Genomic DNA, 55,974 nt, shown 5'->3' on the forward strand with positions numbered 1-55,974 from the left:
TGCTGCCGTTCTCGGAGATGATCGACTGGGCCGCTTCGAGGAAACGCTGCACCCGCTGTTCGGCCCGCAACCGGGTGGACTTGATCGACCGTTCCACCGCGCGTTGTTTCCAGGCGGGTTCCGCGCGCTCGCTCATAGCTGCACCAGCCGCGCGGCCGTGCCCGAGGCGCGTGCGATGGCCCCCGCCTCGCGGACCAGTTCGCGGGAACTGCCGAGCAGTCCGTCCAGGACCAGGACCCGGCGGATGTGGCGGTGCAGATCGTGTTCGGCGGTGAAGCCGATGCCGCCCAGCGTCTGCTGACAGTGCCGCGCGGTGATCAGGGCGGCCCGCCCCGCGGCGGCCTTGGCCAGCAGCGACCCCAGATCGTCGGTGGCCGCCGCAAGCGTGGCCTCGGCGCCCTCGATCGCGACGAAGGTCTCGGCGAGGCGGTGCCGGATCGCCTGGAACGAGGCCACCGGCCGCCCGAACTGCACGCGATCGACGGCGTGGGTGCGGGCCAGCGCCAGCATGGCCCGGCTCGCGCCGGTGAGCCACCAGCCCAGCGCCCGTCGGCCCTGCGCCAGTGGGATCGGCGTCCCCGCCGGGACCGCGCGGATCGGCAGATCGGCGTCCAGGGTCGGGGATCGGTCGGGGCCGGACGCGTCGTCGGCGTGGTCCCAGCGCACCCAGGTCCCCCCGGACCAGGGCAGCGCGACCGGGTCGTCGGCGGACAGTCCGCCCGCCGCCCGGACGACGTCGTTGAGCAGCGGCGCGTGCGCGCCGGTCTCGCCGAGCAACCGGAACACCAGGGGGACAGTGGCATCAGGCGCGTCGGTCAGCATCTCCTGCCAGCCCAGATCGACGAGCGCTGTGTGCAGCTGCGCGCCGGAGACGTCGCGCATGGTCTTGCGCAGCGTCTGGGCCAGCAGATCGAGTTCGGCAGCATCCACGGTTCACTCTTTCCCCAGGTCGAGCAGTCGACGCGCGATGATGTTGCGTTGGATCTCGGCGGTGCCGCCGTAGATCGTCGCGGCGCGTGAGTACAGGTATTCCGCGCGCCATGGTGAATCGGCGAGCTCGATGACGCCGGGCAGCAGATCGCGGACGGTGTCGAACAGGTGCTGTTCGGCCGTGGCGAGCAGCACCTTGTCGACGGAGGTCTCCGGGCCCAGCTTGCCGCCGGCCGCCAGACGTTCCTGCGTCGCCAGCGAGCGGCAGCGGATGGTGTGCAGGGCCAGGTGGACGGCGCCGAGTTCGGCGTCGTCGTGGCCGGCCCGGTCGTCGTGCGCGGTCTGCTCGAGCAGCTGGTCGAATCGCGTGTAGAGATAGGCGATCCGGTGCCAGAAGCAGGTGGAGCGCTCGTGTGGGAGCAGATCCATCGCGATCCGCCAGCCGTCGCCCGGTCGGCCGAGCATGCGGTCGGCGGGCACGACGACCTCGTCGAAGTACACCTCGGCGAATTCGTCGATGCCGTGCATCGTGCGCAACGGCCGCACGGTGATGCCGGGGGAGTCCATGTCGACGAAGAACGCGGTGATCCCGTCGTGGCCGATTCCGGTGCGGGTCAACAGGACACAGCGCGCCGCGTACTGGGCGAGACTGGTCCACACCTTCTGGCCGGTGATCACCCAGTGATCACCGCGCTGCTCGGCCTTGGTGCTCAGGGACGCGAGATCGCTGCCCGAGCCGGGCTCGGAGAACCCCTGGCACCACTGTTCCCGGCCGCTGAGCAGTCGCGGCACCATTTCCGCTGCCAGCTGCGGGCCGGCGTAGGAGATCATCGTGGGCGCGAGCACCTCGATCATGGAGTAGATGCCGGGCTCGGCGAGGTCGCGGGTCGCGACCTCCTCGCCGAGGATCGCCCGCAGCACCGCCGGTCCGCCGAGACCTCCCACCTCGGCGGGCCAGCCGTACCGCATCCAGTCCGCGTCGAAGAGCGCGCGCCGGACCCTGGCCAGTTGCTCGACCTGTGCGTCGAGCGAATGGTCGGGCCCCGCGGACAGGTCGTTCGCGTCGAGCCAGGACCGCAGACCGGTCCGGAAGTCGGCGCGGTTCACGCACTCGGTCGTTCGAAGGCGTGCGGACGGCCGGAATCGTGGTCGCCGTTGCGACGGATGAACGTCATGGCCCTGGTGCGCAGCCGCCAGCCCGCGTCGGTGCGCGCGTAGGTGTCGCTGTAGTAGCCGATCCGCATGTCGTGGGTCGACTGCTCGATGAAGCACAGCGGCTGGGTGCCGCTGGCGGTGTCGCCGTCGATCTCCAATGCCGGTGTGCCGGTGAGGAACAACCCCTTCGGCGCCGCGGCGACGAGATCGGGGAACTCGTCGAGCGGGTAGGTGTCGCCGAAAGCGCTGTAGTTGCCGTCGGGGGTGAACACCGCGATCAGGCCCTCGATGTCGCCCTTGGTGATGGTGACCGCGTACCGCGCGAGCAGCTGTTCCAGCTCGATCACGTCGTCAATTCTGGACAAAGACTTTTCCGCCTTTCATCACGAACCGCACCCGCTGGGTGACGGTGATGTCGGTGAGTGGGTCGCCGGGAACCGCGATGATGTCGGCGAGCAGACCCTCGGCCAGCCGGCCCCGGTCGGTGACATCGATCAGTTCGGCGGCCGTGGTGGTCGCGGCGCGCAGCACGGCCAACGGGCTCATGCCGCGGTCGACGAGCGCGACCAGCTCGTCGGCGTTGCGGCCGTGCGGGATCGCGGGGGCGTCGGTGCCCACCGCGATCTTCACCCCGGCCTTGTAGGCGGCCAGCACCGAGGTGCGGGCGCGCGGGAACATCTGTGCCGCCTTGGCCTGGAGCTCCGGCGGTGCTTTCGACACGTCCATGGCGTCGGCCAGGCGGGTGGTCGGCACCAGGTAGGTGCCCTTCTCGACCATCAGGGCGATGGCGTCGTCGTCGATCAGGAAGCCGTGTTCGATGCAGTCGATCCCCGCCTCGACCGCGGCGCGCACCGCGTCGGCGCCGTGGGTGTGGGAGGCGACCCGCAACCCGCGCCGGTGCGCCTCGTCGACGATCGCCCGCAGTTCCTCGGACGAATAGTGTTGCGCCCCAGGCGCTCCGGTGAGCGACATGACGCCGCCGGAGACACAGACCTTGATCAGCTGCGCGCCGTGCTTGATCTGGTACCGGACCGCCTTGCGCACCTCATCGACACCGTTGGCGATGCCCTCCTCGATGCTGAGTTCCAGCACGTGCGGGGCGAACGCGGCGAACATCGTCGGATCGAGATGTCCGCCGGTCGGGGTGATCGCGTGCCCGGCGGGCACGATGCGCGGACCGTCGACCCAGCCTGCGTCGATGGCCTTGCCGAGCGCGACGTCGAGCAGATACCCGCCGGTCTTGACGAACAGACCGAGGTTGCGCACGGTCGTGAAACCGGCCCGCAGCGTGCGGCGGGCATTGCCCACCGCACGCAGCATTCGCAGCGGGGGATCATCCTGAACGCTGGAGGCCAGCCCGGTCTCGCCGCGCCCGCCCATCAGGAGGTTGACCTCCATGTCCATCAGGCCGGGCAGCAGGACGGCGTCGCCGAGGTCGATGATCTCGCCCTCGGGTTCGCCGCCGAGGCCGACGATCCGATCACCCTCGATCCGGATGACTCCTGGTCGGACGATCTCGCCGGTGTCGATGTCGAGGTACCCGGCGGCCAACAGCGTCAGCATGATCAGACCACCGGCTCCCGGATGAGGTGGACCATGGCGGCGCCGGAGTCGGGCACCCGCGCCTGCTTCCAGACCTCGACGGGGAAGGACACGTTCACCAGCGACTGCATCAGATGCAGCAGCGCGCGGGCATCCTCGGGCAGGTCGTCGAGCGGGAACTTGTCGCAGTAGGTGATCGCGTCCTCCAGCCGGGGGAACGCCTTGTCGTAGAACTCCTGCATGTCGGGCATGCTCGAGGCGAGACGCTTGGTGTAGCGCTGCGGCTCGGTGGGCAGGACCCAGTCGGAGAACTGCTCCAGATCAGCGAATTCAGCGGGCAGCAGTGGCATCTCGGTACTCCTGAACCTTGTCCTTGGCGACCTTGTGCAGGTGGCGCAGCAAGATCTCCTGGTCGTTGAGGGGGAAATCGGACACGATGCGGGTGGCCAGCATCGTCTGGGTGGCTTCGAGGGTGTTCGCGTCCTGCAGCGCGTACTCCTTGAAGGTGACCGCGGCCAGCTCCTGGCCCAGGCGTTCGCGCGCGGTCTTGGGCGGCACGAAGTACAGGTTCGCCTCGAAGATGTGCTTGTTCACCGCGGTCGGCCAGTAGTGGTAGGTGAGGTACCAGCCGGGCTCCCAGAACAGCAGCGACATGTTCGGGAAGATCTCGAACTCGTCGACGCCCCAGGCCCGGTGGCGGGCGGGGTTGATGCCCTCGGGCAGCTTGTCCAGGCCCTCGATGTCGGGCTTGTCCCACGGTCCGAACAGACCGCTGCGCAGCACGCGCTCGATCGGCTTGACCATGTTGGGGTCCTTGGGCGGGGCCATGCCGCCCCACGAGGAGATCATCGAGTGCGGGCTCTGCAGCTCGTAGTGCAGCGCCTCGTAACCGGTGCCCGCCAGCTTGTCGGCCTCGTCCTTGACCGCCTGCTTCATGTGCAGGATCGGCGCGTGGTAGAACTCGGCGAACGCGTCGATGAACAGCTTCCAGTTGCTGCCGATCTCGGCGCGGTAGCTGTAGACCTCGGTGAACTCGTGGAACGGGTAGCCTTCGACGCCGGCGACGAGGGTGCCCAGGTACTCGGTGAGCGGCGGGGCGTCCTCGTCGAGGTTGACGAAGATGAAGCCCTCCCACACCTCGCAGCGCACGGACTTGAGGCCGTAGAGCTGCTTGTCGAGGTCGAAGAACTCCTTCTCCTGCTGGACGAAGTTCACCTCACCCTCGAGGCTGTAGCGCCAGGCGTGGTACTTGCAGGTGAACTGGCGGCACGTGCCCGAGGTCTCCTCGTTCGGGAAGTCGTCCCAGACCAGCTTGTTGCCGCGGTGGCGGCAGATGTTGTGGAACGCCCGCACGACCTGATCGTTGCCCTTGGCGATGATGAGCGAGGTGCCGACCGAGGGCAGTTCCCTGGTGAAGTAGCTGCCGACCTTCGGAAGTCGTTCGACGCGACCGATATTGAGCCAGGTCTTCTTGAAGATGGCGTTGCGCTCGTCCTCGTAGAAGTCGGGGTCGATGGAGTCGGTGTAGTCCACCGGCTCGGTGCCGAGCTCGGGGTAGTGCTCCGTCCAGCTACCCGCTGTCGGCTTGGTGAAGTGGGCCAAAGGATTACCTTTCCGTGTGTTCGACTTCGACGCCGAAGGTGTTGAAGGCCATGGCCAACATGCCGTAGCCGCCGACCGTGAAGACCAGATCCATGCACTGCCGCTCGTCGAGGTGCGCGCCGAGGGCGGCCCAGGTCGAATCGGACAGGTTCGCTGTGGTGTCGAGTTCGTCGGTCGCGGTGAAGATCACGCGATCGAACTCGTCGGTGGGGGGCCCGCCCTGCGCCGCCGCGATATCGGCGGCGCTCACGCCGGACTCGTGGGCCATCTCCACGTGATGGGCCCACTCGTAGGCGCAGCCGCGTCGATGGGCGACGCGCAGGATCGCCAGTTCGCGTACCCGCGCCGGCAGTGTCGACCGGAACAGCAGGTGCACACCGAGGCTCAGGTAGGCCTTCGTCAGGTCCGGATGGCGGACCAGGGTGGACAGTGCGTTTCCGGCGTCCGCCGGGTTCTGCCGGTCCCGGGGCAGCAGGCCGGACAGGGCGCGCTGAACCTGCTCGTCCCATTGGTCCGCCGGCAGCGGGGGTAGGCGCATCACTGCCTCCTCTCGATTCGGAGAATCACGTTCTCGTATTTGAACTGTAAGATTTCCACGGGTTGGGCGGATAGTCAACGGGTCATTGATTCTCGCTGAATGAGAAGCTAGTTTTCATTGAGAGAGAGCGACGTAACCTCAGGAAGGGAGATCCACCATGACCGCAGTGCCACTGCGTCCCGGTGATCAACTCGCCAGCACCGTCTGCGGTACGCGAGTGGTGGTGATCCGGGTACCGGCCAACCGCACGCCCGTGATCACCTGCGGCGCGAGCCCGATGATCCCTGCCGTCAATGCCCCCACGGTCGCCGCGAGTGGTGCGCCGAGCACGGTGATCGGCAAGCGATATGTGGATGTGGCCGAGCACGTCGAGGTGCTGTGCATCGCGGCGGGCGCGGGCTCGTTGAGCTGCGACGGCGAGCCGATGACGGTGAAGGCGGCCAAAGCGCTGCCCGCCTCGGATTGATGGGGGAAGTACGCATGGCCGGTGGGATGAGTTTCGCGCTGAGCGAGGATCAGCAGCTGATCCGCGACTCGGTCGCCGAGCTGATGAAGAAGTTCGACGACAAGTACTGGATGGAGCGCGATCAGGCCCACGAGTTCCCGGCAGCGTTCTACGACACCATCGCCGCGGGCGGCTGGCTCGGCATCACGATTCCGCCGGAGTACGGCGGGCACGGGCTGGGGATCACCGAGGCGTCGATATTGCTCGAGGAGGTCGCCCGCTCCGGCGGTGGGATGAACGCGGCCACCGCGATTCACCTGTCGATCTTCGGCATGCATCCGGTGGTGGTGCACGGATCCGAGGAACTCAAGCGCCGGACCCTGCCCCGCATAGTCAACGGTGATCTGCACGTGTGTTTCGGGGTCACCGAACCGGGCGCGGGCCTCGACACCACCCGGATCAGTACCTTCGCCCGACGCGAGGGCGACCATTACGTGGTCAACGGGCGCAAGGTGTGGATCTCCAAGGCCATGGAGTCGGAGAAGATCCTGCTGCTCACCCGCACCACCCGGTACGAGGACGTCGAGAAGAAGACCGACGGCATGACCCTGTTCCTCACCGATCTCGACCGCACCAAGGTCGACATCCGGCCGATCGCGAAAATGGGTCGCAACGCCGTCACCTCGAACGAACTGTTCATCGACGACCTGCGGATTCCGGTCGAGGACCGGGTCGGCGAAGAGGGCATGGGTTTCCGGTACCTGCTGGACGGGCTCAACCCCGAGCGGATGCTGATCGCCGCCGAAGCACTCGGCATCGGCCGGGTCGCCCTGGACCGGGCCGTGCGCTACGCCGGTGACCGCGAAGTCTTCGGCAGGCCGATCGGGATGAACCAGGCCATCCAGTTCCCGCTCGCCGACTCGCTGACCCATCTCGACGCCGCCGAGCTGGTCCTGCGCAAGGCCACCTGGCTCTACGACAACGGCCAACCGTGCGGTCGCGAGGCGAACACCGCCAAGTATCTGTGCGCGGAGGCAGGTTTCACCGCCGCCGATCGCGCGCTGCAAACCCACGGCGGGATGGGTTACGCCGAGGAGTACAACGTCGCCCGCTACTTCCGCGAGGCGCGCGTGATGAAGATCGCGCCGATCAGTCAGGAAATGATCCTGAACTACCTGGGATCGCACACGCTGGGAATGCCGAGGAGCTACTGAAATGACCGTCAACACAGCACTGTTCGATCTGACCGGACGATCGGCACTGGTCACGGGTGCGGCAGGCGGCATCGGTGCCGCTGTCGCGCGGGCACTGGCCACCGCGGGCGCCGCGGTGCTGGTCACCGATGTCGACGGCGCCGCCGCGGCCGTGGTCGCGGAGAAGATCGTGGCCGAGGGCGGCACTGCCCGCAGCGCGGCGCTCGACGTGCGCGACCGAGCGTCCGCGGACGCGGCCGTCGCCGCGGCGGCCGAGCTGGCCGACGGGGTGCTGCACATTCTGGTGAACAACGCCGGTGTGACCGCTCCGGCCATGTTCGCCGAGACCAGCGAGGAATCGGTGTCGCTGTTGCTCGACATCCACCTGCTCGGCACGTTCCGGTGCTCGCAGGCCGCGCTGGCGAAATTGGCGACCGATGGCACCGGCCGGATCATCAATGTCACCTCGTCGGCGGGCATCGTCGGCACGCTCGGCCAGGTGAACTACTCCGCGGCCAAGGCCGGCATCATCGGCGTCACGAAGTCGCTGGCGCGCGAGCTGGCCCGCAAGCAGATCCTGGTGAACGCGCTCGCCCCGCTGGCGGCGACACCGATGACCAGCACCCTGCGCACCAACGAGAAGTTCTCCGCGCAGATGCTGAACCGAATCCCGTTGCGCCGCTGGGCGGAACCGGACGAGGTGGCGGGCGCCTTCGTGTTCCTCGCCTCCGACGCGGCCTCCTTCGTCACCGGGCAGGTGCTGCCGGTCGACGGCGGCATGGTGATGTGATGGCCGCACACGCGGCGGCGGACCCCGCGCCGTTGGCCGGCGTCACAGTGGTGGCGCTGGAGCAGGCGGTGTCCGCGCCGATGTGCACGCGCACCCTGGCCGATCTCGGTGCGCGGGTGCTGAAGATCGAGAACCCGGACGGTGGCGATTTCGCCCGGTACTACGACGACGTTGTCGACGGCCTCGCGGCGCACTTCGTCTGGGTGAATCGTGGCAAGGAATCGGTGGCGCTGAACCTGAAGTCGCCGGCCGGAATGGAGGTGCTGCACCGGCTGCTCGACCATGCCGACGTGCTCGTCTCCAATCTCGCTCCCGGCGCGACCGCGCGGCTCGGCATCACCCCCGCCGACCTCGAGCACAGCCATCCCGACCTGATCGCGGTCGAGATCGACGGCTTCGGCGCGGGCGGCCCGCTATCGGGCAAACGCGCGTACGACCTACTGGCACAGGCGGAATCGGGAGTGTGCGCGGTGACCGGTGCGGCGGGCGCGCCCGCCAAGCCCGGTCCACCGGTCGCCGATGTCTGCTCCGGTCTGTACGCGGCGATCTCGATCCTGGCCATGCTGTCCGCGCGCGACCGGCGCACCCGGAAGGGGGCGGCGGTCACGGTCAGCCTGTTCGACACGATGGCCGAGGTGATGGGCTACCAGCTCACCTACACCCGGCATTCCGGCATCGATCAGCAGCCGCTCGGCATGAGTTCGCCCGCGGTGGCGCCCTACGGCGCGTACCCGACCGGTGACGGGCAGACCGTTGTGCTCGGCACCACCAATGACGGGGAATGGCAACGGCTCTCGCGTGAGTTGCTGGGACGAGCGGATCTGGCCGACGACCCACGATTCCGGAGCAATTCCGACCGGGTTCGTCATCGCGAGGTGCTCGACGCCGAGATCGGCGCGTGGTGCGCCGGCCACGACCTGGCCCACATCCAGCAGGCCGCCGACACCGCGGGCATCGGCAACGCCCGCTACAACACCCCGCGCGAAGTGCTGGATCATCCCCAGCTGACCGAGCGCGATCGCTGGCGTCGGATCGATACCCCGGTCGGGCAGATCCCGGCGCTGCTCCCGCCGCCGATCATCGCCGGGTTCGACCCGCCGATGGGGGCGGTGCCCGCGCTGGGCGAACACACGAACGCGGTGCTCGCGGAGTTCGGTCTCACCGACGACGAGATCGCCCTGCTGCGCCTGCACCGTCTCATCGCCACGGCCGTGCCCTGATGACATTGGGGGACAAAGACATCCGCGATGAACGGATCCTGCTGACCGAAGACCGCAACGGCGTGCGCACGCTGACCCTGCATCGTCCGCACCGCAAGAACGCGATCAATCGGGAACTGTGGGCGGCGCTGCGGGAGGCGCTGGACGCGGCAGGCCGCGATCGCGACGTCCGCGCGCTCGTGCTCACCGGCGCGGGTGGGGCCTTCTGCTCCGGCGCGGATATCGCCACACCCGACCCCAGCCATCCGCTGCACAAGTTGCGCGCGCTCACCGATGTCGCGCTGCTGCTGCACGAGTTGCCGATTCCCACCATCGCCAAGGTGCACGGGGTGGCGGTGGGCGCGGGCTGGAACCTGGCACTGGGCTGCGATCTGGTGGTCGCGACGCCGCAGTCGCGGTTCTCGCAGATCTTCACCCGCCGCGGGCTCTCGCTCGATCTCGGCGGGTCCTGGTTGCTGCCCAAACTCGTGGGACTGCAACAGGCCAAGCGGCTGGCGCTGCTGGCCGAGACGATCGACGCCGAGCGGGCGCACGCGCTGAACCTGGTGACGTGGGTCGTCGCCGAACCCGAGCTCGACGCCTTCGTCGTCGAGCTCGCCGAACGGCTCGCCGCCGGACCGCCGGTGGCGCTGGCCCAGACCAAGGCACTGCTGAACGAGGGCGCGGACCGCACCCTGCGCGACGCGCTGGCCAATGAGGCCCGGGCGCAGGGGGTGAACTTCGCGACCGCCGACGCACCGGAGGCCTTCGCGGCGTTCGCGGCCGCCCGGGAACCGGAGTTCACCGGCCGCTGGGCGATCGCCCGGCAGACCGAACACAACGATGACTAGTTCGAATGGAGAGCGCCATGCGTGAGGTAGTAGTGGTCGAGGCGGTGCGCACGCCGTGGGGCAAACGCAACGGCGGACTGGCGGGAACCCATCCGGCGGACCTGTCCGCGGTGGTCCTCAACGCCCTGATCGAGCGCACCGGGATCGACCCGGCCGTGATCGACGACGTGATCTGGGGCTGTGTCTCCCAGGTCGGTGACCAGTCGAGCAATATCGGGCGCTACGCGGTGCTGGCCGCCGGATGGCCGGAGAGTATTCCCGGCACGACGGTGAACCGGGCCTGCGGCTCGAGCCAGCAGGCGGTGGATTTCGCCGTGCAGGCGGTGATGTCGGGGCAGCAGGATGTGGTCGTCGCGGGTGGGGTCGAGGTGATGAGCCGGGTCCCGCTCGGCGCGGCGAAGGAGGGTGGGGCCCCCTACGGGCCGAAAGCCCGTGCGCGGTACCCGGACTTCTCGTTCAACCAGGGCATCTCCGCGGAGATGATCGCCCAGAAATGGGGTCTGGATCGCCACCGGCTCGACGAATTCGCCACGCTCTCACACGAACTGGCCGCGGCCGCCCAGGACCGCGGCGCGTTCGACGCCCAGCTCGTGCCCGTCCAGACCGAAGCGGGGACGGTGACCGCCGACGAAGGCGTGCGCCGCGGGACGACACCCCAGACCCTGGCCAAACTCAAGCCGGCCTTCCAAGCCGACGGCGTGATCCACGCGGGCAACTCCTCCCAGATCTCCGACGGTGCCGCCGCGGTGCTGGTGACGACACCGGAGCGGGCCCGCGAACTGGGGCTGACGCCGCTGGTGCGCTACCGCGCGGGCGCGGTGACCGGCGCCGACCCGGTACTCATGCTGACCGGTCCGATTCCGGCGACCGAGAAGGTCCTGCGCAAGGCCGGTCTCGATCTCGCCGAGATCGGTGTCTTCGAGGTGAACGAGGCGTTCGCGTCGGTGCCGCTGGCCTGGCTCGCCGAAACCGGCGCCGACGCACAGCTGCTCAACCCGCTCGGCGGTGCCATCGCGCTCGGTCATCCGCTCGGTGGTTCGGGGGCGGGTCTGCTCACCCGGATGGTTCATCACATGCGCGACAACGGAATTCGCTACGGCCTGCAAACGATGTGTGAGGGCGGCGGCACCGCCAACGCCGCCATCGTCGAACTGGTCGCCTGAGCAACAAGGAGACATCGGTGCGCCGAGACATCTACACCGAGGACCACGAAGCCTTCCGCGGGCTGGCCAGGGAATTCATCGACAAGGAGATCGCGCCCCACTACGCCGAGTGGGAAAAGGCCGGGCAGATGCCGCGCGAGGTCTTCGAAAAGCTCGGTGCGCTCGGCATTCTCGGCGTCGCCATCCCACCGGAGTACGGGGGAGCGGGCCTGCGGGACTACCGCTACAACGCCGTCCTGCAGGAGGAAGCGGCGCGCGCGTTGGTGACGCTGAGCACGGTGCGCACCCAGCTCGATGTCATCCTCCCGTATTTCCTGGCCTACGCCGACGAACAGCAACGTGAACGCTGGTTCCCCGGGCTGGCGAGCGGTTCGTTGCTGACCGCCATCGCGATGACCGAACCCGGCACCGGCTCCGATCTGGCCGGGATGCGCACCTACGCGGTGCGCGACGGCGACGACTATCTGCTCAGCGGCGCGAAGACGTTCATCACCGGCGGCCTGCTCGCCGATCTGGTGATCGTGGTGGCGCGGACCTCGACCGATCCGGAGAACCGGCGCGCGGGTCTGACCCTGCTGGTGGTCGAGGACGGCATGCCCGGCTTCGAGCGTGGGCGGGTGCTGGACAAGATGGGCTGCAAGGTGCAGGACACGGTCGAGTTGTCGTTCGACGCGGTCCGGGTTCCCGTGGCGAATCGGCTCGGGGCCGAAGGCGAGGCCTTCGGCTACCTCGGCAACAATCTGTCGCAGGAACGGATGACGGTCGCGGTCGGCTCGGTCGCCCAGGCGCGGGCCGCGATCACCGCCACGATCGACTACGTCAAGGAACGCAAGGCCTTCGGGAAACCGGTCGCGTCCTTCCAGAACACCAAGTTCGAACTCGCCGCGATGTCGGCCGAGGTCGAGGCGGCGCAGGCCATGGTGGATCGTGCCGTGCTGGATCTGGTCGATGGTGAACTGTCCGGCCCCGACGCGGCACGCGTGAAGCTGTTCACCACCGAAGTGCAAGGCCGCGTGGTCGATCGGTGTCTGCAGCTGTTCGGTGGTTACGGCTATATGAGCGAGTACCCGATCGCGCGGTTGTACACCGACGCGCGAGTGGCCAGGATCTACGCCGGAACCAGCGAGGTCATGAAGGTGATCATCGCCAAATCCCTCGGCCTCTGAGACACCGACGAAATCCGCCCCACGACAATCCTTGTCGTGGGGCGGATTTCGTTGATCGGCGATCTCAGCGGCGCGTGATCACGCATTCCTCGATGAACGACATCACCCGAAGGTGATAGGCGGTCGCCGAGTGTCCCATGCTCAGGTTGTGGCCCGCGTCGGCCTGCTCGTGGAGCAGCACGCGCGGCGCGGCCGTGAACAGCGCGGTGATCTCGCCCAGCGCGAGCGGGTCGGTGCGCCAAACCTTTTCGTACGCGCCCACGGTGAACTGGACGGGAACGCGGACCTTCGCGGCGGTGTGCTCGAAATCGTGCGCCACCCACTGCGGCATCATGGTGGCCTCGTACGCCGGGCCCGGCGACGCGATCGCCGCGCCACCGAAGACCTCGGCCGGGTACAGACGGCTCGGCTGCCAGAGCAGTTCGCGCAGACGTTCGCCGCGCCCCGGCCCGGCCGCTGTCAGGTTGCTGATGGCTTCGGGGTGGTGTTTCCTGCCGGTGCCGGCGAGTTCGATGCCGAGCAACTGCGCGCCACGCTCGTCGGCGGCCATCCGGACGGCCAGTTCACACCCGGCCGAATGCGCGAGGATGAACATCCCCGCTCCGCGCTCGCGCGTCCCGAGCACGCGCTCCACCAGGGCGTAGGCGAGGTCGACGCGGCGGGCGGGCGGTGCGATGTCGGCCGCGTGCGGCGCCGAACTGCCGTAGCCGGGGCGGTCGATCGCGACCACCGTGAACCCGAGCGCGGGCGCGGTGCGCAACAGCGACAGCCGGGGGTGGCCGGGGCAGTCGAAGTAGGCGGAGGTCGTCACGCCGCCGTGGACGGCGATGATGACGGCGCGCGGGTCGGCCGCCTCGGCGACCATCGCCGACATCGGGATTCCGTCGATATCGACGACGTAGGAGCTGATCGGTACCTCGTGCGGTAGCCGCACCAGATCGGAACCGGCACTGGTCATGGTGTGGAGTCGCCTTCGGAGTCGGTGGGGGTGAGGGTGAGATGGCCCGCCTCCGCGGAGACGAGCACGGCACAGGCAGCGATCGTGAGATCCGGCAGCACCGCCGTGCCGTAGTGGTAGGCGTACGCGCGCAGGCGCCCGATGACGGTGAAGCCGCCGCTGGGCAGCGGGAGAGTTGTCCCAGTCATGAGACTCCCCATTCAATTGTCGGAAAGATCCAGGGAGCGGATCGCAATGTCACCGATTCCGGCCTGTTGCTAGACTGCATTCTCTAATATGAGAATCACATTATCACCTAGGTCGGGAGAGCACGATGCCGTTGATCGCTTCGGTCGGTACCTATCTGCCGTGCTGGGGTACCGCCGAACAGCGCGTACCCGGTGACGACGAGGACGCGATCACCCTCGCCGTCGAAGCGGGCCGGGCCGCGATCGCCTCGGGGGCCGGGGTGGAGCACGTCGTGCTGGTCAGCCGGGATCTGCCGCTGCTGGAAGGCGGCAACGCCGCGGTACTACTGGCAGGCCTCGGTCTGGATTCCGAGCTCGAGGTCACCGAACGGCTCGGCGGCGCACCCGCGACCCTCGACGCCCTCGGCTCGGCGCGGCCGCGAACCCTGGTGATCGGCGTCGACCTCGATCCGGCCGGCGCGGCCGCCGCCGTCACGGGCGAACGCGGACTGCAGGTGCGCACCGCGGCGCGCGTCGCCCGGAGCCTGCCGGTCCGGACCCGCTACGCCACCGGCGTCGTGCACGACTACGGCGACCCCCGACTATTGCGCGAACGCGGACTTCTCGGGTCACTGGCCGCGTCCTGGCTCGACACCCCGGTCGCGGTGGCCGGTGTCGATCACGAACAGGCCACCGACCTGTGTATCGGTACTCCGCCGCCGCTGCCCACCTTGGGGGCGAGTTCTGGATTGTTCGCGCTGGCGGCGATGGTGGACGCGGGGCAGGCCGGCCCGCTGGTCGGGGTGGAACAGGGCAGTCTGTCCGGCGTCACGGTCGCGGCGGGCGCGGTGCCGGTGCATCGGCGCGAACCGCCGCCGCGGGAGAAACCGGTGACGAGCTTCGTGCCCGGGGCCGACATCCCGATCTCGCTGGCCGCCTATGAGCGCGCGTTCGAGGCGAAAGTGCGCTGGGCTGCCGGACGCCACGACGGCACCGACGAACTGGACTTCCCACCCCGCTATCGGGTGGACGACGACGGCACTTTGCGCACCGACTACACGCTGGTGCCGTTGCCCCGCACCGCCACCGTGTACACGTCGGTGACGGTGCACGTGCCGGTGCCCGGGCTGAAAACGCCGTATTCGCTGGTCATCGTCGAACTCGACGAGGTCGGCGTGCGCGCGCTGGTGAAAGTGACCAGCGCCGAACCGGGTTCGGTGGACATCGGCGATCGCGGCCGCATGGTGTTGCGACGCGTGGCGGTGCGCTCCGGCGTGCCGGACTACGGCTACGCCTTCGAACCGGAAACCCCCGAACGACAGGAGTCGGCAGCATGAGAAGAGTCGCCATCGTCGGCGCCGGAATGACGCCCTTCGCCGAGCATTTCGCGCTCGGTATCAAAGATCTGGTGCCGATGGCCTTCGCCGACTGCGCGCGCACCATCGACAAGGGGCTGCGCAAATCCGACATCCAGGCGGCGTGGTTCGGTGAGCTCGGCACCGCCGACGGGTTCGCCTCCGGCATTCTCGCCGACACCCTCGGGCTGCCCGACATTCCGGTGACCCGCGTCGAGAACGCCTGCGCCACCGGGCACGACGCGGTCCGCAACGGCCTGCTCGCGATCGCCTCCGGCGCCATCGACGTCGCCCTGGTTGTCGGCGCGGACAAGCTGCGCGAGTCCGCGTCCAAGGACATGCTGTGGGAGTGGGAGGCGATGACCCGTGACATGGCCTGGGACTACCCGCTCGGGCTGGTCGCGCCTGCCGGGTTCGCGCTGCACGTGGCACGGTACCTGCACGAATCACCTGCCACACGCGAACACATGGCCATGGTCGCGGTGAAGAACCATCGGCACGGTGTCCGAAACCTCAAGGCGCGGTTGCGCTTCGAGATCAGTATCGAGGAAGCCCTCGCGGCGCCGACGGTGGTCACGCCCTTCGGGCTCTACGACTGCGCGCCGCAGAGCGACGGGGCGGCGGCGCTCGTGCTGGTGGCCGAGGACGTGGTCGATCGCTACACCGACCGCCCCGTGTGGATCCGCGGGGTCGGGCTCGGCATGGATTCGGTGATGCACCAGCACAAGCGGGACATGACGACATTCCCCGCCACGGTCCGTGCCGCGCGCCAGGCGTTCGGCATGGCCGGGCTGACCCCGTCGGACATCGATGTCGCCGAGGTGCACGACTTCTTTACCGGCATCGAGTTGATGAGCTACGAGGATCTCGGGTTCGCCGATCGGTTCGAGGCCCACAAGCTCGTCGAATCGGGCGTCACCAGCGTCGGCGGCGCGCTACCGGTCAATCCGAGCGGCGGCCTGAAGTCGAAGGGACATCCGCCGGGCGCCACCGGTGTGGCGCAGTGCGTGGAGTTGTTCGAGCAGTTGCGCGGCGACGCGGTGAACCAGGTCGACCGGGCCCGAATCGGGTTGGCGCACTCCATCGGTGGTCCCACCGCGGTCGCGGCCGTGACGATCCTGGCGGGCCCCGACGCGCGAGACTCGGCTCAGTCGTAGACGAGTCCGTCGACGACGGTGGCCGCGATCGCTGAGTCGATCAGCACAGTACTGGCGGCAATGCCAGGTGATCGCATCTCGCTTCGGGTTGATGCGGTCATCAGATCGAGCCGCCGGTTCGGGCTACCCGCGGCGTGTGCCGAGTAGCCCGAACCGGCGGGGATCATCCGATTTGTTCAGCCGCGTCGAGTACTTCGGCCGAGATGGTTTCGCGTGCGCCGATCACCTCGATGCCGAGTAGCACGCCATCGACATCGAAATCCAGGACCATCTCGGCCCCGTCGAGTGGTACTGCTTGTTGCCGGACGGCTTGTCCGGGACCGATGCGATCGGCGAGGTAGATCATCGCGGCGTTTGCCGCCGAATCGTAGGTCATCCGCACAAGGACAACTCCTGTCGAGTTGGTTCCGACGTCAGTTGCCCATTGTCGTTGATTCTTGATCGGACCACGCACTAGTACTTGCGCGGGCGTCGCTGAATATGAGCGATGGGTACCAGCGTGGGCGCGTGTTCAACTTGTACTTGCTCGCGTCCAGCCTCGCGATGGAAGACCATGCGAAGCGGACCGGGTGGGTCGAAAGCGCTCGAATTGGTTGGTGGCGCGGAGTCCCGCCGAACGCACTCCTAGGTCAGTGTGAGCGCTCGGTATACGCCGACTACAGTTGCCGCACCGATGATTTCGCCACGGTCGATCATCTGCACAGCCTCATCGAGCGGCACCCACCGGATTGCCTCGGCTTCGTTGATGTCCGGGCGTGTGTCGGTGAGGTCGGCACCGCGAGCGAGGTACACCTCCTGTGGATGGTCGAGAGTGCCGATCGCGGGTTGGTAGGTCACCAAGTGTTGCATGGTGCGGGGGCGCCACCCGGTTTCTTCCTCGACTTCGCGGGCCGCTGCCGAGGCCACGTCTTCAGCGTGGTCGACGTATCCGCCGGGCAGCTCCCATACCCACTGGTCGATGATCCACCGGTGCCGGTACATCAGCAGGACCTCGCGGGAATCATTGAGCACCAGTGTCATCGCGCACCGTGGCATCCGGGCGACGTACTGAGTGAACTCCACGCCGTCCGGCAGGCGGATATCGGCGGTCGACAGCCGGATGTGCCGGCTCTCGTCGAGTACCCGCTCACCAAGGATTGTCCACTGGCTGTCGCGCATGCCGTCGACGGTAGTGGAATGCGATGGCAGAGCGGAATTGCCGAGTGCGAGGTCCGTCAGATCGGACGACTTCGATGGCCGTACCGCAGGAGGTCGTAGCCGTACCGGCCCAGCGGGCGAGTTCAGACCTGATCGCCCGGCATCATCCTTTGCTGGAAATCGAAGGTGGCCAAGCGTTCTCGAACTGCGCGCCGATGGCGTCGGTTCGACACCATCGGTCGCGCAGATTCGATCCCGTACGCGGTCGCCGCGTGGATTTCGCAGCTCTACGTCTGGGCGCGGGAGTTCAGCCGTTCATCGGTTGGCGGTCGCGATGTTTCGTCGGACGTGGAACTTCTGCACTTTGCCGCTGGCGGTTCGGGGGAAGTCCTCGACCTGGTGCAGTTCCTCGGGCCACTTCTGTTTGGCGACACCGGCTTTGTCGAAATGCGTACGCATCTCGTCGATGGTCGGCATCTCGTGGCCGGTGCGCAGCCGCACCACGGCGGCGGCGTGCTCGCCGAGGCGGGCATCCGGTGCGGCGACGACGACCGCCTCGGCGATTCCGGGCATTGTCAGCAGGACCTCCTCGACTTCGAGGGCGCTGATGTTCTCGCCGCCGCGGATGATGATGTCAGCCTTGCGGTCGGTGATCGTGAGGTAGCCGTCGGCGTCGAGTTCGCCGATGTCGCCGGTGCGGTACCAGCCGTCGGCGTCGAAGGCGGCGGCGGTGAGGGCGTCGTCGGTGTAGCCGAGGCACAATTCCGGTCCGCGACTGAGGATTTCGCCGTCGGGGGCCAGGCGGATCTCCACGCCGGGTAGGACATCGCCGTCGGTGAACAGGCGTTTGTCCGAGGCCGCGGTGATCTGTGACCCGGTGATCGACGGGTGCTCGGTGCTGCCGTAGGAGCGGAAGACCGTGATGCCGAGTTCGTCGAGCCTGCGGGTGACCGCCGCGGGCACCGACGACCCGCCCAGGCCCGCGTACCGCATCCGGGGCAGATGCGCGGCGGTGAAATCGGGGTGGTCGAGCAGGCTGGTGACGAAGTACGTCGCGCCGCCGCCCACGGTGAGTCCGTCGCTGTGCATCAGCGCGAGGACGCGCTGCGGATCCCACACATCGGCCAGGTTCACCGGCGACGCGTCCAGCACCGGGATCAGGAAGGCGTTCACCATGCCGATGAAGTGCCCGACGGGTGCGGCGGTGAGTTGTTTGCCGCGGTCGGGCGGGTACCAGGCGGACAGCTGCCGGGTTTCGTGACCGAGGGTCTCGTGGCTGTGCACGACGCCCTTGGGCGCGCTGGTGGTTCCCGAGGTGAAGGCGATCAGCGCGGGGCCGCCCGGATCGGTCGGGAGGAATCCGGGCATCGGTTCGTCGGCGAGCAGGTCGTCGAAGTCGCGTCCCACCACGCCGACGATCGGGATGTCGGCGCAGAGATCGGCCTGGAACTCGAGGCGCCCGAACCGCTCCGCTCCGATGAACACCCGTGGCGTGGTCGCCTCGAGGATGTAGGTGAGTTCCTTGCGGCCGTAGAAGTGCACGATGGGCACCACCACCGCACCGAGAAAGGCCGACGCCCAGAAGGTGGCGGCGGCCTCCATCCAGTTGGGCAGCTGGAAGGCCACGACGTCGCCGGGTCCGACGCCACGAGCGCGCAGGCCCGCGGCGAGGCGTCGGGCCCGGTGCTCGACCTCGCCGAAGGTGCCCGACCAGGGACGCTCGGCGGAGTGCACCCGGAATTCGGTGTCCGGGGCGGCGGCGAGGCCGCGCGTCAGCAGCTCGCCGATCGGTTCGCCGGTCCACCAGCCCTGCGTTCGGTAGTGCTCGACCAAGTCGGCGGGAATGCTGCGCACGTGAGACTCCAATGCCCGATCCGAAGTTCTGCGGCGATGATGTTATTCTCTGAAAACAAGAATGACAATCTCGTGATGGGAGAATCTTAGATGGTCGAGCTCGAGCTGGACGAGGGCGTCGCGGTCATCACGATCGATCGACCGCACGCGCGCAACGCCATCGCGCCCGTCACGATGGACGAGCTCGACGAGGCGCTCGACAAGGCGGCGGGTGCGCGCGCCCTCGTCGTGCGCGGCGCCGGTGAGCGCGCGTTCGTCTCCGGCGGTGACCTGAAGGAACTCAGCGCTCTGCGCACCGAGGAACAGGCCGCGGCGATGGCCTGGCGGATGCGCTCGATCTGCGACCGGCTGGCGAGTTTCCCCGCCCCCGTGATCGCCGCGCTCAACGGGCATGCGCTCGGCGGCGGCGCCGAGTTCGCGGTGGCCGCTGACATCCGCGTCGCCGCCGACGATATCAAGATCGGCTTCAACCAGTCCGCGCTGGCGATCATGCCGGCCTGGGGCGGCGCGGAACGCCTCGCCGCCCTCGTCGGCAAGAGCCGCGCGCTGCTGCTCGCCGGGTCCGGCGCGATCCTCGACGTCGTCGAGGCGCAGCGCCTCGGCCTGGTGGATCGGGTGCTGCCGCGCGCGGAGTTCGAGGACGGCTGGCGCGCGCTGGCCCGATCGCTGGCCACCCCGCAGGCCGCCGAGATCAAGCGCGTCGTCGGCGGGGTGTCGGCCGAGGAAGCCGTCGCGGCCTTCGCGCGCCTGTGGGTGGCGGATGAGCACTGGGCCGCCGCCGACGCGGTGCTCACCCGCCGCGGATAATCCGCGCCCACCTGCCCGCGCTTACTCCGGTGCGGGCAGGTACGGAACCAGCGCGGCTTCGGCCGCCACGGCGAACGAGCTCAGGGCCATGGCGAGCATCGCGTACATGCCCACGGTGAACACCACATCCATCAGCTGGTGCTCGTCGAACTCGGTCGCCAGGGCGGTCCAGGTCGGGGCGCTCACGGCCCCGTCGCCGAGCAGCTCGTCGACGGCGGCCAGCAGCGCGCCGTCGATCGCCGACCACCCCGACGCGCTCGGACCCCGTTCGATTCGGGCGATCTCCTCGGGCTCCAGGCCCGCGTCGGCGGCCAGGATCGAATGCTGGGCCCACTCGTAGCCGCAGCGCTGGACCGCCGCCACCCGCAGCACCAGCAGCTCGCGCTGCCGGGCCGAGAGCGTGGAGCCGTAGAGGAAGTGCCCGTTGAAGGTGAGGAACGGTTTGGCCAGCGCCGGGTATCTGGCCAGCGTGCCCAGCAGGTTCGCCCCGCTCTGCCGCCCGGTCGACGGCTTGTCGCCGATCGCCGCGCTGCGATACTCGGCCATGAACGTGGTCATCTCCGTGGACCATTCCGCCTTCGGCAACGGCGCGATGCGGGGCTCTTGCGCCGCCGTCACGTGTTCCGCCCGCCGTTGACGCCGATGATCTGGCCGGTGAGATAGCCGGCCTCCTCGCTCACCAGGAACGCGCAGGTGGCGGCCACGTCGGCGGGTGTGCCGATCCGGCCGACCGGGGTGCGCGCGATCTGCGCCTCGACGTCGATGAACCCCCGGTCCACGGTGTGGCGCAGCATCGGGGTGTCGATGAAGCCCGGCGGAATGGTGTTCACCGTAATGCCGCGTTTGGCGAACTCGAGCGCGAGCACCTTGGTCAGACCCACCACGCCGGATTTCGCCGCGACGTACCCGGCCAGCCCGGCCGCGCCGCTGTGCACGCTCGACGACGAGATGTTGACGATGCGTCCCCAGCCCTGCTCGATCATGTCCGGGATCACCGCCTGGCAGCAGTCGAAGGTCCCGGTGAGATTGATCGCCAGGGCCCGGTTCCAGGTCTCGGCGCTGATCTCGAGGAAGGGACCGTCCAGGGTGAGACCGGCGCTGTTCACCAGCACCGCCGGTCGGCCGAGCCGAGCGCGGACCTCGTCGACCCCGGCGTCGATCGCCGCGCGGTCGGTGACGTCGACGGGCAGGCCGATCGCCCGACCGCCGGCGTTCTCGATCGCGGCGGCGGCGTCCTTGGCCGCGTCACCGTTGAGGTCGAAGATGGCGACGGATGCCCCGTCGGCGGCGAGCCGTGCGCTGATCGCGCCGCCGATCCCCGACGCGCCGCCGGTGACGATCGCGGTGCGGGCGCTCATTTGATGGCCTCGTCGCCGGCGAGGGTGGTGCGGTGCATCCGCCGCGGTTCGCGCCGGTCGAACTCGCACGCCCGGTGGACCAGGCCCCGGTTGTCCCAGATCACCAGATCGCCCACCGACCAGGCGTGGCGCAGCACGCGCTCCGGTGCGGTGGCGCGCGCCTGGAGGTCGTCGAGCAGTGCGCGCCCCTGCTCGGGGTCCATGTCGACGATGTGGGACGTGGTCGCCCCGAAGACCAGGGAGCGCCGCCCGGTGTCGTGCTGCCACACCAGCGGATGCTCGCGTACGGTGCGCGAGGCCCATTCGGTGAGCTGCTCCTCGGTGGGGTCCGGGTAGGTCAGGCGCTGGATCGCGGCGAAGGTGTGCACCACTCGCAGGTCGGCGACGCGCTGCCGCTCGTCGTCGGAGAGGTTGTCGTAGGCCGCGTAGGTGCTGGCGAACTCGGTCTCGCCGCCCTCGGTGGCGATCACGTGCGCGCTGAGCATCGACGCCTTGGCCGGGATGGCGTCCAACGCGCCGTCGAGGTGCCAGAAATCGTTGCTCGCGAAGTACTCCGCGTTGGGATTGTCGGGGTCGAAGCTGATCTGCATGACATCGGGGTTGGCGTAGAGCGGGAACTGCACCAGCTCGCCCAACCGCCGCCCGAACGCCGCCTGCGCGTCGTCGCCGATGTGCAGTTCGCGAAACAGCAGGACGCCGTGCTCCTCGAGCGCCGCCATGCACGCGGCCGGAATGTCGGGGTCGTGCAGCAGCCGGTCGGCGTCGGCGTCGAGCACCTCCACGCCGACGGCGTCGCTCAGTTTCTTCGTGGCCAGGGTAGGCATCGGTCGCCTCTCATTCTTCCGGCGGCGCGTAACCGAGCACGCCCTTGATCTCGAGGTAGTCGTGGAAGCCGAAATCGCCCCACTCGCGGCCGTTGCCGCTCTTCTTGTAACCGCCGAAGGGCGTGTGGAAATCGAACCCGTCGTTGATCGCGATCGACCCCGCCCTGATCCGGCGGGCGACCGCGCGCGCCTGCGCCAGGTCGGTGCCGGCGACGAAGCCGGCCAGGCCGTACTCGGTGTCGTTGGCGATCTCGACGGCGTGGTCGAGATCGTCGTAACCCAGGATCGTCAGGACCGGCCCGAAGATCTCCTCGCGGGCGATGGTCATGTCATTGGTGACCTCGGCGAAGACGGTGGGCCGCACGTAGTAGCCGATGCTCAGACCGTCCGGTTTGCCGGGCCCGCCTGCCACCAGTGTGGCCCCCTCGCCGATGCCCTTGGCGATCAGTGTCTGGATCTTGTCGAACTGGTTGGCCGAGACCACCGGGCCGATGGCGAACTCGCCGTGCGGATCGCCGACGGTGACCCCCTCGGCCGCACCGCGGGCGACCTCGATCGCCTCGGCCATCCGCGAGGCGGGCACCAGCATGCGCGAGGGCGCGCTACAGGTCTGGCCCGAGTTGAGCATCATGCTCACCACGCCCTTGCCGACGTTCTCGGCGAAGGCGTCGTCATCGAGGATGATGTTGGGGTTCTTGCCGCCGAGCTCCTGGGTGACCCGCTTGACCCCGGCCGCCGCGTTGCGCGCGATCTCGATGCCCGCCCTGGCCGAGCCGGTGAACGAGACCAGGTCGACGTCGGGATGACTCGCCAACGGCACGCCGACCGCGAGGCCGTCGCCCTGCACCAGGTTGAACACCCCGGCCGGAACACCGGCGGCATCGAGGATCTCGGCGAAGATCTGTCCGGAGAACGGCGCGAGTTCGGAGGGCTTGAGCACCATGGTGCAGCCGGTGGCCAGCGCGGGGAAGACCTTCACCGCGATCTGGTTCAGCGGCCAGTTCCAGGGGGTGATCAGGGCGCAGACCCCGATCGGCTCCTTCACGATCAGTGACGCGCCGCGCTGTTCCTCGAAGCGGAATCCCTCGAGGACCTCGATCGTGGTGCTGAGGTGGCCCGTCCCCAGGTCCACCTGGAAGCCGTTGGCCAGGGCGGCCGGTGCCCCCAGCTCCTCGATCAGCGCCGCCCCGAGATCGGGGGCGCGTTTCTGATATTCGGCGAGAACCGCGCGCAGCAGCGCGAGCCGTTGCGCGGGCTCGGTGCTCGACCACCCGTCGAACGCGGCGCGCGCGGCGGCGACCGCGCGGTCCACGTCCGCCGCCGTGCCGACGGCCACCGTGCCGCACACCTGCTCGGTGGCCGGATTCACCACGTCGATGGTGTGGGGCTCGGCGGGGTCGGTCCACTGCCCGTCGATGTAGAGCTTCAGATATTCACGCATGATTTCCTCACTGAGTGCCTTCCGCGTACCAGGTGCGGAATTCGTCGTAGCTCGGCATTTCTTCCGAATTCGCCTTCGGGTCGACCGCGACGTGGATGACGCCCGGTCGCCCGCTGGCGTAGGCGCGTTTGATGGCGGGGGCGATGTCCTCGTCGCGCTCGACGTATTCGCCGTAGCAGCCGAAGCCCTCGGCGACCTTGTCCAGCCGGGTGTTCTTGCTCCAGTGCACGCCGGTCTCGAGCGAGCCCTGCCCGTAGGTGCGCTTGTAGACGCCGACCTCGAGCCCCCAGGCGTAGTCGACCGCGACCACGCAGACCAGGGGGAGGTTCAGTCGCGCGGCGGTTTCGAGTTCGGCGATGTGGAACTGGAACGAGGAGTCGCCGGTGATCAGCATCATCGGTCGTTTGCCGCCGTCGGCCACGCCCGCGCCTACCGCGTAGGGCAGGCCGGTGCCCAGATGGCCGAAGTTCTGATTCCACATGACGTCATGGGGTTTGGCCTGCGAGTAGGTCCAGCCGAAGATCGTGGTGGCGCCGCCGTCGCGCACCATGATGCCGTCGGCCGGGAACGCCTGCGTCGCCTCCACGATCAGCCGCGCCGGGTGCACCGGCGACATCCCCGACGGCGCGGTCTCGGCCAGTTCCGCGAGCTGGGCCGCGTCCTGTTCGATCCAGCCCGCGAGCTCGGGGGTGGGGGTGCGTGGGGTCTCGCGCAGCGCCTCGACCAGCTGCGGGACGATCGCGCGCAGGTCACCGACCAGCGGCACGTCCACCGATCGGTTCACCCCGATGGCCTCGGGGTCCTGCTCGACGAGGATCCACTTGCGGTTGGCCTCGTTGTCGACCCAGTGCCGTCCGCGCCCGTAGTGCACCGGTTCGCCCAGTTCGGTGCCGACGGCCAGGCACAGGTCGGATTTCACGACCGCGTCGATCGCCGCCGCCGAGAACCCGTACGGGAAGGTGCGGTCCTCGAGCCCGGGGATGAAGGAGGTGCCGCCCGAGGTCTGGATGACCGGGCAGGCCATGGCCTCGGCCAGCGCGCGGACCGACTCGCCGGCGCGCGTGGTGTGCACGCCGTGTCCCACGAGCAGCACGGGCTGGCTCGCCGCGCGGATGTAGTTCACCGCCTCGGCGATCCGGTCCGCACCGGCCGTCTGCCCGACCAGGCGATACGCCGACGGCGCCAGCGCGGGCCCGACCTCGAGTTCCTCCTGGATGACGTGCGAGGGGTACTCGATGTACACCGGGCCGGGGGTGCCCGAGAGCGCCTTGCGCAGACCCTGCCGGATGACCTCGTCGGTCTGGTCGGCGTATTCGATACTGGCGCAGTACTTCACCGACGGCTCGAACAGTTCCGCCTGCTTGACGAACTGGATGCGACCGCGCCGCACCCGCTGTTCGGTGATCCGCGCGCGCTGCCCGCCCAGGAAGATCACCGGCGAGTTCTCGACCTTGGCGCACATCATGGCCCCGGCCAGGTTGGCGACGCCGGGGCCGAGGGTGCCGATGCACACCGCGGCCTTGCCGGTCATCCGGGACACCGCCTCGGCCATGAAACCGGCCGACTCCTCGTGGTGCGGGGCCACCACCGTCCAACCGCGTTCTTCGGCGAGATGGAACATGTGCACGAAGTTGGGGTCGGGAATGCCGAACAGGGTGTTGATGCCCTCGGCTTCGAAGAGTTGCAGAATGCGTTCGTAGACTTTAACCGACATGCGTGCTGCCCTTCATAGCTGTCGCGAAGCTCTTGGTGATGTGGTCGATGTGTCCGGAGGGGACGACCGGCAGGATCCAGGGATCCTCGGTCGCCCGGATGTCGTCGATCCGCGCGCCGACCTCCTCGATCGACCAGCTCGGCTGGTACACCCCGGGGGTCTCGGCGATGAACGCCCGCGCCACGCGTCCGGCGATCGACACCAGCATCTCGCCGGTGATCGAGCAGGATTCGTGCGCGAGCCACCCCACCACCGGCGCCGCCAGTTCCGGGTCCATGGGCGGATAGGCCGAGGTGTCGATGCCCTCGGCGAGGCGGGTGAGCGCGGCGGGCACGATCACGTTGCAGCGCACGCCGTGTTCGGCGCCCTCGAGCGCGATCACGTTCGACAGTCCGATCAGCCCCGCCTTGGCGGCGCCGTAGTTGGCGACGCGGTGGTTGCCGTAGAGCCCGCCGATCGAGGAGGTGAGGACCACCCGGCCGTATCCGGCCTCGCACATCAGCGCGAACGCCGGGCGCACCACGTGGAACGCGCCGCGCAGGTGGACGTCGAGGACGGCGTCGAAGTCCTCGTAGGACATCTGCGCCAGCGGCGCGTACCGGTTGTTGCCCGCGTTGTGCACGATGATGTCGATCCGGCCGAAGGCCTCGATCGCGGTCGCCACGATCGCGCGCCCGCCCTGCGCCGTCGCCACCGAATCGGTGCTGGCCACCGCGATGCCGCCGGCGGCGGTGATCTCCTCGACCACCGCCGCTGCGACTCCGGCGTCGCCGCTGTCCCCGCTGATGGTGGCGCCGGGGTCGTTGACGACCACCTTGGCGCCCTTCGCGGCGAGCAGCAGCGCGTAGGCGCGGCCCAATCCGCGTCCGGCGCCGGTGATCACGGCGACTCTGCCCTCGAACCCGAGTTCAGACATGGTGGGCTCCGCTCGCCGCGCGCCTCATCGGGCCGGTTCGGTCGGGGTGCCCAGCGCCAGGCCGGGCAGCTCGCCGGTGTCGCGCCACGCCTGGAGCAGATCCTCGAAGGCGTAGAAGCCGGGCCAGTACGGGTCGCCGAGGTGGGAGCGGATCTGCTGTTCGCCCTCGTTGTTGTAGTAGCCGGGGGTGCACTCGCGCTGGAAGTTGCTGTTGTCGATCGCGCTCTCGCGCACGGTCGCGCACCACTGTTCCTGCGCGTCGGCGGTGGGTTCGACCGTGGTCGCGCCCCGGCTCATCGTCTGCTCGATGATGAAGGCGATGTGGCGGGCCTGCTGTTCGAACATGGCCGTCGTGCTCGCGGTCACCCCGCCCTGGACGAACCCGGTGAAGAACTGGTTCGGGAAACCGGTGGTCATCGTGCCGTGCAGGGTGCGGTAGCCCTTGGCCCAGTGGTCGTAGAGCGAGAGCTCGTCGCGGCCCACGTAGGGGGCGATGCCGAAGCGTCGGTCGAGGTCGGTGGTGATCTCGAAACCGCTGGCGAAGATGATGCAGTCCACCTCGTGTTCGACGCCGTCGGCGACGATGCCACGGGCGGTGATCCGCTCCACGCCCTTGGTACCGGACACGTCGACGAGCGTGACGTTGTCGCGGTTGAAGGTCGGCAGGTACTCGTCGTTGAAACACGGCCGCTTGCACAGGAACCGGTAGTAGGGCTTGAGCGCCTCGGCGGTCGCCGGGTCGGTGACGATCTCGTCGACCCGGTCACGCACCCGCTGCATCGCCCGATAGTCCGCCTGCTCCCGCAGTTCCATGAACTTCTCCGGCGTCAGCTCCGCCCACCCGCCGGTGCTGTCGAGGTGGTCGCGCACATTGCGGCTGACCTCGGTCCAGCCGTCGCAGACCAGATCGTCCTGACCGGGACCGTAGGCTTCGAACGCACCGGTGTGGAAGTTGCGGCGGATCTCCTCCTGCCAGCCGGGCTGCAAGCTCTCGGCCCACGCGGGGTCGGTGGGCACGTTGCCGCGCTCGTAGATGTAGGACGGGGTGCGCTGGAAGACGGTGAGATGGCGCGCCGAGCGGGCCAGGTGGGGAATGGACTGCACGCCGCTGGCGCCGGTCCCGATGATCGCCACCCGTTTGTCGGCGAGTTTGTCCAGGCCCCCGCGCATGTCGCCGCCGGTGTACTCGTAGTCCCAGCGCGCGGTGTGGAAGGTGTGTCCCGCGAAATCGCCGAGACCGGGGATGCCGGGCAGCTTGGGCCGGTTGAACGGGCCCTGACACATGACGACGAAGCGGGCGCGAATCTCGTCGCCCCGATCGGTGCCGATCCGCCAGCGCTGGATCGACTCGTCCCACGCCATCGAGCGGGTGAGCGTGCCGAAGATCGCCTTGTCGTAGAGACCGAAGTGCCTGCCGATGCGCTGGCAGTGCTCGAAGACCTCGTCGCCGTAGGAGTACTTCTGCTTCGGGACGTAGCCGACCTCCTCGAGCAACGGCAGATAGCAGTAGCAGTCGGTGTCGCACTGGATGCCGGGGTAGCGATTCCAGTACCACGCGCCGCCGAAATCGCCGGCGTGCTCGATGATCCGGAAGTCCGCCACCCCGGCCTCGCTGATCCGGGCGGCGGTGACGAGTCCGGCCAGCCCGCCGCCGAGGATCGCGACGTCGATGTCCTGGGAGATCGGCGGTCGCGGCTGGACCGGGGTGTACGGGTCGGCTTCGTGATATTCGGCGAAGTCCGCCTCGGCCGTCACGTACTGCTGCTGGCCCTCGGGGCGGATGCGCTTGTCGCGTTCGGCGAGATACTTCGCCCGGAGCGCTTCGTGATCGACCTCGGGTGTCTGCGTTGGTGCGCAGTTCTGCATGCGAATTCCTCGGTGTGGTGCGGTGTTTCGGGTGATCAGGGCACGGGACTCAGGCGAGGTCGCGCGGTGCGCCGGTGCCCATGTAGGTGGCCAGGTTGTGGTGCAGGTTCACGACGCTGCGTTCGCGGTAGGGGTTGGGCATCGGCCCGGCGAAGCCGCGCGTCTTCATGCCCTGCTGCACGGCGGCCATGTTCGAGAAGTCCTGGGGCAGCACGGTGCGCCAGGCCGGATCGTCGGCCGCGGTGTACTCCCACTCGGTCTTCGGTTCCTGGCCGGCCGGGAACAGTTCGTAGACGGCCGCCTCGAAGATGCACTTGTCGGGGTCGTAGCCGTAGGGCCGGGCGCTGTAGCAGAGCATGTTGTTGAGCGCGTGCCCGATCTGGAAGTTGGGGAAGATCTGCCACGCGGTCCCCGCCGCCGCGACGACCTGCGGGTCCACCGTCGGCCACACCACCCCGCGATCGGCGTCGTACTCGCGGGCCGATTGCAGCCAGTGCTTGAGCACCTGATCGGCCGGGGTGCCCTCGGGCAGCTCCGCGACCAGCCGATTCGCGGCGTCGACCAGGGTGCGGGTGGTGTTGGTGTTGGCGTTCTCCCAGGTGAAGTTCTGGAGTTCGGCCGTGGACATGCGGGCGTCGGGTCCGGCGCCGAGGCGCAGCTTGGCCTGGTTCTCCTCCATGCCCTTTGGCGCGTCGTAGCCGATGTTGCTGTGCTTGCCCTGGGCGCGCGACCACCCGAGGAAATTGCCGAAGTTCATGAACTCGGGGTGGGTGTAGGGCACGTGGTAGGTCTCCATGAACGCCTCCAACGCGACCTTCCAGTTGCAGTCGAAGACCAGCCAACGCCGCCACCGATAGCGCATGTTCTCCAGCTGGAACGGATCGAGCAGCCCGGCCGCGGGTTCCAGGTACTCCCGCAGCGGCTCGGCCTCTGGGGCCATGGTGATCCAGATCCAGCCGCCCCAGGTGTCGACCCGCACCTCGCCGAGCCGGGTGCGGTCCGGGGTCAGCCCGCACGGCCAGTCCTGCTGCTCGGCCGCGAAGGTATTGCGGCCCTCGAGGTCGTAGCGCCAGCCGTGGAACCCGCAGACGAACTGCTTGCGGCGGCCGTGCGCCTCCCGCGCGCCCGGGGGAGTGTCGATCAGTCGGCGGCCCCGATGCGAGCAGACGTTGTAGTAGGCGCGCAGCGTGTCGGGCGCCGAGCGCACCACGATGATCGAGTCGTCGAGGATGTCGTAGGTGAGGAAGTCGCCGACCTGGGCCAGTTCCTCGACCCGACCGACCTGCTGCCACACCTTGGTCCACAGCTTGTCGCGTTCGGCGCGGGCGTAGTCCGGCGACAGATAGGCCTCCACGCCGATCGAGCGCGGGGTCGACAGCGCCTCCTCGGTAGCGGTGAGCGCGGACTCGGTGGTGTCGGTCATGACCTCTCCTAGCGGGTGATGGCGGTGCGGAACGCGTCGTCCTCGAGGAACAGCGATGTGTGATCGGCGTCGAGATGGGTCCACTTGAGGTCGAGTCCGCCGTCGACCAGCAGCGTCTGACCCGTGATGTAGGTCGACAGGTCCGAGAGCAGGAACAGGATCGCGCCCGCCTGCTCCTCGGGCCGCGCGCGCCGACCCATGGCGATGGCGCGCCGGTCCCGGTCGGCGTCCTCGCCGACATAGGTCGCCGAAGCGGGGGTCTTGGTCACCCCGGGGGCGATGGCGTTGACCCGGATGCCGTCGGCGGCGAGTTCGACCGCCAGGGTCCGGGTCGCGGCCACCAACGCGGCTTTGGCCGTGCCGTAGCCGATGTGGAACGGCGCGGTGTTCATGCCGCTGATCGAGGAGATCGAGACGATCGAGCCGGGCCGTTGCCGCGTTTTCAATTCGGCGGCGACGGCCTGACTCATGAAGAACATCGTTTCGAGGTTCTGGGTGAACAGCGCTCGCCAATCGGCGCGACTCACCCGCAGCGCGGGCATCCACGTCGCCGGGGCCGCGCCGCCCGCCACGTTGACCAGACCGTGCAGGTCGCCCTCGGTGGCGCGGATTGTCGCGAGCACCGTGGCGATGCCGTCGTCGGTGGCGGCGTCGGCCGCCACCGGCACCACCGCGAGCCCCTGCTCGATCAGCGGGTCGATGTGGGTCGTGAGGTTGTCCTTCGAACGGCTCACCGCGATCACGGTGGCCCCGGCCCGCGCGACCATCTCCACCACCGAGGTGCCGATGCCGCCGCCCGCCGCCCCGGACACCACGACGACGCGTCCGCTCAGGTCGATCGACCCGGCCGCCACCGCCGGGTTCATGCCGTGGGGCGCAGCGCGAGCACGCTGCCCTCGGCGTCGGCCGAAAGGTAGAGGGTGCCGTCGGGTCCGGCGGTGATCCCGGCGAAGGGGCCCTGCGGACCGGAGAACGGCGGCAGCCCACGCAGCGGCTTGGGGGTGACTCCGGGCGGTGCCCCGACCGGCAGGTTCTTGGCCAGGGTGGTCCGGACCTTGGTCGCGAGATCGACGCTGATCAGCGACTTGCTGCCGACATCGACGATGTAGAGCGTGTCGCCGCGCACCAGGATGCCCTGGGGCTGCTCGAGCGCGTCGACCACCGTGTCGACCCCGGCGCTGCTCACCGACACGATGCGTCCCGCGCCGGCTTCGGCGACCAGGCAGGTCCCGCCGGTGGTGAACGCGACGCCGATCGGCTGGTTCAGGCCCGAGGCCAGTTCCTCGACCCGGCCGCCGGACCGCACGGCCAGCACCCGGCCGCGGCCGAACTCCGTGGCGACGATGTCGCCGTTGGGTCCGAGCGCCACGCCGTAGAGCTGGTCGAGTTCGTCGGCCAGCACCTCGCTCTCCTGACTCGCCGGCCGCCACCGCGTGATCTGCCCGCCCGAGGTGGTGACCACGAATTCCCCCGCGCCGACGGCGGTGACGCCCCGGATGAAGCCGGGATAGCCGGGGCTGAACAGCATGCCGACCGTTTCCGGGGCCTGTCCCCGGCGCAGCACGTAGAAGTAGGTGCCGTCGGCGACGTAGAGTTCGCCGTCGCTGCCGACGGTGAGGTCCAGCGGCCAGTTCAGGCCGCCGGGCAGGGTCGTCCTGGTCTCGCCGCCGTCGAGGATCTCGGTGATCTCACCGGTGAAGTTGGAGACGAAGAGCCGGCCGTCGACGAACGTGCAGTTGTCCAGGCCGGGGTTCAGGGTGGCCAGGACGGTGCGCTGTCCGGTTCGGGGATCGATGCGCAGGACCTCGCCGGTGCTCACCTGGGTGGAGACGATGTTGCCCGCCGCGTCGAACTTCACTGAGTCGGGCACGCCGAGATCGCCGACGACGCGTTCGGGTTCGCCGCCGCGCGGGTCGATCCGCCAGATGTCGTTGGTGCCCATCACCGGGTAGTAGAGGAGCCCGTCGGGACCGACCTCCATGGCGTTGGGCATGGCGAGGTTTTCCGCCAGGACGCGGGGCTCGCTGCCATCGGTGAACAGCTCCATCAGCCGTCCGCCGACGCGACATTCGTTGACGAACAACCGGTTCTGGTGCACGGTGATGCCGTTCGCGCTCGGCAGATCGTCGCGCAACACCCTGGTCTGGCCGTCGGCGCCGCGCATGCTGACCCGCCCGTCCATCACCTCGGTGGCGAACAGGTTGCCGTGGTCGTCGAAGGCCAGGTCGTCGGGGGCGATGATGTCGCCGCCCTTGGCGCTGATCGTCTCGAGTCCGCCGGTGGCGACGTCGAGGGCGCTGATCTGGCTGCCGGTCACCTGTGCGACGTAGATGCGGCCGTCGGGGCCGGTGCGCAGGCCGTTGGCGCCGAAGAGCCGGCTCGGCGGCGTGAGGCGTTCCAGGCTCCACCCTTCGGCGAGGCTCGTTGCTGTGGTGCTGATGTAGCGCGCCCCTTGAATCAAGGTGGGGCCTCCTCCGGGTGAGTGCGTCGGGGTCCGCGATGGGTGGCGTCGCTGTCCTGCGGATCGCCGGAGCGTGATGCGGACCACTTCATCGGTGGCTCGGAGCCTGCCAGCAAGCCGTGAGCATTGCAAGTATTGTTATCCTTGTAAGGATTAGGTAGCATGCGCGAGGAATGAGAATCACGATCTCCTATGAAGCAAGTCGTACTCTACCGTCGGTGACGTGCGGTTTTATGGGGAATCGCGTGGTGATCCGCGTACGAAGAAGCCCCGCGCTGGGTCGCGCGGGGCGGGTCGTGCGATTCGGCTCCGTCAGCGGGGGTGAACGCGGTCGCGTACTGCCGGTAGGCGCGCGGCGGTGGGATACGGCGCACGGCGAGTGAATACTGTTGCGCTCCACCGTGATTCGATCATCGGCGTAGTGCGGCCAGGCTGCGGAGAGCCGCGCGAAGTCCCGGGGGGTTCAGCCGGGCTGCAAGCGGGAGCGGTGCGCCTTGAGGAAATCGGCGAGTTCGGCGCGACTCGGCTAGAGGCGTGCGCGGTGGCCGGACTGGATCGACTGGCGCGACATGGCCGACGACGCGTTGACGACGCCGCCGTCGAAACGTTCGAGCACCACTGCCTGTGTCGCGGCCAGGTGCGCGCGCGCCAACCGCTCGGCCTCCTCGGCCTGACCCGCGGCGATCTGCTCGACGAGCCGGCGATGGAAGCGCACGGCGTCGCGCGCATCGGCCTCGGACGGGTACTCGCCCCGCCGGGTCGTCGCTTCCGCCCAAGCTTGCTCCTGTGCCGACCATAGGGCCACGAGCGTGCTGACGACGTAGCGAATGGTCACGTTCGGTGTGAACGAGACGACGAGATCGTGGAACTCGCGGGCGGATTGAGTGAAGGCCACACCGTCGCCGACCTTGGTGGCCGAGTCGTCGACGGCGGCCTCGAGGGCCGGGACGACCACCTCGGCGCGGTCTTCGCGCCGGGCACACGCGGCAGCGCACATCGGCTCGAGTGTCTGGAGTCCGGACGCGAGATCGCCCAGCGTCACGCGCGCACCCTGCAGGGCGAGCCCGAGGTGATAGGCCGCGGAGACCTCGTCGGGCCGGTGTACCTCGGCGCCGCCGACGTTGCCGCGCCGGACCGTGACCAGGCCCTCGGTCTCGAGGATGCGCAGCGCCTCCCGGATGGAGGGGTAGCTGACGCCGAAGTCCTTGACCAGCTGATCCTGGGTGGGGAGGCGGTAGTTGTCGTCGGAGAGGATGTGGTCGCGCAGTTCGGCCGCGACGGTCTCCGCGATGCGACGCTGCGGAACTCGGCCCCGTCTCGGGGTGGTCAACGAACCCGCCGATCATCCATGGCGGGAGTGTAATTGATCGCGGGTCAACCATTCAAGTATTGCTATCCTTATTATGTCAAATATTGCTATCCTTATGAGGATTAACTACAGTCCGATCATGGATTTCACGATGGGAACGGCCGCCGCGGACCTGCGGGGGGAGCTGCGTCGTCTGGTGGACGAGCACGTCCCGGCTGATTTTCTGGGGGCCTTCACCGACGACCCGGCCGATTTCGAGGCCGCCCAGCGGTTCTCCCGCCTGCTGGCCGAACGCGGCCTGCTCTGCCTGGCCTGGCCCGCCGAGTTCGGCGGACGCGACGCCTCCATCTGGGAACAGACCGTGGTGCGCGAGGAGATGTGGGCCCACCACGAACCGCGCGGTGCGCAATACATGGGCGTGAACTGGGTGGGGCCCACCATCATGCGCCACGGCACCGAGGCCCAGCAGCGGACCCATCTACCGCCGATCGCGCGGGGGGAGGTGATCTGGTGCCAGGGTTTCAGCGAACCGGACTCGGGCTCGGACCTGGCGTCATTGCGCACCGCGGCACGCCGCGACGGCGACGGCTGGCGGATCACCGGACAGAAGGTATGGACCTCCTACGCCGCGATGGCCCAGTGGTGCTTCCTGCTCGCCCGCACCTCGACCGGCGAACGCAAACAGTCCGGGCTGACGATCTTCCTCGTCCCGATGTCCAACCCGGCCATCGAGGTGCGCCCGATCCGTTCCATGATCGGCCCGCACCACCTCAACGAGGTCTTCTTCGACGACCTGCGGGTGACCGAAGCCGATGTACTCGGCCCGGTCGACGAGGGCTGGAAGGTGGTGCAGGAGGTGTTGGCCTTCGAACGGGTCGGCATCGCCCGCTACGCCCGCTGCGAACGGCTGCTGCTCGCCGCGCCGTCGGCGCTGGGCAAGCGCTGGGACGCGCTGCCCGCCGAACTGCGTGGCCGCTGGGCCCGCATGCTGACCCACTGCCGCCGCGCGCGATTACTGGCCTACCGGGTGCTGTCGCTGCAACGCCTGGGCCAGGTACGACCCAGCGACGCCGCCGCCTACCGCATCGCGGTCACCACCCTCGACCAGGACAGCGCGGAGGTACTCGTGGAACTCGCCGCCCACCTCGACCCGGCCGGCGCCGACGGGCCACATCGGTTCCGGCGCGAGGCCGAGGAACATTGGCGCTACTCCCAGGCCGCCACCGTCGCCTCGGGCAGTATCGAGATGCAGCGGATTCTGCTGGCCCGCGCGCTGCTGGCGGCGTCGTGAACATCGAGCTGAGCGCGGACGCGCTCGAATTCGGCCGACAGGCATCGCTGGCGCTGGCGGCGGCGGGCGGTGACGAGCTGGTCCAGCTCGGCGAACGCGAACCTGCGCGGCGCGAGAGCGTGTTCGCGCCGGTGCTCGCGCGGTTGGGTGCGTGGGATCTCGATCCGCGCGGCGACGCCGACGAGCTGGAGGCGGCAGCGGCCCTGTGCCGCAGCGCGGGCTACTGGGCGCTGCCCTATCCGCTGGCCGAACGGCTGGCCCGGCCCACCGATCTCGCGGTCGACGGACTGCTCGTGGTCGCCGAGACCAACCCGGCCGCGCCCGTCGCCGACCTCGCGCTGCGCTGGGCGGCGGTCACGATCACCGGTCGGCGCTCCGCCGTCGAGGTCGGGCCCACGCACGCGCCCCGCACCTCGGCGTTCGTCACCTCGCTCGCGCTGCGCCACCTCGACGACGACGGCGCCGCCGATGTGGCGCTGGGACTGGTGCTGCCGTGCTGGACGCTGCTCGGCATGCTGGACCGCGCCCTGGATCTCACCCGCGCCCACGTGCTGCTGCGCGAGCAGTTCGGCAAGCCGCTGGCCCAGTTGCAGGGCGTGCAGTTCCAGTTCACCGACGCCGAGGTGGAGCGTAGCGGCGTCGACATGCTGGCCAAGTACGCGCTGTGGAGCATCCAGGCCGGGCGGCCCGAGGCGCTCGACGACGCGCTCGCGCTGCGCTCGGCCGCGATCGAGGCCGCCGAGATCGTCTTCCGGGTCGCGCACCAGTTGCACGGCGCCATCGGCTTCTGCGACGAGTCGCCGCTGTCGTGGCTCTCGCGTTACAGCCTGCCGCTGCGGCGGCTGCCGTTGGGCCTGTCCGCGACCAGCGAGGTCCTCACCGACCGCCTCGGCCGCACCGGGCTGACCGGGCTGTTCGGCGCGGGCCGTGCCGCCGACCGCCCGGAGGTGGCGCGGTGAAATACGACTTGCCCGACGAACTGATCGTCGAATGCGACGGCCCGATCCGCACGGTGGTGATCAACCGGCCCGACGAGCTCAACGCGGTGAACAAGGCGCTGCACTGGGCGCTGGCGAATGTGTGGCGGCAGTTGGCCGCCGACCGCGAAGCCTCGGTGGTGATCCTCACCGGGGCGGGTCGCGCGTTCAGCGCGGGCGGCGATCTGGGCTGGATCACCTCCTTCCTCGACGATCCCGTCGGCCGCGACGAGAGCATCCGGGAGGGCGCGCAGATCATCGAGGAGATGCTGCGTTTCCCGCTGCCGGTGATCGCGGCGGTCAACGGGCCCGCCGTGGGGCTCGGGGCCAGCCTCGCGGTGCTCTGCGATGTGGCGCTGATCTCCGAGCGGGCGCATCTGGCCGATCCGCACGTCGCGGTCGGGCTGATCGCCGGGGACGGTGGGGCGGCGTTCTGGCCGCTGCTCACCCCGATCCTGCGCTCGCGCGAATTCCTGTTCACCGGTGACCGGATCTCGGCGGCCACCGCCGTGGAACTCGGGCTCGCCACCCGCAGCGTCGCCCCCGACGCCCTGCTCGACGAGGCTCGGACGTTGGCGCACCGGCTGGCCGCGCTGCCGCCCGAGGCCGTGCGCGGCACCAAGCGGATCGTGAACATGTATCTGTCCCAGGCTCTCGGCGGTCCGATGCAGGCCGGCTTCGCGGCCGAGGTCGCCACCATGCAGTCCGCCGCGCACCGCGATCGGCTGCTGGCCCTGCACGAGAACGCGCGCCCCCGATGACCTCGACCGCGCGGACCATCGACGACTTCCGCGCCGAGGTCAGGCAGTGGTGCCGGACGCGGATTCCCGCCGACTGGCGGCAGGCGCAGACAGGAGTCTCCGAGCGCGAGTTCGTCGATTTCCAGCAGTCCTGGTTCCAGACGTTGCGCGGGGCCGGTTTCGCGGTCCCGCACTGGCCGAAGGAATACGGCGGCGGCATGTCGGCGGCCGAGCAGGTGGTGCTCTATCAGGAGCTCGCCGCCCACGACGCGCCCCGACTGGTCCTGGCCTTCGTCTCGATCCACCACGCCGCCGCCACCCTGCTCGCCGCGGGCACCGACGAGCAACGACGCCGCCACCTGCCGGCGATCCTCGACGGCGAGATCTGGTGCCAGGGCTTCTCCGAGCCGGGCGCGGGCTCGGACCTCGCGGCGCTCGCGACCACCGCCCGCCGCGACGGCGACGCCTATGTCGTCTCCGGACAGAAGCTGTGGGCCAGCGGCGCGCGGCACGCGGACTGGTGTCTGCTGCTCGCCCGCACCGACCCCGACGCGCCCGCGCGCCACGGCATCTCGTACTTCCTGCTGGACATGCGCGCCCCCGGCGTCGAGGTGCGGCCCATCCGGCAGGCGACAGGGGAGTCGCACTTCTGCGAGATCTTCCTCGACGAGGTGGTGATCCCCGCCGATCGGCTGGTCGGCGCGGAGAACGAAGGCTGGCAGGTGGCCCAGCGCACCCTCGGCGCCGAACGCGGCATGACCATGCTCGAACTGGCCGAACGGCTGGGCGACAACGGTTTCCGCCGCCTGGTCGAGAGCTGTCCGCTCGACGATCCGCTGGTCGCCGACCGCCTCGCCGAGCTGGAGATCGAGCTCATCGGGCTGCGCGCGCTGTGCGCCGATGTCGCGGCCGCCGAGGATCAGCCCGGCCCGGCCGACGCCTCGATCGTGAAACTGTTCTACAGCGAACTGCTGCAACGGATGACCGACTTCGGCACCGAGATGGCCGGGCTGGCCACCCACACCGAGCTGCGCAAACCGCTGTCGAGCGGCTGGGAGTCCGGCGCCTGGATGCTGGACTTCCTCGGCTCGTGGGAATGGACGATTCCGGGCGGCGCCAGCGAGATCCAGCGCACCATCATCGGTGAGCGCGGCCTCGGCCTGCCTCGAGAACCCAGGGGAAAATGATGACCTCCGACGAGCACGACCTCGCCGACCTACACGACGAGGTGGCCGACGTGGCGCGTGAGCTGCTGCGCCGATCCGCCGCCGCGCCCGACTGGACGGCGATCGCGGACGCGGGCTGGCCCGGCCTCGAGATCCCCGCCGCCTTCGACGGCGCCGAGGCCACCTTCGCCGAGGTCGCCGTGGTCCTCGCCGAGATCGGCCGCGCCGCCGCGAGCGGCGCGTATCCGGCGGTCGCGGCGCTGGGCGTCGGCGCGCTCGCGCACGTCGTCGCGACGCCGCGGCGCGACCGGCTCCTGCGCGAGACCGCCGTGGGCGCGGCCGTCCCGATCCTCGTGCTCGCGGGTGAGGCGACGGGACCGACGCGGTTCCGGATCGAGCCGTCGACGCGGGGGCCGCTGCTGCACGGCACGGCCGATTTCGTCCTCGACGCACCGGCCGCCGGACAGTTGCTCGTTCCCGCGCTCGATCGGGCAGGCCGAGGGGTGCTCGTCGAGGTCGATCCCCGCGCGCGGGGGCTGCTCATCGCCGAACAGCCGGTGCTCGACGCCACCCGCCGGTTCGGCAGCGTCGTCGCCGACGGGGTGGCGGTGGCCCCGGAGTCGTTGTGGCCCTTCGCCGACGACGATGCCGTCCGGGTTCTCGATCGGCTGCGCGACCGGGCCGCCGTCGCGGTGGCCTGCGACAGTCTCGGCCTGAGCCGGGCCATGCTCGACGCCACCGTCGCCCATGTCGGTACGCGCGAACAGTTCGGTCGGCCGATCGGCTCGTTCCAGGCCGTCAAACACGCATGCGCCGACATGCTCGTGCGGGTGCGGGTCGCGGGCAAACTCGTCGAGGCGGCGGTCCGGGACCAGGCGCGTGACGCCGCCGACGCGTCGACCTCGGCGTCGATGGCCAAGTCCTACGCGTGCGCGGCGGCGGTCGAGATCGCGGGCAAGGCGATGCAGTTGCACGGGGGGATGGGCTACACCTGGGAGAGCGGCATCCACGTCTATCTCAAGCGGGCCGCGCTCAACCGTTCGCTGTTCGGTTCGCCCGCGCGCCATCGCGCCGCACTGGCCCGGCGGTATTCCGTTCAGGCGCCGCATCGCGCGGGCGCCTGAACGGAACCGGCCCGGCTACCCCCGTAGCCGGGCTTCGGCCAGTTCGCGCAGATCGCTGGACTTGATCTTGGCGCTGCCGGTGAGCGCGATATCGGCGTCGTCGAAGAACAGCACGTGGCGCGGCACCTTGTAGCTGGCGAGCTGCGCCTTGAGGAAGGCGCGGATCTCCTCGGCCGCGGGCTCCGCACCGGCGTGCGGCACGATGCACGCGACGACCACCTCGCCGAGGGTCGGATGTGCGACGCCGACCGTGCGGGTGACCTTCACGCCGGGATGGTTGTTCAGGGCCGCGTCGACCTCGAGCGGTGAGACGTTCGCCCCGCCGGTCTTGATGATGTCGGTGAGCCTGCCCTCCCAGTAGAGCCGGCCCGTGTCGTCGAGGTAGCCGCCGTCGCCGGTGTGGAAGTACCCGTCGGGGTCGAAGGTGTCCTCGCGCCGGACCCCGAGATAGCCGAGCATCAGGGTGGGGCCCTTCACGCAGATCTCCCCGCTCGCACCGCGCGCGACGATCTCGCCGGTGAGCGCGTCGGCGATCTTGATCGTCGTGCCGGGCAGGGCCAGGCCGCTGCTGCCCGCGTGCACCTCGGGCGGGGTGTCGGCGGGGAAACACGTGGCGATCGTGAAGGTTTCGGTGCAGCCGTAGGCGTGGCCGGGTTCGTACCACCTGGTCGAGACGGTGGGATGGTGGGCGATCGGGGTGTCGTAGTCCACGAACCGCATGCTGCTCAGATCGACGGTGGCCCAGTTGGGGGCGGCTTCGAGCTGGGCCCACTGGTGCGGCCAGGCGACCGGGAAGTTCACCCGCTGCGCCGCCATCAGATCCAGTGCCTCGGCGGCGTCGAAGGTCGGCTGGAGCACGAGGACCCCGCCCGCCGCGAGCGTCGATCCCAGCGCCTGACCGAAATTGCCCGACCAGAAGAACCCGTTGGCCGCCCAGCACCGCACATTGTCGGCGGGGGTGAAGGCGAACATGCGCTGGAAGCGCCACATCTGGATGGTCACCCCGGCGTGCGCGCTGAGGATGCCCTTGGGCGTGCTGGTCGAGCCGGAGGAGAAGAACAGCACCGCCGCGTCGCTGGGCCGCACCGCGGCGGCGGTGGCCTCGACCAGCGCGCGGGGGGTGTCGTGGCCCTGCGCCAGGAAGTCGGTCCAGGTCTGGATCGCAGTGCTCGGTGTCGGCTCGCCGATCATCGCGAGCCTGCGCAGAAAGGGGAATTCGGTCGAATCCAGCGCGCCGGGCTCGGCTGTGGCGATGCGGGGTTCGAGCTCGGCCAGGATCGCCGCGAAGTCCTTGCCCGCCACGGTCCGCTCGAACAGCAGCACCGAGACGCTGGACTCGCGCAGCAAAAATTCCAGTTCGGCGCGGGTGGAGAAGGTGCTCAGGGCCACGGCGACCCCGCCCGCGAGCGCGGCGCCGAACATCGCCGCGATCCATTCGGGCCGGTTGGTCATCAACACCCCGACCCGGCCGTCCTTGCCGAGGCCGGTGGCGCGCAGCGCCGTGGCGACCTCGACGGCGCGCTCCCACAGATCGGTGTAGGTCCACCGGATCTCGCCCTGTGCGGACGCGGCGATCACGGCCTCGCGATCGCCGTACTTCTGGGTCACCGTGCGCAGGAACCCGGGCAGCGTGAGCGGCCCGAGGCCGGGCTCGCTGCTCAGGTCGGGTCCCGTCACGAGCGAGACAGCCTGTGCGGATACGGTTTCGGACTCCACGCCCATCATCGGCCTCTCTCGCGGATTCGTCTCGGCGCCGCTAGAACGGCAGCTCGACCTCGGCGGTGCAGTCCACCAGCACACCGAAGTCCTGATTGGTCAGGCGCAGCTTGATCTGCACGATCGGCACGCCCCATGCCGACTCCGCGTCCTTGCCGATCACCTCGGCGTCGAAGTAGGTCACATCGCCCTCGAAAGCGGGCAGCCGGAAGTTCGCCTTGGAATGGCGAACCATGCCGTCGTAACCGGCCCAGTAGGCGAGGTAGTCGGTGCACCAGGCACCCATGGTGGCGCCGTAGCCGTAGGCGCGCGCCATCCCGACCTCGCTGGCCTTGTCGGCGTCGATGTGACCGCGCGAGGGTCCGACGTAGAGGCCGTCCCGCTTGCGCGGATCGATCTTGGCGCCCTCCTCGTCGAAGGCGAAACCCTCCACCCAGCCCGGGTCCTGATACACCCACGGGTCGGCGATGCCCGGCGGGGCGACCCAGCCGAAGGTGCCCCAGATGTTGAACAGGAACGCCCGGTACTCGGTGGTGAAGCTGGCGACCGTGTGCGGTCCGATCACGCGGCGCGGCAGGGTGTCGCCGACCTTCACCTCGTCGAAGTGGGGCGAGATTCCGTGGCGGTTGGACAGCAGCCAGTCGTTGCGCAGCGCGTCGACCGCGCCGAGTTCGGCCGGGGTCCAGCTCTTCACCGCGCCGAACTGGTTCTCGTAGAGCCCGCGTTCGGCGGCCTCGGCGGCGAGATAGCGGATCGCGGTGGACCGTTCGCGCGCCACCAGGACGCCGTGCTGGTTGGTGTGGGTGGTGTCGCCGCGCGAGAACATGGTCGGCCCGGCGAATTTCGTGTCGGCGACCTTGTAGTCGTGGAAGCGGCGCTGCTGGAACAGGGTGTCGCCGGGCCGCACCGGGCAGCCGTAGAACCACCATTCCTCGCCGCCGAAGATCAGGTGACTGCCGGGAATGTGGCCGACGCAGGCGGGCGCCGCACCGTGCCCGTAGTCCAAGGCCACGGCGATCGACTGCGGGGCGACGAGTCCGCCGAAGCGGGATTCCTTGGCGAACTCGTGATCCCAGTGCACGGGATTGGGGTAGTCCATCGCCATCACCCAGCGGCGAATGTCGGAGGTACTGCACGGGTCCCACAGTTGGCCGCCGCCGATCGGCTGACCGACCCGATGGTCGACATCGGACAGATCGAGTTGGGCGGTCGCGGGTCGGTCCGGCTTCGTGCTCACAGCTGCTCCTGAATTATCGATTGACGTCGACGACGATGCGACCGCGCACCGTGCCCGCGATGAGCCGTTCGGCGGCGGCGATGGTGTCGGCCAGCGTGATCTCCTCGACGATCGCCTCGATGGTGTCGGCGGCGAGATCGCGGGCGAGCCGGGTCCAGGCGGCGTCGCGTCGCGAGCGCGGCGCCATGACGCTGTCGATGCCGTAGAGGGTCACCCCGCGCAGAATGAACGGCGCGACCGAGGACGGGAAATCCATGCCCTGGGCCAACCCGCACGCGGCGACCGCGCCGCCGCTGCGGGTCTGGGCGCAGGCATTGGCCAGGGTGTGACTGCCGACCGAGTCGACGACGCCCGCCCAGCGTTCCTTCTGCAACGGCTTGCCGCCCGCACCCAGTTCGGCGCGGTCGAGCACCGTGGCCGCACCGAGCCGACGCAGGTAGTCGGCCTCGTCGGTTTTTCCGGTCGCGGCGGCCACGGTGAAGCCGGCCGCGGTGAGTAGGGCGATCGCGATGCCGCCGACTCCGCCGGTCGCGCCGGTGACCAGGACCTCGCCCTGCTCGGGTCGCACGCCGTGGTCGAGCAGCGCGCTCACGCACAGGCTCGCGGTGTAGCCCGCGGTGCCGATGGCCATCGCCTGACGGGCGGTGAACGCCTCGGGTAGTGGCACGAGCCAGCCGCCGTCGAGCCGGGCGCGCTGGGCGAGGCCACCCCAGTGGGTCTCCCCGACACCCCAGCCGTTGAGTACGACACGGTCGCCCTTGGCCCAGTCCGGGTGCGCGCTGTCGGTGACGATGCCGGCGAGGTCGATGCCGGGCACCATCGGGAAGCTGCGCACCACGGGGGAGGCGCCGGTGATCGCCAGGGCGTCCTTGTAATTCAGCGTCGAGTACTCGACCTCGATGTCGACGGTGCCGTCCGGGAGTGCGGACTCGGCCACGCTGGTCAGCGCGACTCTTCGTCCCGCATCGTCTTTTTCGATCAGTACCGCGGAGAACTTCGCCGTCGTCGTGTCGTCCATGGCGAGCACATTACGTCAATCCTATTAAGGATAGCAATGCTTGACTGTTCAATGCGTCAGCGGGTGGTCCAGCCGCCGTCGACCACGATCGTCTGGCCGGTGACGTAGCTGCCCGCGTCGCCCGCCAGCCAGAGCACGGCCCCGACGATGTCCTGCGCGGTTCCTTCCTTCGGCAGTGGCGTATTGCGCCGCAGATACTCCGTGGCGCGCTCGCTCTCGTAGAGCGGCCCGGTGATCTCGCTGCGGAAGAAGCCCGGCGCGACCGTGTTCACCCGGATCGAATGCCGCGCCCACTGCACCGCGAGTTCGGCGGTGAGCCCGGACAACCCGGCCTTGCTCGCGGCGTAGGACGCCTGCGGGATGCCGGGGATGCCGACCCGCCCGCTGATCGAGGAGATGTTCACGATCGTGCCGCGACCGAGCGCGCGCATATGCGGAAACACCTGCTGCGACAGCCGCAACGGCGCGACGAGGTTGAGATCCATCGTGCGACGGACGGCGTCGAGGGGTTCGTCCTCGGCGCGTTCGGTGGTGAACATCGTGCCCGCGGCGTTGATCAGGATCTCCGGTGGACCCAGCGCGGCGACGACCGCGGGCACGATCGCCTCGAGCCCCTCGCCGCTGCCGTCGAGATCGGACAGATCGCACGCTATGGCGAGGCCGTCGATCCGCGCGGCGAGTTCGGTCAATCGATCCCGGCGCCGGGCCACCACCGCCACCCGGGCGCCCAGGTCGGCCAGGGCCGTCGCCACCGCGGCGCCGAGACCCGACGACGCGCCGGTCACGATCGCCACCCGTCCGTCGAGGTCGAAAAGCCGTGCGGTCGTGTCGCGCTCGGGTGTCATGGTGGTTTCCTCAGGCTTCGGTGGAGTGTGGTCGCCGGGCGGCGAGCGCGGGCAGTTTCGTGCGTTCGACCTTGCCCATCGCGTTGACCGGCAGGGCATCGACCACCGACCAGATCTCGGGCACCTTGTAAGGCGAGAGCTCGCGCCGGCACAGCGCGGTGAGTTCGGCGATATCGATCGGGGCGCCGGCGCGCTCGAGCACGGCGGCGACGCGATGGCCGAGCCGGTCGTCGGCGATGCCACAGACCGCGACCTTGGCGACACCGGGGTGGGCGGCGATGACACGTTCCACCTCGAGCGGATAGACGTTCGCGCCACCACGGATGATGACGAGTTTCTTACGGTCGAGCACGGTCAGCCAGCCGTCCGCGTCGACGGTCCCGATGTCACCGGTCGGGATCGGGCCGGGGGCCGGTGCCCGAATGCCTTCGGGCTCCCAGTAACCCAGCATCGGTCGCCACCGGTGCGCCCACGGCCCGGTGGTGACGCCGTCGAGGCGCAATTCACCGAGCTCACCCGCGGGGAGCCGGTGGCCGTCGTCGTCGTAGGCCGCGACCGTGTACTGCGGCAGTACCTGCCCGCAGGTTCCGGGGCGTGGGGCCGCGCGGGGCGGGTCGATGGAGACGACGGTCGGCGCCTCGGTCAGGCCGTAGGTGACGCGGGGCACGAGCCCGTGCGCCGCGTGGAACGCCTGTCGCAGCGATTCCGGGGTGTCGCCGCCGCCGCTCCACACCTCGGTGAGCGAGCTGAGATCGAGGTCGGGGCGGCGGGCGAGGTCGTAGAGCTGCGCGGGCGCGCCGTTCCATACGGTGACCCGTCGTGTGGCGATCCATTCGGCGACACCGTCGACGTCGCGCCGGTTCATCACCACCGCGCATCCGCCCGCCTGGGCGGTGAGCAGGGTGGACAGGACCATGAGGTTGAGAATGGTGAGCGGAAAGCTGTCGCCCTTGCGCAGTTCGGGGCCCCAGCCGCGCGTGGCGACGAGCGTCGCGCCGGGCAGGAGCAGGTTGCGCTGGCTGTGTACTACGGCTTTGGGTTGTCCCGACGTGCCGCTGGTGAAGGCGATGGCGGCGGGCGCGTCGACGTCGGCCTCGACCCGCGGCGCGACCGACCCGGCGGCCATCAGGTCGGCCCATCGATCGGAATCGACGCACGTGGACGCGGTCAATCGGCAGTGCTCCCCGGCGAGCACGACCATCGGAGCGCAGAGCTCGTCGAGGTAGCGCTGCTCATTCGCCGTGAGCGCCTCGCCGATCCCCGCCCAGATCGCGCCGATCCGCTGCGCACCGTGAAACGCGGCGACGATGTCGAGGTCGTTGGGCAGGCACGCGGCGACCCGGTCGCCGGGCCGCACGCCCAGTGACCACAGTGCCCCCGCCGCCCGGTCGGCCCGTTCGTCGAGTTCGGCATAGGTCCAGACGCCCGACACCGCCTCCACCGCGGCGGCGTCCGGGCGCTCGCGCAGGGCGGTGTCGAATACCCCGGCGACGGTCGCGTGCCGAGGTGGGTGCGAGCCCGATGGGTCGCTGTTGTCGATGTCGTCCACGACTTCTTCCCCTCACTATCCTTGTAATGATTCATACTATAGGCTCGGTCCCGCTGTCCCGGAGCACGCGCGAGCTCCTGGATGTGGCTTCCGCCGATGCCGAATCCGCCCGGCCGCCAACATCTCTCGGCTGCCGGTTCCCTGTGACGGAGGAGAGGTCGAGCCGTGATGGCACCTCGAACAACGACGCGCTCGGGACCACTGTCCGAGCTGCGTGTCCTGGATCTGACCGCGATGGTCATGGGCCCCTACTGCACCCAGATCATGGCCGACATGGGCGCGGACGTGATCAAGATCGAGCCGCCCGCCGGGGACAACACCCGCTACATCTCGGTCGGCCCCGACCCGGCGATGGGAGGGGTGTTCGTCAATGTGAACCGGGGCAAACGCAGCGTGGTCCTGGATCTGCGCTCGGAGCCGGGCAAGCAGGCGCTGCGCGCGCTGATCGCCGACGCCGACGTGTTCATCCATTCGATGCGCGCCACCGCGATCGCCGGACTCGGCTTCGACTACGCCGCGGTGTCGGCGATCAATCCGTCGATCGTCTACACCAACTGCTACGGGTACGGCAGGCGCGGGCCCTACGCGAACTTCACTGCCTACGACGACACCATCCAGGCCGAGAGCGGCCTGCTTTCCGCGCAGGAGCAGTTGACTGGAACGGCGGGCTACGTCGGCACCATCCTGGCCGACAAGGTGGCCGGGCTGACGGCGCTCTACGCCACCACCATGGCGCTGTTCCATCGGGAGCGGACGGGGGAGGGCCAGGAGGTCGAGGTCGCCATGTTCGAGACCATGGCCGCGTTCATGCTGGTCGAACACGCCAACGGCGCGCTGTTCAGCCCACCGCTCGGTCCCGCCGTGTACCCCCGCGCCGTCACGCCCAACCGTAAGCCCTACCGGACCAGCGACGGCGGCTATGTCAGCGCGCTGGTCTACAACGACAAGCAGTGGTCGGCGTTCATCGACGCGGTCCAACCACCGTGGGCCGGAACGGAATTCGCCACCCTCGCCCAGCGCGCGGCCCGGATCGACACCGTCTACGGCCTGCTGAGCGAGACGTTCGCCGAGCGCACGACCCAACAATGGCTCGACCTGCTGCGCGCGCTCGATATCCCGGCCGCCCCGGTGCGCACCCTCGACGAACTCTTCGACGATCCGCACCTGAACACGGCGGGTTTCTTCGAGACGGTCCAGACCGAGCACGGTGCGATCCGCTTTCCCGGCCCGCCGACCTGGTTCTCCCGTACCCCCGGCCGGGTCGTCGGTGGCGCGCCCGGACTCGGCGCCCACACCACGGAAGTACTCGACGAGATAACGACCCATCACACCACCGCAGCATCGGAGCAGCAATGACCAGTCTCGGAGAAGCCTTTCGCGCGCGTTCCTGGCTCTTCGCGCCAGGCGACAGCAGGCGCAAGATGGAGAAGGCGGCGGCCAGCGCGGCCGACATCGTCGTCTTCGATCTGGAGGACGCCGTCCTCGACGCGGCGAAAGCGCAGTCCCGCACGATGATCGCCGATCTGCTCACCGCGCGGCCCGCGGACGCGAGCCGGCTGTGGGTGCGGGTCAACCCGCTCGACGGACCACACACCCTGGCCGATCTGGCGGCCGTCGTCGCCGCTCGGCCCGGCGGCATCATGCTGCCTAAGTCGCGCGGTCGCGCCGATGTCGAACGTCTCGACCACTATCTGAGCGCGCTGGAGGTGGCCGCCGGAATCGAACAGGGCTCCACCAAGGTCATCGTATTGGTGACCGAGACCGCCGAAGCCATGTTCACCACCGGCTCCTACCGCGGCGCGCCCCGGGTGGTCGCGATGACCTGGGGCGCCGAGGACCTCGCCGATTCGGTCGGCGCCGCCGAGAACCGAAATCCGGACGGGAGTTACGGATTCACCTACGAGCTGGCGCGCAGCCTGTGTCTGCTCGGCGCCACCGCCGCCGGGGTGGCGGCGGTGGAGACCATCCAGGGTGACTTCCGCGACCTGGCCGGGCTGCGGGCCAGAGCCGAGCGGGTGCGTCGCGACGGCTACAGCGGCATGCTCGCCATCCATCCCGACCAGGTCGAGGTGATCAACGCGGCGTTCACCCCCACGCTCGCGGAATTGGCCGCGGCCCAGGAGATCGTCGACCTGTTCGCCGCCCATCCCGGCGTCGGCGCCCTCGGTCATCGCGGCGCCATGCTCGATCGTCCGCACCTGGCCCGCGCGCAGGCGCTGCTGGCATCGGGCGGACGGGCGTGAGCGTCTCGGTCGCGGCGACAGAGCTGGATCTGGGCCGCTACCTGCGCCACGGCGACCGCATCGTCATCGGTCAGGCGTGCGGCGAGCCGACCACCCTCGTCGAGGCGTTGATCGCGGATGGTCGCGAGATCGGCGGGCTCTCCGCGTTCATCGCCACCAGCTTCTCCGGCCTGTTCACCCCCGAGACGGCCGACAGTTTCGCGCTGTCGAGCATGGGCGCGATCGGCACGTTGCGGTCGATGACCAAGGCGCACAAACTGACCGTGATCCCGTGCCACGTGAGCCGGGTCGCGCCGATGATCGCGGCGGGCACGCTCGGCTGCGACGTCGCCTTCGTCCAGGTGAGCCCCGCCGACGCGCACGGCAACCACAGCCTCGGGCTGATCAGCGACTACGTCCGGGCCGCTGTCACGAAGGCGCGGGTCGTGATCGCCGAGGTGAACGAGTGGGTGCCCTACACCCACGGCGCGCTGCTCGCGAGCGCCGACATCGACTGTGCTGTCACGGTTTCGCGGCCACCGGTCGCCGTCGCGCCGACCGCCGCCGACCCGACCGACGACGCCATCGCCCGACACGCCGCGCAGTACATCGGCGACGGCGCCGTGCTGCAGGTCGGCGTCGGCGCGGTGCCGGACGCGGTCCTTCGGCTGCTGGGTGATCGCACCGATCTCGGTGTGCACTCCGGGATGATCGGCGACGGTGTCGTCGATCTCATCGAGTCCGGCGCGATCACGAACGCGCGCAAAGGGATCGATCGAGGGGTGTCGATCACCGGGGCGCTGATCGGCACCGAACGGCTCTACTCCTTCGCCCATCGCAACCCGCTGATCGGCATGCGCGCCACCTCCTACACCCACGACGCGGGCGTGCTGTCGACCCTGGACAATCTGGTGTCGCTCAATTCCGCGCTCGAGGTCGATCTGACCGGCCAGGTGAACGCCGAACAGAGCGGTTCGGCGTATCTGGGCGGGACCGGCGGTCAAGTCGACTTCGTTCGTGGCGGCCTGCGCTCACCGGGCGGGCACGCCGTGATCGCGCTGCCCGCCACCGCGAAAGGCGGCACCCTCAGCCGGATCACCGCGAGTCTGTCCGGTCCGGTGACGACCGCGCGCAGCGATGTGGATGTGATCGTCACCGAGTTCGGTGCCGCCGAACTCGCGGGCGCATCGGTCGCCGAGCGCACGCGCCGACTGATCGCCATCGCCCATCCCGACTTCCGGGCCGAGCTCGACCGAGCCGCCCACCTGATCCAGCAGCGAGGTTTCTGATGAACGACGCCGTGCTCTTCGACGCCAGGGCAGACGGCATCGCCGTGATCACCCTGAACCGGCCGGAAACCCGCAACTGTCTGGCCGCCGATGTGCGCGCGGGTCTGTACGCCGCGTGGGACCGGTTCGAACACGATCCCGCGCTGCGCGTGGCCGTGCTCACCGGCGCGGGTGACAAGGCGTTCTGTGCGGGCGGCGACCTCAAGGAGATGGTGGACACCGGGATGCGGGTGCCCCCGCCGGAGATGTTCCCGCTGCCCTACGACACCATCGAGCTGTCCAAGCCCACGATCGCCGCGGTCAACGGCGCCGCGTTCGCCGGCGGGTGGATGATCGCGCAGGCTTGCGACCTGTGTGTGGCGAGCACGGCGGCGACGTTCGCGATCACCGAGGTGAAGGTGGGGCGCAGCTCGCCGTGGGCCGCGCCGCTGATTCATATGATCCCCCAGCGGATCATGATGGAACTGCTGCTCACCGGCGCGCCGATCACCGCGCGCCGGGCCTATGAGGTGGGCCTGGTCAATCGCCTCGCGGAGCCGGGCGCGGTCCTGACGGCGGCGCTGGAACTGGCTGCCGAGATCCTGCGCGGCGCACCGCTGTCGGTGCGGGCGGCGCGGGATACGGTCATGCTCGCCACCGAGATGGGCCGTTCCGACGCGCTGGGGGCCGCCAGAGCCGCCGCCGTCGAGTGCTACAACAGTGCCGACGCGCAGGAGGGGCCGCGCGCGTTCGCGGAGAAGCGAACCCCGATCTGGCTGGGCCGCTGAGACATTCGGCTGCCGCCACGACCGATTCGATGGGTGCACCGGGAACGTCGGCTCGTGCCCGTGGGCCGAATCCGGGCGAGGGGAATGTGCTTGCCTCGGCCCGGTTCGGATGCCCTCGGTGGTCGTCGCATCGACCGTCGCGAGCGTCAATGCGTGCCGACCGTGGTCACTTCGGGGGGAAGCGGAGCGCGCCGTCGAGGCGGATCACTTCACCGTTGAGGTAGTCGTTCTCGATGATGGACTGCGCCAGCTGCGCGTACTCCGGCGACTGCCCCATCCGCTTCGGGTGGGGGACCTGTGTGCTCCAGTGGGCCTCCAAGCGATCGGCGGCCTTGCCGTAGGCGGGGGTGTTGAACGTGCCGGGTGCGATCGTGACGACCCGGATGCCGAGCGGGGACAGGTCGCGGGCCGCGACCAAGGTCATGCCGACCACGCCGCCTTTGGCCGCGGCGTAGGGGAGCTGGCCGATCTGCCCCTCGTAGGCCGCGATCGAGGCGGTGTTGACGATGACGCCGCGAGTGCCTTCGTCGAGCGGTTCCTGCTTGGCGATGGCGGCGGCCGAGAGCCGCAGCACATTGAACACAGCGGTCAGGTAGAACTCGATCGTGGTGCGGAAGCCGTCGAGCGCGAGCGGGCTGCCGTCTTTGCCGACCAGTCGTCCGCCGCTGGCAGGGCCGCCGTGCGTGTCGACCGAAATCCGCAGCGGGCCCAGGGCTTGCGCCTCGTCGATGGCGGCCTGAACGGACTCCTCGCTGGTGGCGTCGGTGTGCACGTAGCGGATGCCGAGTTCGGCCGCCAGCTCCTTGCCCTTGTCGTCGGCGACATCGGCGACGACCACCTTCGCCCCCGCGGCGTGCAAGCGACGGACGGTGGCCTCCCCGAGCCCGCCGGTACCGCCGACCACGATGGCGGAACTACCACTTATATCCATGTTGTTTTCCTCTCTTGAAATCAACACTCTCTTGCTGTGAGAATAATGTTCTCATGAACATTGGCATGATCCTAGACATGGCCGCCTCGGCCGGGAGCCGATCGGTGATCACGGTCGGCGACCGCTCGCTGACCGCGGCAGACCTGCTCGACCGCGCCCGACGTGCGACCCCGCGCTTCCAGGAGCACTCCGCGGTGCTGTATCTGGGCGCCAACCACCTGGCCTATCCGATCGCCCTGTTCGGCGCCGTGCTGGCCGGTGTGCCGTTCGTGCCGCTGAACTACCGGCTCGGCGACGCCCAGCTGAGCGCGCTGCTCGAACGCCACCCCGGCGCGCTGGTCCTACGACCGGAGGACCTCGACGCCCTGGTGGCAATCGACCCCGCCCAGCCCGACGCGCCCGAGGTGGCGACGCCGTGGGACGCGGACTCGGTGGCGGTGATCCTCTACACCAGCGGCACCACCTCCGCGCCCAAAGCCGCGCTGCTGCGCCACCGGCACCTGATGGCCTACCTGCTCAACACCGTGGAGTTCGGTGCCGCCGCGACCACCGACGCGACTTTGGTGTCGGTGCCGCCGTACCACATCGCGGGGCTGACGAATCTGCTCTCGAACCTCTACGCCGGTCGCCGGGTGGTCTACCTGCCCGCGTTCGACCCCGCCGAGTGGCTGGCGACGGTACGCCGGGAACAGATCACCCAGGCGATGCTGGTGCCGACCATGCTGGCGCGCATCGTCGCCGCGGTCGACGGACCCGACGCGAGCACCCCGACCTTGGCGACGCTGGCCTACGGCGGCTCGCGCATGCCGCGCCCGGTGCTCGATCGCGCACTGCGGGTGTTCCCCGAGACCGGCTTCGTCAACGCCTACGGGCTCACCGAGACCGCGTCCTCGGTCGCGGTCCTCGGACCGGATGATCACCGGGCCGCCGCCGCCTCCGCCGATGAGCTCGTGCGCGATCGTCTCGGCTCGGTGGGCCGCGCGCTGCCCGGCATCGAGTTCGAGATCCGCAGTGCCGCGGGCGAACCCGTCGCGGTCGGCGAGACCGGATTGGTCTTCGTCCGTGGTGATCAGATCTCGGGCGAATACGGCGGCCGCAGCGCCCTCGACGCCGAGGGTTGGTTCCCCACCGGTGATCTCGGCAGGCTCGACGCCGCCGGCTACCTGTTCATCGACGGCCGCGCCGACGACACCATCATCCGGGGCGGGGAGAACATCGCGCCGGCCGAGATCGAGGACGTGCTGCTCGAATGCCCCGGCATCACCGAGGCCGCGGTGATCGGCGTTCCCGATGCGGAATGGGGTCAGCGCCTGGTCGCGGTGGTCGTCGGGGTCGGTGACGAAGCGCAGGTCAAGCAGTGGGTCAAGGACCGGCTGCGCTCGTCGAAGACGCCCGACGCCGTCGTGTTCCGTACCGAGCTGCCCAAGACCGACACCGGAAAACTATTGCGACGCACCCTTGTCGCCGAAATGGAGGGCACCCATGCCTGAAGCAGTCATCGTCTCCGCGCTGCGCACGCCCATCGGGACCGCGCGCAAGGGGACGCTGCGCGACACCGACGGCTTCACGCTGGCCGATCATGTGGTCGCCGCGGTGGCGGCCGACCTCGATCCGAATCAGATCGACGATGTCATCCTGGGCGAGGGGCGTTACGGCGGCGGCGTGCTGGCCCGGCACGCCGCGGTCACCTCGGGGCTCACCACGGTGCCCGGCCTCGCCACCAACCGGCACTGCGCGGCGGGGATGGCGGCGGTGCAGTCCGCCGCGGCGAGCATCCGCGCGGGCATGGACCGGCTCATCATCGCCGGTGGCGTGAACGCCGATTCCACCGCGCCGCGCCTGCGTTTCCGGGTAGGCGAGGACGAATGGCTCGACCCGTGGACCTCCCCGACGCATCCCGATCGTCCGGATGCGCCGAATCTGGACATGTCCATCACCGTCGGCTGGAACGCGGCGGTCAAAGCCGGTATCTCGCGTGCGGAGATGGACGCCTGGGCGCTGCGTTCGCACCGCAACGCCATCGCCGCCATCGACGAGGGGCGCTTCGCCGACGAGATCGTGCCGATCAAGACCCCGCACGGCCTGTTCGAGGTCGACGAGCACCCGCGCCGCGACACCACCATCGAGAAGCTGGCCGGGTTGAAGGTGCTGCACCCCGAGATCGAGGGTTTCAGCATCACGGCGGGCAACGCCGCGGGCGCCAACGACGGGGCCGCGGCCCTGGCCATCGCCAGTGATCGGCTCGGGCTGCCCGCGCTCGGTGTCATCCGGTCGTGGGCGTCGGTCGCGGTCGACCCCGCCGTCACCGGCCTCGCGCCCATCGAGGCGATCGCGAAAGCGGTGTCGCGGGCGGGGATCTCGCTGTCGCAGGTGAGTCTGATCGAGATCAACGAAGCGTTCGCGGTGGTGCCGCTGGCCGCGATCAAGGCGCTCGACATCGACCCGGAACTGGTCAATGTCAGTGGCAGCGGGTGCTCGCTGGGGCATCCGGTCGCGGCGACCGGGGCCAGGATGATCGCCACCCTGGTGCACGAATTGCGGCGCCGTGGTGGCGGTTTCGGCATCGCGGCGCTGTGCGCCGGTGGTGGTATGGGCTCGGCGACGGTCGTCGAGGTAGCCGCGCCCTGAGGTGATACCGGGTGGCCTCCGCGGCCACCCGGTCGTTCAGGATTCGGCGAACCCGAACGCGCAGAAGTCCCAGACTTCGCCCGCGGTGATGGGGTGTGCGCTGTCCTCGTCGGCGCCGCCCGCCGACTGGGCGGTGAACATGACCGTCTGCATCACGACGGCGGCCATGCGGTGCGGGTTGAGGTCGGCGCGCAGCGCACCCGCCTTCTTGGCCTGTTCCATCAGGTCGGTGAACAGCGACAGCAGGGGCGCGTGCGCGACCTTGACCTGAGCGGGGTGCGAGACCAGTAGCTGCGGCGCGAAATCGGTGAACAGGGGCCGTTGGGCGACCGGGTCGGGCCTGCATAATTCGAACAGCAGCTCCACGGTCACCCGCAGCCGATCCAGCGGCTCGGTCTTGCCCTCGGCGGCCGCCGCCAGCTGATCCGCGGTCCGGCTCAGCGCGTCCTCGAACAGGGCGAGCAACAGCTCATGCTTACCGTCGAACTGCAGGTAGAAGCTGCGCAGCGACTGGCGGGAGCGGTCGACGACTTCCTGCACGGTGAAGTCGGTGGTGCCCTTCTCGGTGATGATCGCCTGCGCCGCGTCGAGGAATTTTTGCACCCGCTGCTCGGCGCGCAGTTTCGCCCCGCGGATGGACCGCTCGACGGCCCGCTGTTTCCACGCGGGCTCTTCGCTGACGCTGGTCACGGTTGCCTCCATCCTCGGTCAGGTGTGCAGAACATGCATGCACTGTACCGGAGAACGTCATATCCAAGGGCTACCAGCCCCGCGTGTCCGCGATCTTGGAGACTATTACTTTCTTCTGACGAGAATGTTATTCTCCGTATCGATACTGACGGTTGCTGGCAAGGAGGCCCTCCGGATGCTCGTGGAGTTCGACTCCGATCAACGGCTGTGGCAGGAAACTGTGCGCGCCGTCCTCACCAAGGAATGTCCGCCCACGCTGATTCGCGCGGTCGCCGACCAGGACGCCGATCCGGACCCGCTGTGGCAGACCTACGTCGAGCTGGGCTGGACCGAATTGGTCGACGCAGGCGATGCGGTGGAACTGGCCATCGTGCTCGAGGAGCTGGGCCGGGCGACCGATCCCACGCCGTACCTGGCGACGATGAGCCAGTTCGCTCCGCTCGCACCGGAGTTCGCGCAGGGTGGGCGCTCGGGAACGGCCGTGTTCACCGGCGTCACGGTGCGGCGCGAGGGTGCGGACTGGGTGCTCGACGGCACCGCGCACCATGTCCTCGACGGTGACCGTGCGCAGCACTACGCGGTCGTCACCGATGCCGGGGTGTTCGTCGTCGAGGCGGCCGAGGTGATCGCCCGGCGCACAGCGGTTTTCGACCCGGTCCTGCACCTCGCCGAGGTGAGCTTCGTCGGGGTGCGCGTGCGCGACGACCGGCGCGTCGCCTCGGTGCCCGAACGCGCGCGCCACCTCGCGCTGACCGGGCTGGCGTTGACCACAGTCGGTGCGTGTCAGCGGATTCTGGACCTGGTGCTCGAGCACGTGCGCACACGTCAGCAGTTCGGCGTCGCGCTCGGTTCCTTCCAGGCGGTCAAACACAAGGCCGCCGACATGCAGATCGCGATCGAACGGGCCAGGGCGCTGGCCTATTTCGCGGCGCTGACGATCGCCACCGATGATCCACGCCGCCGGATCGCCGCCTCGATGGCGAAGGCCGCGTCCGGCGAGTGCCAGTCCCTGGTATTCCGCCACGGCGTGCAGTTGTTCGGCGGCATGGGTTTCACCTGGGAAAACGACCTGCAATTCGCGCTGAAGCGGGCCAAGGCCGGCGAGCTGCTGCTCGGCGGCGCGCACACGCATCGGGCGCTGATCGCCGAGGAGTACCGTGCAACTGACTTTTGACGCCGACGTCGAGGCCTTCCGGGCCGAATTCGTGGCGTTCCTGGACGAGAACCTGCCCGACGCGGCGGTCGCCGGCGCGGACCGGGCGGCGTCTAGCGCCGACATTCCCGGCTGGGCTCGCGAATGGCAACGCCTCCAGTTCGACAGCGGCTGGCTGCTTCCCGGCAACGCCCCGGAATACGGCGGCCGCAACGCGACGCTCGTGCAGCAGTACGTGCACCTCGAGGAGCTGTCCAAGCGGCACATGTATCACAGCTTCAACCCCCAGGGGCTCGGCATCATCGCCGCCTCGCTGCTGTCCTTCGGTACCGAGGAACAGAAGCAGAACTGGGCGGTGCGGATCCTGCGCGCCGAGATCACCGCGGCGCTGGGCATGAGCGAACCGGGCGCCGGGTCCGATCTGGCCGGACTGCGGACCCGCGCGGTGCTCGACGGTGACCACTTCGTCGTCAACGGCCAGAAGGTCTGGACCTCCGGGGCCCACGACGCCGACGTGCTGCTGACCTTCGTCCGCACCGACCCCGACGTCCCCAAGCACAAGGGCATCAGCGTGCTGCTGATCCCGACCGACACCCCGGGCGTGACCCGACGCCCGTTCGCGTCGATCTGCGGTCCGCACGATCTCGACTTCAACGAGGTGTTCTTCGAGGACGTCGTGGTGCCGGCGGAGAACCTGGTCGGTCCGCTGCACGGCGGGTGGGGCGTGGCCAACGGTTCCCTCGGGCACGAGCGCACGCTGCTGTGGCTGAGTTTCGCCGACCGCCTGCGGGAACTGATCGAGGACTTCCGCCCCGAGACCGTGCTCGAGCGTGATGCCTACGCGACCATGGTCATGGACAACCAGGCCCTGCGCCTGCTCGGCTCGGCGGCGCTGGCCCGCGCGGCGCGCGGCGATCAGGATGTGGCCGCGCTGTCGGTGCTCAAGGTGTTCGGTTCGGAGGCGGTGCAGAGCGCCGCGGAGCAGACGCTGCTCGCGGCGGGCGCGGACGGGCTGGTGCACCCGGCCGTCACCGCGCCGTTCAATCCGCTGAATCTGGACAACTTCTCGTGCAGCTGGTTCGAGCGCTACGCGCGCAGCTTCGCGGGGACCATCGCGGGCGGCACGTCCGAAATCCAACGCAACATCATCGCCGAGCGTGTGCTCGGTCTCCCTCGGAGCTGAGGAGCTCGCTGTGTACATCCGCTACGAGGTCGCCGACAAGATCGCGACCATCACCCTGGATCGGCCCGAGGCGGCCAACGCCCAGAACTCGGACCTGCTCGACGAACTCGACGGCGCGTGGACCCGC

55 protein-coding genes (2 of these 55 cut by a window edge) are annotated in these 55,974 nt (G+C 69.3%); 24 read left to right on the forward strand and 31 right to left on the reverse strand.

The annotated features are described in order from the left end of the window. The 8 genes in view from ACFVVI_RS08795 to ACFVVI_RS08830 are tightly spaced (at most 51 nt apart) and all read right to left on the reverse strand, a layout consistent with a single transcriptional unit that may run on beyond the window. Positions 1-136, reverse strand: partial view of a TetR/AcrR family transcriptional regulator gene (locus ACFVVI_RS08795; protein WP_387444601.1) — the beginning only. 524 nt of this gene lie to the left of the window's left edge; the window shows 136 of its 660 coding nt (coding positions 1-136); the start codon lies at positions 134-136; its stop codon lies beyond the left edge, outside the window. Continuing rightward, on the reverse strand, positions 133-882 hold the full coding sequence (locus ACFVVI_RS08800; RefSeq protein ID WP_379315312.1) for an acyl-CoA dehydrogenase family protein: 750 nt from the start codon (positions 880-882) through the stop codon (positions 133-135). The genes ACFVVI_RS08795 and ACFVVI_RS08800 overlap by 4 nt, the downstream gene beginning before the upstream one ends. Before the next feature lie 51 nt (positions 883-933). Continuing rightward, positions 934-2,037 carry an acyl-CoA dehydrogenase family protein gene (locus ACFVVI_RS08805; protein WP_378990255.1) on the reverse strand — a complete coding sequence of 368 codons (1,104 nt, stop codon included), beginning with the start codon at positions 2,035-2,037 and terminating at the stop codon, positions 934-936. Continuing rightward, complete coding sequence (locus tag ACFVVI_RS08810) at positions 2,034-2,441, reverse strand: nuclear transport factor 2 family protein (RefSeq protein WP_378990423.1); 408 nt, start codon at positions 2,439-2,441, stop codon at positions 2,034-2,036. The genes ACFVVI_RS08805 and ACFVVI_RS08810 overlap by 4 nt, the downstream gene beginning before the upstream one ends. Further along, positions 2,437-3,648 carry an amidohydrolase family protein gene (locus ACFVVI_RS08815; RefSeq protein WP_067444766.1) on the reverse strand — a complete coding sequence of 404 codons (1,212 nt, stop codon included), beginning with the start codon at positions 3,646-3,648 and terminating at the stop codon, positions 2,437-2,439. Before ACFVVI_RS08815 ends, ACFVVI_RS08810 begins: the two co-directional genes overlap by 5 nt. Positions 3,649-3,650: 2 nt before the next feature. Continuing rightward, complete coding sequence (locus ACFVVI_RS08820; protein WP_387444603.1) at positions 3,651-3,977, reverse strand: hypothetical protein; 327 nt, start codon at positions 3,975-3,977, stop codon at positions 3,651-3,653. Then, the gene (locus ACFVVI_RS08825) at positions 3,958-5,229 is read right to left on the reverse strand and encodes an aromatic ring-hydroxylating dioxygenase subunit alpha (RefSeq protein WP_378990253.1); all 1,272 of its coding nucleotides are present in this window, start codon (positions 5,227-5,229) and stop codon (positions 3,958-3,960) included. Before ACFVVI_RS08825 ends, ACFVVI_RS08820 begins: the two co-directional genes overlap by 20 nt. A gap of 4 nt (positions 5,230-5,233) precedes the next feature. Further along, positions 5,234-5,767: a carboxymuconolactone decarboxylase family protein gene (locus tag ACFVVI_RS08830; RefSeq protein WP_067444787.1), complete on the reverse strand. Its 534-nt coding sequence runs from the start codon at positions 5,765-5,767 to the stop codon at positions 5,234-5,236. Positions 5,768-5,924: 157 nt separating this feature from the next. On the opposite strand from ACFVVI_RS08830, the gene ACFVVI_RS08835 reads away from it, so the two are divergent. Genes ACFVVI_RS08835 through ACFVVI_RS08865 form a run of 7 tightly spaced genes read left to right on the forward strand, consistent with a single transcriptional unit; the run spans position 5,925 to position 12,574 of the window. Then, the gene (locus ACFVVI_RS08835) at positions 5,925-6,233 is read left to right on the forward strand and encodes a hypothetical protein (RefSeq protein WP_378990252.1); all 309 of its coding nucleotides are present in this window, start codon (positions 5,925-5,927) and stop codon (positions 6,231-6,233) included. Between the two features lie 14 nt (positions 6,234-6,247). Beyond that, on the forward strand, positions 6,248-7,426 hold the full coding sequence (locus ACFVVI_RS08840) for an acyl-CoA dehydrogenase family protein (protein WP_387444607.1): 1,179 nt from the start codon (positions 6,248-6,250) through the stop codon (positions 7,424-7,426). 1 nt (position 7,427) lies between these two features. Then, the gene (locus ACFVVI_RS08845; RefSeq protein ID WP_067444796.1) at positions 7,428-8,195 is read left to right on the forward strand and encodes an SDR family NAD(P)-dependent oxidoreductase; all 768 of its coding nucleotides are present in this window, start codon (positions 7,428-7,430) and stop codon (positions 8,193-8,195) included. Next, complete coding sequence (locus tag ACFVVI_RS08850) at positions 8,195-9,415, forward strand: CaiB/BaiF CoA transferase family protein (RefSeq protein WP_387444609.1); 1,221 nt, start codon at positions 8,195-8,197, stop codon at positions 9,413-9,415. The genes ACFVVI_RS08845 and ACFVVI_RS08850 overlap by 1 nt, the downstream gene beginning before the upstream one ends. Further along, positions 9,415-10,245, forward strand: coding sequence for an enoyl-CoA hydratase/isomerase family protein (locus ACFVVI_RS08855; protein ID WP_067444801.1), 831 nt, complete (start codon positions 9,415-9,417; stop codon positions 10,243-10,245). Before ACFVVI_RS08850 ends, ACFVVI_RS08855 begins: the two co-directional genes overlap by 1 nt. A 17-nt stretch (positions 10,246-10,262) precedes the next feature. After that, positions 10,263-11,408, forward strand: a complete 1,146-nt coding sequence (locus ACFVVI_RS08860; protein WP_387444611.1) for a thiolase family protein — start codon at positions 10,263-10,265, stop codon at positions 11,406-11,408. 17 nt (positions 11,409-11,425) lie between these two features. After that, a complete protein-coding gene (locus tag ACFVVI_RS08865) occupies positions 11,426-12,574 on the forward strand; it encodes an acyl-CoA dehydrogenase family protein (protein WP_378990247.1) in 1,149 nt (382 codons plus the stop codon). A gap of 64 nt (positions 12,575-12,638) precedes the next feature. Here ACFVVI_RS08865 and ACFVVI_RS08870 read toward each other — a convergent pair whose 3' ends face one another. Then, the gene (locus ACFVVI_RS08870; protein WP_387444614.1) at positions 12,639-13,532 is read right to left on the reverse strand and encodes an alpha/beta fold hydrolase; all 894 of its coding nucleotides are present in this window, start codon (positions 13,530-13,532) and stop codon (positions 12,639-12,641) included. Next, positions 13,529-13,720, reverse strand: coding sequence for a hypothetical protein (locus ACFVVI_RS08875; protein WP_387444617.1), 192 nt, complete (start codon positions 13,718-13,720; stop codon positions 13,529-13,531). Before ACFVVI_RS08875 ends, ACFVVI_RS08870 begins: the two co-directional genes overlap by 4 nt. 125 nt (positions 13,721-13,845) lie before the next feature. Between ACFVVI_RS08875 and ACFVVI_RS08880 the strand changes: the two genes are divergently transcribed. Together ACFVVI_RS08880 and ACFVVI_RS08885 are read left to right on the forward strand one after the other, a co-directional pair. Next, positions 13,846-15,036, forward strand: coding sequence for a Zn-ribbon domain-containing OB-fold protein (locus tag ACFVVI_RS08880; RefSeq protein ID WP_067444818.1), 1,191 nt, complete (start codon positions 13,846-13,848; stop codon positions 15,034-15,036). After that, positions 15,033-16,211, forward strand: a complete 1,179-nt coding sequence (locus ACFVVI_RS08885; RefSeq protein ID WP_387444620.1) for a beta-ketoacyl synthase N-terminal-like domain-containing protein — start codon at positions 15,033-15,035, stop codon at positions 16,209-16,211. The genes ACFVVI_RS08880 and ACFVVI_RS08885 overlap by 4 nt, the downstream gene beginning before the upstream one ends. A gap of 163 nt (positions 16,212-16,374) precedes the next feature. Here the strand turns inward: ACFVVI_RS08885 and ACFVVI_RS08890 are convergent, their stop codons facing one another. From ACFVVI_RS08890 to ACFVVI_RS08900, 3 genes are all read right to left on the reverse strand, one after another. Beyond that, positions 16,375-16,587: a DUF2283 domain-containing protein gene (locus tag ACFVVI_RS08890; RefSeq protein ID WP_387444621.1), complete on the reverse strand. Its 213-nt coding sequence runs from the start codon at positions 16,585-16,587 to the stop codon at positions 16,375-16,377. Positions 16,588-16,835: 248 nt separating this feature from the next. Then, complete coding sequence (locus tag ACFVVI_RS08895; protein ID WP_387444624.1) at positions 16,836-17,369, reverse strand: NUDIX hydrolase; 534 nt, start codon at positions 17,367-17,369, stop codon at positions 16,836-16,838. Between the two features lie 294 nt (positions 17,370-17,663). Then, positions 17,664-19,202: an AMP-binding protein gene (locus tag ACFVVI_RS08900; protein WP_387444626.1), complete on the reverse strand. Its 1,539-nt coding sequence runs from the start codon at positions 19,200-19,202 to the stop codon at positions 17,664-17,666. A 90-nt stretch (positions 19,203-19,292) separates the two neighbouring features. On the opposite strand from ACFVVI_RS08900, the gene ACFVVI_RS08905 reads away from it, so the two are divergent. After that, positions 19,293-20,009, forward strand: coding sequence for an enoyl-CoA hydratase/isomerase family protein (locus ACFVVI_RS08905; protein WP_067444827.1), 717 nt, complete (start codon positions 19,293-19,295; stop codon positions 20,007-20,009). Positions 20,010-20,030: 21 nt separating this feature from the next. On the opposite strand, the gene ACFVVI_RS08910 is transcribed toward ACFVVI_RS08905, so the two are convergent. The 11 genes from ACFVVI_RS08910 to ACFVVI_RS08960 all read right to left on the reverse strand — a co-directional run bounded on the left by ACFVVI_RS08910 (position 20,031) and on the right by ACFVVI_RS08960 (position 33,342). Continuing rightward, entirely contained in the window at positions 20,031-20,567 is a 537-nt protein-coding gene (locus ACFVVI_RS08910; RefSeq protein WP_387444628.1) for a carboxymuconolactone decarboxylase family protein, read from the reverse strand. Positions 20,568-20,623: 56 nt separating this feature from the next. Further along, positions 20,624-21,367, reverse strand: coding sequence for an SDR family NAD(P)-dependent oxidoreductase (locus ACFVVI_RS08915; RefSeq protein WP_387444630.1), 744 nt, complete (start codon positions 21,365-21,367; stop codon positions 20,624-20,626). Then, positions 21,364-22,191: a TauD/TfdA dioxygenase family protein gene (locus ACFVVI_RS08920; RefSeq protein ID WP_387444632.1), complete on the reverse strand. Its 828-nt coding sequence runs from the start codon at positions 22,189-22,191 to the stop codon at positions 21,364-21,366. Before ACFVVI_RS08920 ends, ACFVVI_RS08915 begins: the two co-directional genes overlap by 4 nt. 10 nt (positions 22,192-22,201) lie before the next feature. After that, complete coding sequence (locus ACFVVI_RS08925; protein ID WP_387444634.1) at positions 22,202-23,632, reverse strand: aldehyde dehydrogenase family protein; 1,431 nt, start codon at positions 23,630-23,632, stop codon at positions 22,202-22,204. Between the two features lie 7 nt (positions 23,633-23,639). Then, positions 23,640-25,346: a thiamine pyrophosphate-binding protein gene (locus tag ACFVVI_RS08930; RefSeq protein ID WP_387444637.1), complete on the reverse strand. Its 1,707-nt coding sequence runs from the start codon at positions 25,344-25,346 to the stop codon at positions 23,640-23,642. Continuing rightward, positions 25,336-26,262, reverse strand: coding sequence for an SDR family NAD(P)-dependent oxidoreductase (locus tag ACFVVI_RS08935; RefSeq protein ID WP_387444640.1), 927 nt, complete (start codon positions 26,260-26,262; stop codon positions 25,336-25,338). Before ACFVVI_RS08935 ends, ACFVVI_RS08930 begins: the two co-directional genes overlap by 11 nt. A 24-nt stretch (positions 26,263-26,286) precedes the next feature. Next, entirely contained in the window at positions 26,287-28,128 is a 1,842-nt protein-coding gene (locus ACFVVI_RS08940; RefSeq protein ID WP_387444642.1) for a flavin-containing monooxygenase, read from the reverse strand. Between the two features lie 49 nt (positions 28,129-28,177). Then, the gene (locus ACFVVI_RS08945; protein ID WP_387444645.1) at positions 28,178-29,551 is read right to left on the reverse strand and encodes an SRPBCC family protein; all 1,374 of its coding nucleotides are present in this window, start codon (positions 29,549-29,551) and stop codon (positions 28,178-28,180) included. A gap of 8 nt (positions 29,552-29,559) precedes the next feature. Continuing rightward, positions 29,560-30,417, reverse strand: coding sequence for an SDR family NAD(P)-dependent oxidoreductase (locus ACFVVI_RS08950; protein ID WP_387444648.1), 858 nt, complete (start codon positions 30,415-30,417; stop codon positions 29,560-29,562). Then, positions 30,414-32,012: an SMP-30/gluconolactonase/LRE family protein gene (locus tag ACFVVI_RS08955; RefSeq protein ID WP_387444650.1), complete on the reverse strand. Its 1,599-nt coding sequence runs from the start codon at positions 32,010-32,012 to the stop codon at positions 30,414-30,416. Before ACFVVI_RS08955 ends, ACFVVI_RS08950 begins: the two co-directional genes overlap by 4 nt. A gap of 526 nt (positions 32,013-32,538) precedes the next feature. Next, a complete protein-coding gene (locus ACFVVI_RS08960; RefSeq protein ID WP_387444652.1) occupies positions 32,539-33,342 on the reverse strand; it encodes a FadR/GntR family transcriptional regulator in 804 nt (267 codons plus the stop codon). A gap of 118 nt (positions 33,343-33,460) precedes the next feature. Here ACFVVI_RS08960 and ACFVVI_RS08965 point away from each other — a divergent pair, with 118 nt between their 5' ends. The 5 genes from ACFVVI_RS08965 to ACFVVI_RS08985 are packed head-to-tail and all read left to right on the forward strand — an operon-like array spanning position 33,461 to position 38,619. Continuing rightward, positions 33,461-34,612: an acyl-CoA dehydrogenase family protein gene (locus tag ACFVVI_RS08965; RefSeq protein WP_387444654.1), complete on the forward strand. Its 1,152-nt coding sequence runs from the start codon at positions 33,461-33,463 to the stop codon at positions 34,610-34,612. Then, positions 34,609-35,571, forward strand: a complete 963-nt coding sequence (locus ACFVVI_RS08970) for an acyl-CoA dehydrogenase family protein (protein ID WP_387444657.1) — start codon at positions 34,609-34,611, stop codon at positions 35,569-35,571. Before ACFVVI_RS08965 ends, ACFVVI_RS08970 begins: the two co-directional genes overlap by 4 nt. Beyond that, positions 35,568-36,350, forward strand: a complete 783-nt coding sequence (locus ACFVVI_RS08975) for an enoyl-CoA hydratase/isomerase family protein (protein WP_067444867.1) — start codon at positions 35,568-35,570, stop codon at positions 36,348-36,350. The genes ACFVVI_RS08970 and ACFVVI_RS08975 overlap by 4 nt, the downstream gene beginning before the upstream one ends. Next, the gene (locus ACFVVI_RS08980) at positions 36,347-37,516 is read left to right on the forward strand and encodes an acyl-CoA dehydrogenase family protein (protein ID WP_387444660.1); all 1,170 of its coding nucleotides are present in this window, start codon (positions 36,347-36,349) and stop codon (positions 37,514-37,516) included. Before ACFVVI_RS08975 ends, ACFVVI_RS08980 begins: the two co-directional genes overlap by 4 nt. Beyond that, on the forward strand, positions 37,516-38,619 hold the full coding sequence (locus tag ACFVVI_RS08985) for an acyl-CoA dehydrogenase family protein (protein ID WP_387444662.1): 1,104 nt from the start codon (positions 37,516-37,518) through the stop codon (positions 38,617-38,619). The genes ACFVVI_RS08980 and ACFVVI_RS08985 overlap by 1 nt, the downstream gene beginning before the upstream one ends. Positions 38,620-38,634: 15 nt before the next feature. On the opposite strand, the gene ACFVVI_RS08990 is transcribed toward ACFVVI_RS08985, so the two are convergent. The 5 genes from ACFVVI_RS08990 to ACFVVI_RS09010 all read right to left on the reverse strand — a co-directional run bounded on the left by ACFVVI_RS08990 (position 38,635) and on the right by ACFVVI_RS09010 (position 44,984). Next, on the reverse strand, positions 38,635-40,296 hold the full coding sequence (locus ACFVVI_RS08990) for a class I adenylate-forming enzyme family protein (protein ID WP_387444664.1): 1,662 nt from the start codon (positions 40,294-40,296) through the stop codon (positions 38,635-38,637). Positions 40,297-40,375: 79 nt separating this feature from the next. Further along, a complete protein-coding gene (locus tag ACFVVI_RS08995) occupies positions 40,376-41,572 on the reverse strand; it encodes a MaoC family dehydratase N-terminal domain-containing protein (protein ID WP_067444876.1) in 1,197 nt (398 codons plus the stop codon). A 13-nt stretch (positions 41,573-41,585) separates the two neighbouring features. Next, positions 41,586-42,590 carry an MDR family oxidoreductase gene (locus ACFVVI_RS09000; RefSeq protein WP_387444667.1) on the reverse strand — a complete coding sequence of 335 codons (1,005 nt, stop codon included), beginning with the start codon at positions 42,588-42,590 and terminating at the stop codon, positions 41,586-41,588. Between the two features lie 56 nt (positions 42,591-42,646). Further along, positions 42,647-43,435 (reverse strand): SDR family NAD(P)-dependent oxidoreductase, encoded by a 789-nt coding sequence (locus ACFVVI_RS09005; RefSeq protein WP_387444669.1) that lies wholly within the window; start codon positions 43,433-43,435, stop codon positions 42,647-42,649. A 10-nt stretch (positions 43,436-43,445) separates the two neighbouring features. After that, positions 43,446-44,984: an AMP-binding protein gene (locus ACFVVI_RS09010; protein ID WP_387444671.1), complete on the reverse strand. Its 1,539-nt coding sequence runs from the start codon at positions 44,982-44,984 to the stop codon at positions 43,446-43,448. A 168-nt stretch (positions 44,985-45,152) separates the two neighbouring features. Between ACFVVI_RS09010 and ACFVVI_RS09015 the strand changes: the two genes are divergently transcribed. From ACFVVI_RS09015 to ACFVVI_RS09030, 4 genes are read left to right on the forward strand one after another with little or no spacing between them, the layout of a single operon-like run. Next, entirely contained in the window at positions 45,153-46,340 is a 1,188-nt protein-coding gene (locus ACFVVI_RS09015; protein WP_387444674.1) for a CaiB/BaiF CoA transferase family protein, read from the forward strand. Then, positions 46,337-47,227, forward strand: coding sequence for an HpcH/HpaI aldolase/citrate lyase family protein (locus tag ACFVVI_RS09020; RefSeq protein WP_387444676.1), 891 nt, complete (start codon positions 46,337-46,339; stop codon positions 47,225-47,227). Before ACFVVI_RS09015 ends, ACFVVI_RS09020 begins: the two co-directional genes overlap by 4 nt. Then, positions 47,224-48,495 carry an acetyl-CoA hydrolase/transferase family protein gene (locus tag ACFVVI_RS09025; RefSeq protein ID WP_387444678.1) on the forward strand — a complete coding sequence of 424 codons (1,272 nt, stop codon included), beginning with the start codon at positions 47,224-47,226 and terminating at the stop codon, positions 48,493-48,495. Before ACFVVI_RS09020 ends, ACFVVI_RS09025 begins: the two co-directional genes overlap by 4 nt. After that, the gene (locus ACFVVI_RS09030) at positions 48,495-49,262 is read left to right on the forward strand and encodes an enoyl-CoA hydratase-related protein (RefSeq protein ID WP_387444681.1); all 768 of its coding nucleotides are present in this window, start codon (positions 48,495-48,497) and stop codon (positions 49,260-49,262) included. The genes ACFVVI_RS09025 and ACFVVI_RS09030 overlap by 1 nt, the downstream gene beginning before the upstream one ends. Before the next feature lie 166 nt (positions 49,263-49,428). Here ACFVVI_RS09030 and ACFVVI_RS09035 read toward each other — a convergent pair whose 3' ends face one another. After that, positions 49,429-50,193 (reverse strand): SDR family NAD(P)-dependent oxidoreductase, encoded by a 765-nt coding sequence (locus ACFVVI_RS09035; protein WP_387444683.1) that lies wholly within the window; start codon positions 50,191-50,193, stop codon positions 49,429-49,431. Between the two features lie 53 nt (positions 50,194-50,246). On the opposite strand from ACFVVI_RS09035, the gene ACFVVI_RS09040 reads away from it, so the two are divergent. Both ACFVVI_RS09040 and ACFVVI_RS09045 read left to right on the forward strand, forming a co-directional pair. After that, entirely contained in the window at positions 50,247-51,683 is a 1,437-nt protein-coding gene (locus ACFVVI_RS09040) for a class I adenylate-forming enzyme family protein (protein WP_387444686.1), read from the forward strand. After that, complete coding sequence (locus ACFVVI_RS09045; protein WP_387444689.1) at positions 51,676-52,821, forward strand: thiolase family protein; 1,146 nt, start codon at positions 51,676-51,678, stop codon at positions 52,819-52,821. The genes ACFVVI_RS09040 and ACFVVI_RS09045 overlap by 8 nt, the downstream gene beginning before the upstream one ends. A gap of 36 nt (positions 52,822-52,857) precedes the next feature. Here ACFVVI_RS09045 and ACFVVI_RS09050 read toward each other — a convergent pair whose 3' ends face one another. Continuing rightward, positions 52,858-53,511, reverse strand: coding sequence for a TetR/AcrR family transcriptional regulator (locus ACFVVI_RS09050; protein WP_174551036.1), 654 nt, complete (start codon positions 53,509-53,511; stop codon positions 52,858-52,860). A gap of 175 nt (positions 53,512-53,686) precedes the next feature. On the opposite strand from ACFVVI_RS09050, the gene ACFVVI_RS09055 reads away from it, so the two are divergent. The 3 genes in view from ACFVVI_RS09055 to ACFVVI_RS09065 are tightly spaced (at most 10 nt apart) and all read left to right on the forward strand, a layout consistent with a single transcriptional unit that may run on beyond the window. Continuing rightward, a complete protein-coding gene (locus tag ACFVVI_RS09055) occupies positions 53,687-54,685 on the forward strand; it encodes an acyl-CoA dehydrogenase family protein (RefSeq protein ID WP_378990213.1) in 999 nt (332 codons plus the stop codon). Then, positions 54,669-55,847, forward strand: a complete 1,179-nt coding sequence (locus ACFVVI_RS09060; RefSeq protein WP_378990212.1) for an acyl-CoA dehydrogenase family protein — start codon at positions 54,669-54,671, stop codon at positions 55,845-55,847. Before ACFVVI_RS09055 ends, ACFVVI_RS09060 begins: the two co-directional genes overlap by 17 nt. 10 nt (positions 55,848-55,857) lie before the next feature. Further along, positions 55,858-55,974, forward strand: the 5' portion of a protein-coding gene (locus tag ACFVVI_RS09065; protein WP_067444910.1) for an enoyl-CoA hydratase. 666 nt of this gene lie beyond the right edge of the window; 117 of the gene's 783 nt are visible here — the first part of the coding sequence; it begins with the start codon at positions 55,858-55,860; its stop codon lies beyond the right edge, outside the window.

Source organism: Nocardia sp. NPDC058114 (assembly GCF_042884695.1).
Taxonomy (GTDB): Bacteria; Actinomycetota; Actinomycetes; order Mycobacteriales; family Mycobacteriaceae; genus Nocardia.

Bases quoted from the DNA above. Each gene is read 5' to 3' on its own strand.
- ACFVVI_RS08985 (WP_387444662.1), top strand. From the start codon at position 37,516: ATGACCTCCGACGAGCACGACCTCGCCGACCTACACGACGAGGTGGCC.
- ACFVVI_RS08920 (WP_387444632.1), bottom strand. From the start codon at position 22,191: ATGCCTACCCTGGCCACGAAGAAACTGAGCGACGCCGTCGGCGTGGAG.
- ACFVVI_RS08835 (WP_378990252.1), top strand. From the start codon at position 5,925: ATGACCGCAGTGCCACTGCGTCCCGGTGATCAACTCGCCAGCACCGTC.
- ACFVVI_RS08850 (WP_387444609.1), top strand. From the start codon at position 8,195: ATGGCCGCACACGCGGCGGCGGACCCCGCGCCGTTGGCCGGCGTCACA.
- ACFVVI_RS08840 (WP_387444607.1), top strand. From the start codon at position 6,248: ATGGCCGGTGGGATGAGTTTCGCGCTGAGCGAGGATCAGCAGCTGATC.
- ACFVVI_RS09020 (WP_387444676.1), top strand. From the start codon at position 46,337: ATGACCAGTCTCGGAGAAGCCTTTCGCGCGCGTTCCTGGCTCTTCGCG.
- ACFVVI_RS09040 (WP_387444686.1), top strand. From the start codon at position 50,247: ATGAACATTGGCATGATCCTAGACATGGCCGCCTCGGCCGGGAGCCGA.
- ACFVVI_RS09015 (WP_387444674.1), top strand. From the start codon at position 45,153: ATGGCACCTCGAACAACGACGCGCTCGGGACCACTGTCCGAGCTGCGT.
- ACFVVI_RS08800 (WP_379315312.1), bottom strand. From the start codon at position 882: ATGCGCGACGTCTCCGGCGCGCAGCTGCACACAGCGCTCGTCGATCTG.
- ACFVVI_RS08945 (WP_387444645.1), bottom strand. From the start codon at position 29,551: ATGACCGACACCACCGAGTCCGCGCTCACCGCTACCGAGGAGGCGCTG.
- ACFVVI_RS08815 (WP_067444766.1), bottom strand. From the start codon at position 3,648: ATGCTGACGCTGTTGGCCGCCGGGTACCTCGACATCGACACCGGCGAG.
- ACFVVI_RS08875 (WP_387444617.1), bottom strand. From the start codon at position 13,720: ATGACTGGGACAACTCTCCCGCTGCCCAGCGGCGGCTTCACCGTCATC.
- ACFVVI_RS08925 (WP_387444634.1), bottom strand. From the start codon at position 23,632: ATGCGTGAATATCTGAAGCTCTACATCGACGGGCAGTGGACCGACCCC.
- ACFVVI_RS09005 (WP_387444669.1), bottom strand. From the start codon at position 43,435: ATGACACCCGAGCGCGACACGACCGCACGGCTTTTCGACCTCGACGGA.
- ACFVVI_RS08890 (WP_387444621.1), bottom strand. From the start codon at position 16,587: ATGACCTACGATTCGGCGGCAAACGCCGCGATGATCTACCTCGCCGAT.
- ACFVVI_RS08915 (WP_387444630.1), bottom strand. From the start codon at position 21,367: ATGAGCGCCCGCACCGCGATCGTCACCGGCGGCGCGTCGGGGATCGGC.
- ACFVVI_RS08855 (WP_067444801.1), top strand. From the start codon at position 9,415: ATGACATTGGGGGACAAAGACATCCGCGATGAACGGATCCTGCTGACC.
- ACFVVI_RS09030 (WP_387444681.1), top strand. From the start codon at position 48,495: ATGAACGACGCCGTGCTCTTCGACGCCAGGGCAGACGGCATCGCCGTG.
- ACFVVI_RS09035 (WP_387444683.1), bottom strand. From the start codon at position 50,193: ATGGATATAAGTGGTAGTTCCGCCATCGTGGTCGGCGGTACCGGCGGG.
- ACFVVI_RS08870 (WP_387444614.1), bottom strand. From the start codon at position 13,532: ATGACCAGTGCCGGTTCCGATCTGGTGCGGCTACCGCACGAGGTACCG.
- ACFVVI_RS08950 (WP_387444648.1), bottom strand. From the start codon at position 30,417: ATGAACCCGGCGGTGGCGGCCGGGTCGATCGACCTGAGCGGACGCGTC.
- ACFVVI_RS08935 (WP_387444640.1), bottom strand. From the start codon at position 26,262: ATGTCTGAACTCGGGTTCGAGGGCAGAGTCGCCGTGATCACCGGCGCC.
- ACFVVI_RS08845 (WP_067444796.1), top strand. From the start codon at position 7,428: ATGACCGTCAACACAGCACTGTTCGATCTGACCGGACGATCGGCACTG.
- ACFVVI_RS08895 (WP_387444624.1), bottom strand. From the start codon at position 17,369: ATGCGCGACAGCCAGTGGACAATCCTTGGTGAGCGGGTACTCGACGAG.
- ACFVVI_RS08980 (WP_387444660.1), top strand. From the start codon at position 36,347: ATGACCTCGACCGCGCGGACCATCGACGACTTCCGCGCCGAGGTCAGG.
- ACFVVI_RS08910 (WP_387444628.1), bottom strand. From the start codon at position 20,567: ATGACCACGTTCATGGCCGAGTATCGCAGCGCGGCGATCGGCGACAAG.
- ACFVVI_RS09045 (WP_387444689.1), top strand. From the start codon at position 51,676: ATGCCTGAAGCAGTCATCGTCTCCGCGCTGCGCACGCCCATCGGGACC.
- ACFVVI_RS08820 (WP_387444603.1), bottom strand. From the start codon at position 3,977: ATGCCACTGCTGCCCGCTGAATTCGCTGATCTGGAGCAGTTCTCCGAC.
- ACFVVI_RS08830 (WP_067444787.1), bottom strand. From the start codon at position 5,767: ATGCGCCTACCCCCGCTGCCGGCGGACCAATGGGACGAGCAGGTTCAG.
- ACFVVI_RS08965 (WP_387444654.1), top strand. From the start codon at position 33,461: ATGGATTTCACGATGGGAACGGCCGCCGCGGACCTGCGGGGGGAGCTG.
- ACFVVI_RS08880 (WP_067444818.1), top strand. From the start codon at position 13,846: ATGCCGTTGATCGCTTCGGTCGGTACCTATCTGCCGTGCTGGGGTACC.
- ACFVVI_RS09000 (WP_387444667.1), bottom strand. From the start codon at position 42,590: ATGGACGACACGACGACGGCGAAGTTCTCCGCGGTACTGATCGAAAAA.
- ACFVVI_RS08905 (WP_067444827.1), top strand. From the start codon at position 19,293: ATGGTCGAGCTCGAGCTGGACGAGGGCGTCGCGGTCATCACGATCGAT.
- ACFVVI_RS09055 (WP_378990213.1), top strand. From the start codon at position 53,687: ATGCTCGTGGAGTTCGACTCCGATCAACGGCTGTGGCAGGAAACTGTG.
- ACFVVI_RS08860 (WP_387444611.1), top strand. From the start codon at position 10,263: ATGCGTGAGGTAGTAGTGGTCGAGGCGGTGCGCACGCCGTGGGGCAAA.
- ACFVVI_RS08885 (WP_387444620.1), top strand. From the start codon at position 15,033: ATGAGAAGAGTCGCCATCGTCGGCGCCGGAATGACGCCCTTCGCCGAG.
- ACFVVI_RS08940 (WP_387444642.1), bottom strand. From the start codon at position 28,128: ATGCAGAACTGCGCACCAACGCAGACACCCGAGGTCGATCACGAAGCG.
- ACFVVI_RS08930 (WP_387444637.1), bottom strand. From the start codon at position 25,346: ATGTCGGTTAAAGTCTACGAACGCATTCTGCAACTCTTCGAAGCCGAG.